Raw genomic sequence first — 57671 nt, 5'->3', positions numbered from 1 at the left:
TTGTCATCCCTGAAGTGGTCGGCGTCAAGTTGACCGGTGCATTGCCGGATGGGGCAACGGCGACTGATATCGCTTTGACAGTGACGAGCCGGCTGCGCAAGCACGGCGTCGTCGGAAAGTTCGTCGAGTTTTTTGGGACGTCTTTACCCCAGCTCCCGGTGGCAGATCGCGCAACGATTGCCAATATGGCTCCTGAATATGGAGCAACGATGGCATTTTTCCCGATGGATGAAGCCGTGATGGATTATTTACAGGCAACCGGACGGGAGCAGCACGTGAATTTGTCAAGAGCATACCATCAAGCGCAAGGCTTGTATCGCTCCGCGGAAATGGCAGAGCCTTCTTTTACTGAGGTGCTGGAAATCGATTTATCCCAAATCGTTCCGACGCTGGCCGGACCGAAAAGGCCCCAAGATCAAGTGCCTGCTTCGGAAATGAAAAGAGAGTTTGAGGATGCGCTGCACCGGCCGGTCGATCAGAATGGCTACGGACTTGCAAAAGAAGAAGCGGAGAAATCGGTTGAGTTGCCGCAGCACGGCACGGAACTGCGGACGGGTGACATAGTGCTGGCCGCCATTACGAGTTGCACGAATACATCCAACCCTTCTGTCATGATTGCTGCGGGGCTGGTGGCAAAAAAAGCGGTGGAGAAAGGGATCGTACCGCCATCCTATGTAAAGAAAACGATAGCGCCGGGCTCACGGGTGGTGACGAACTATTTGGAGTCGGCCGGTCTCCTGGCGTATTTGGAGCAAATCGGATTTTATATCGATGGCTACGGTTGTGCGGTTTGTTGCGGTAACACGGGCGCTTTTGACGAGGAGATCGAGACTGCGATTCAGGAGAATGATTTGCTAGTTGCTTCGGTTTTAAGCGGTAATCGGAATTTTGAAGGTAGAGTACATCCGCTCATTAAAGCCAACTACCTGGCCTCGCCGCCGTTGGTAGTCGCTTATGCCTTGGCCGGCAAGGTTGGGATAGATTTAATGAAAGAGCCGATCGGCAAGGACGCTGAAGGCGGATCCGTATATCTTCAGGATCTATGGCCTTCTACAGAGGAAATCGACAAAGTCATATCCAAATCAGTGACCCGGTCCCTCTTTGCGGAACAATATGAAAATATATATGAAAATCCCCGGTGGAATGAACTTGCCTTTTCAACAGGAAGCCTGTATAAATGGGAGGCCGATTCGACGTATATCCAAAAGGCACCATTTTTCGGATCAGTTAGCCGAAACAGTGCAACTGCGGATTCGATGTACAAGATGAACGCCCTGCTGTATTTGGGAGATTCCATCACAACCGACCATATATCCCCGGTCGGACAGATCGGTGTCACTTCCCCAGCAGGCCGGTATTTGTCAAAACAGGGTGTGTCGCCGGGCCAGTTCAATTCTTATGGATCCCGGAGAGGAAATCACCATGTAATGATCCGCGGTACGTTCTCCAACGTCAGGCTGCGCAATAAGTTGGCGGACGGGAAAGAGGGCGGTTATACAAAGTTCCTGCCGACCGATGAACTGATGACGGTATACGATGCAGCGATGCGTTACGAGAAAATTGGGAAGAATTTGCTGATCATTGCCGGAAAAGAGTATGGAACGGGCAGTTCCCGGGATTGGGCGGCAAAAGGAACGAAGCTGCTCGGCGTCAAAGCAGTCTTGGCAGAGAGCTTTGAAAGAATCCATCGGAGCAACCTTGTTGGGATGGGTGTTCTGCCTCTCCAATTCAAAGAAGGCGAAAGCGCAGAGAAGTGGCAGCTAGATGGGACGGAGGAGTTCACCATAGCCGGCTTGGATCAGAAAGAGCTCGCTCCTTACCAACTTGCGACAGTCATTGTCGAAAGGAAGAACGGCAAGACGGATAGCATCGAAGCGATCTTACGATTAGACAGCGATGTGGAAGTGGAATATTATACAAACGGCGGTATTTTGCAAACTGTCATGCAGCAATTTTTAGAAAAGAACGAAAGGGATTTTTCAGATGAGCAGTTCGTCTCAAGTGAATAGGATGTCAACGAGTGATATCGCATATGAGGAAATCAAAAAGAAAATCATTGAAATGCAGTACGATCCCCAGCAGCATTTGATTGAAGAACAATTATCCGAGGACCTCAGTGTCAGCCGAACCCCTTTGCGGCAAGCGTTATACAGGTTAATCCTGGAAGGGCTTTTAGTGAAACAATCCAATGGAAGAATTCACGTCGCTCCAATCAGTTTGAGTGAGATGGAAGAGATTTACCGGGTGCGAGAAGTGCTAGAGGGTCTGCTGTCCAAAGAGGCTGCCTTGAATATGACAGAGCCGAAGCTGAAAGAACTGGAAGATATAATCGTACTGATGAAATTATCGGCCGAGCAACAGCGCAATGAGCATCTCATCATGTATGGAAGCCAGTTTCACTCGGTCCTCTATTCGCTTAGCACAAACCAGACTGCCAAGCGATTCATGGAACAAATCAATACGCAGGTGGAACGGTATCGTAGAGTCGGCCTGAAGAGTCCTTCTTATTCTTCCGCGGTTTCCATCTTAGAGCATGAAAAGATTATTAAGCTCATCAGGGAAAACAAGCCGGATGAAGTAGAGACGGAAATGCGGCTTCATATTAGTCGCCGTTTTCAAGTGGCAAAGGAAACGGTGGAAATGTACTTGGAACCGTAGCCTGCCAGAAAAAACAATCGTTGAAAAAGGCACCGTGCAAATGAAAAGGTACCTCTTTTCAACGATTTTTTTACGGAATGAAAGGAGATGGTCTGTTTGATCGACTTGCGCAGCGATACGGGTACATTGCCGTCATCAGCAATGAGACAGGCGATGATGAATGCGGAGTTGGGCGATGACGGACGGACAGGAGAAGATGGGAAAGGGGAGGATCCGACGGTTGTCCGTTTGGAAAGAACAGCGGCTACCCTATTGGGAAAGGAAGATGCGCTATTTTGTCCTAGCGGAACGATGGCCAACGTGATAGCAGTCCTATCCTTTACAAAAAGGGGCGATCTGGTTGCACTCGATCGAAAATCGCATCTGATAGTGTCGGAAAAATCCCTCTTTTCCCCGGATCTCTTCGGAAGAACGGCAGTGGCGATAGAGACCAATAAAACAGGGGTGCCCAACTTGGATTTTTTGGAAAGGCTGTTCAAGCAACAAGATGTAAAATTGCTTTGCTTGGAAAACACGAATGGCTATTATGGAGGCAATTGCTTGACTGTTTCCCAAGTAAATGAAATTTGCATGTTGGCCGACCGATTTCAAATCCCTATCCATCTAGACGGTGCAAGAATGTGGAATGCGGCGGTATCCCTTCAATGTGAGGCTTCTGATCTGGCTCGCCCCACGGATACGGTGATGTTCTGCTTATCCAAGGGGTTGGGTGCGCCGGTTGGATCGCTGTTATGTGGCACCAAAGAGCGGATTCGGGAAGCGAGGGTTCTTAGAAAAGCAATCGGCGGCACGATGAGGCAAGCGGGGATCATGGCAGCTGCAGGGTTGGTTGCTTTAGAGAATGTGGACGCCTTGCGGGAGGATCATGAAAAAACGACACGGTTCGTCCAGTTATTGAAGCCCCATCCCCTCTTTTCTGTGCAATCTTATCCACATCCGACAAACATGGTCCATATGCGAATCATGGATACGAAGATGAATTCCGAGGCAGTAGCACATATTTTGAAACAGAAGGGACTCTTGGTAAAAGCGATGTCGTCGGACAGGCTGCGTCTTGTCTTCCATCAGGACATTTCATGGAGGGAAGTGGAACAGGCAGCCGACATTATGAATTCATCTATATTAACAATGAAATAGGAGTGAAAGCGGAGGAGAATAAACTTGCATATTACTTATCTGCTTCTAGCAATCAGTACAGGGTTTTTGATGTCGACAATCGGGGTGCCCGCCGGATGGCTCCTCGGTTCCATCATCACAGGGATTCTTTGGGGAGTGACCAGAGGGACTCTGCAATTCGGGGGATACTCTTTTAAAGTCGCCTTGTCCCTCGTGATCGCCAATATCGGACTGCGTTTGGATTTGAATACAATCTATAATCTACGTTCTTATTTGCTTCCATTTACCTTCACACTTTTATTCACTATTCTCTGTGGATATAGTTTAAGCCTACTACTTCATAAAAAATCCAGCGTCGACGGGTCAACCGCATTTTTTTGTTGTTTACCCGGCGGCGCATCGGAAATTATCGCGATCAGCAAAGAATACGGAGCGGATGATCGGATAGTGGCAGCCTTTCATACTTTACGAATCACCTTCTTTGTGTTGACCGTCCCATATCTCCTCGGTCGATACCATAAATCGGATGTGGTTGAAGCGACTCGACAGGTGACACATCTGGAATTGTCTCATCTACTATTTTTCCCCGTAGTCACTATCTTGACCTTATGGCTTGACCGTAAATTCCGATTTCCTGGAGGGGCACTCCTTTTTGCCATGGCCATCAGCTTTGCGATTTCGACATTCATTACACCGATTCCTACCCCGCCGTCTTATGTAACTGGGATCGGACAAGCTATTATCGGCAGCATGGTCGGAATCAGGTTCGATAAGCAAGTTCTTGTCCGGCTGCTTGGCGTGGGAAAAATTGCATTCAGCCTCATAGGTCTATACTTGGGATTCAGTTTTATAACGGGCTATTTGTTTCACTTGATGACCCAGCTTTCTTTCTCCGTCAGCTTGCTTGGAACCGTGCCGGCAGGAGCAGCTGAAATGTCCGCTACTGCTGTTGCTTTGCAGCTATCCCCTTCGATCGTTGCAAGTTTGCAAATTATGAGGGTTGTTATTTTGTTTTTATTGTTGCCTTGGCTTATTAAACTATTTAAATGGCGATTATCCAAAAAAGAAGAGTCCTTGCAATCGAATGAATAACCAATACGGAGCGCACTATTCGAATTTCGAATAGCGTAGTATGACGAATTGCAATTTTCTATAAGGCTAACTAATTGATAGGATGAATTTGTATAGAAGTAAAGTGATATGCAACAAGGGGAGAGAATCATGGATATTGTAAAACAGTTTCAGGTAATTCCGACAACCTGCATCTCGGATGCATTACATGGGCTTAATAATTTGGATGCGGCCATCAAACCATTAAAGGAGGAGTACCGGGTTGCCGGGCGTGCATTTACTGTGAAAATGCCGATCGGTGATAATCTAGTAGTATTGAGAGCGATACGCGAAGCTCAACCAGGAGATGTCTTGGTGATTGACGCAAAAGGCGATACGTACCGGGCGATTGCAGGAGATTTCATTCTCGGAATGGCGCAGACGCTAGGGATTAAAGGCGTTATTTCGGATGGGGTCATTCGGGACATTGTAGGATCAAAAAAAATGGGTTATCCCATATTTTGTAAAGGGACCACAGTCGCGGCAAGCGGGAAAGCAGGGGAAGGGGAGTGTAATGTCCCCATATCTTGCGGCGGAGTGACCGTCCATCCTGGAGATATTGTAGTAGGGGATGCGGATGGCGTTGTCGTCATTCCCCGTTCAAAGGAAGAAGAGGTGTTGAAAAAGTCGCTGAAGAAAGTGAGACAAGATGAGCAGAGGGCGGAGAAAGTATCAGGCAATCAGGATGAAATTATCGCATACTTGGATAATATGCTGGGATGAGAGAAAGAGGTGTCCCGCAGGATGACAAATGGTCGGCTTGCGGGACACCTTTTTTCTTATGGAGTAGGTAAAGCCGACTCTTTGATATAATCGACAAACGCTTTGACGACATGCAGTTCCTCCGCACTTTTATGATAAATCATCCAGGTTTTCTGTGTCACGGGAAGTCCTTCCTTTGTTTGTAATGGGACTTGATGTACTTGGGGAACATCCTCTAAAAAAAGGGAAGGGAGGATGGCGTACCCGAGACCGCTTAAGACCATCTCTTTACACGTATCGCCCCGATCGACCGTAACTCTCGTAAGGGGCGCTTGTGAATAACGTTCCGCCCACCAGTTATCGGTCAGGTGTTTGTAAAGAGAATCTGTTTGGTAGTCGATCCTTGGCATATTTGGAAGCTCTTCAAGACGAATGGGATGCAGGGAAGCGATACAGAGGGCTTCTTCAAATAACAGCACTTTTTCGCCAGGCCAATTATAATCTCCCCGGATGAACCCGATATGTACGTCCTGGTGATACGCAAGATGGTTGATTTGTTTGCTGTAGCCGGTTTCAATGTGAAAATCGACGTCCGGATAGGTCTCCCCGAAAGCGATAAGCCACTCCGGAAGTTTATATTTACTAATGAAATTCGATACGCCCAAGCGCAAAGTGCCGGCAATATAATGGTTGAAATTATCGATTTCTTCTCGTATTCCTCGAAATGTTTCCAATAGCTCTTCCGCCCGCTTTGCCAAATATTCGCCTTCAGTAGTGAATTGGACTCCCTTAACGCCGCGGTTGACGATCTTGACCCCTAATTCTGTCTCCATTTGCTGTAAGCGCTTCGTTAAAGTTGGCTGGGAAATATACAGCACCTTTCCTGTATTCGTTATGTTCTTCTCTTGAAAAAGTGTATGGATAATAAGCCAGTCCCTTTCATTCATACCAACCCCTCCATTTTTACCAAAGCATAGCATAGAAAAGAATACTCCGTCACTTCTATTCCAAATGATGATCATGCGCAATGAAAGAATGGTATTTTTCCATGACCTAGATTTCCTTTAAGCTGAAGATAGATCATTGGTTAGGAGAGATGTCAAAGTGAGCGTTGATACGAAAAAAATGATTTCGCGATTGGTGGTGAATGAGAAGGAATATAAGTATTATTCCATCCAAGCATTGGAAGGTTACGGATTTACAAAGGTGAGCAGATTGCCGAATTGTATCAAAGTGCTGCTTGAGGCAGCCGTCAGAGGATATGATGGACGCCTAGTCACGGAAGCGCATATAGAAAAACTCTCCAATTGGTCGGTTGAACGGAATCCTCGAGAGGAAGTGCCCTTTAAACCGACTCGTATTTTACTACATGACACAACCGGGCTGCCGGCGTTAGTAGATTTGGCGGCCATGCGGGATGCCCTTCATCTGAAAGGCGGGAATGCCGCAACAGTAAACCCGCTCATCCCCGTGGACCTCGTTGTAGATCATTCGGTTTCGGTTGATTTTTATGGAAGTCCGAAAGCAATGGAGCTGAATGAAACACTAAACATCGAAAGGAACAGGGAGAGGTTCTCTTTTTTGAGATGGGCACAGCAAGCTTTTGAGAACTTGCAGGTCGTCCCGCCGGCTACCGGCATTATGCATCAGATAAATATGGAATATTTAACATCCGTAATCGTCTCCGAAGAAGTGAATGGCGAAACGATATTATATCCGGATTCCCTTGTGGGAACAGACTCGCATACGACAATGATCAATGGTCTTGGTATCGTTGCCTGGGGAGTGGGAGGAATCGAAGCTGAAGCAGCAATGTTGGGTCAGCCCCTCTATTTCGGGGTTCCAGAAGTGGTTGGCGTTAAGTTGACCGGTTCTCTATCGGAAGGGGTGACTGCCACCGACTTGGCACTAACGATTACCCAGATGCTGCGGAAACAGGGGGTAGTCGGAAAGTTTGTAGAGTTTTACGGACCCGGTGTGCGTTCCCTCAGTGTGGCGGATCGGGCGACTGTTGCCAATATGGCTCCTGAATATGGAGCAACGATGGGATTCTTTCCTGTGGATCCTGAAACGATCCGGTATTTGCAATCAATCGGGCGGCGCGAAGAGCAGTTGACCAGGATCGAAGCGTACTACAGAGTGCAAGGAATGTTTATGGACAGCCATAGTGAAGAACCCGAGTTTCCGGAAAGTGTGGAATTAGATCTCACTACGGTTACTTCGTCAATCGCCGGACCGAAACGTCCACAAGACCGGATTGGTTTGAAGAAGATGAAAAGGGCCTTTCACGAAGTTATCCGAAAACCCGTTGCGGATGGGGGCTTTGGGGTCTCTGAAGAACAGTTGAAAAAAGAGGTGGTGATACAACATGAAAATGGAGAGACGTCGCGTATTACGAATGGATCCATTGTCCTGGCAGCAATCACTAGCTGCACCAATACGTCCAACCCCACTGTCTTACTGATGGCTGGATTATTGGCGAAACATGCGGTGGAAAGGGGATTGACAATGCCCGCATTCGTGAAAACTTCCTTGACGCCTGGATCGCAGGTCGTGACAGACTACTTAACGGAGACTGGATTGCTTTCCTATTTGGAACAGCTCGGCTTCTATATTGTCGGATACGGCTGCGCAACATGTATTGGCAACTCAGGTCCGCTTCCAGCCGAAGTGAGTGAGGCAATTACACAGCATGATCTGACCGTAGCATGTGTCCTCTCCGGAAACCGAAATTTCGAAGGCCGAGTCCATCCGGAAGTGAAAGCCAATTATTTAGCCTCTCCGCCGCTGGTCGTCGCCTATGCGCTCGCCGGAACGGTGGATATCGACTTTGCCACTGAGCCGATCGGAATAGACCAAGAACGTCAGCCTGTCTTTTTGCGCGATATTTGGCCGTCAACTGAAGAGGTTCAGCGATTGCTGGCGGATGCTTTGCGGCCCGAAATGTTCCGTGCCCGCTATTTGGATGTGTACAATGCAAATGACCGTTGGAACAAACTGGATACCCCGACAGGTCAGTTGTATGATTGGGATGCTTCTTCGACATATGTTCAGCCGCCGCCATTTTTAGACAGCTTGCCCGATGAAATTCCGGCAATAAAGGAAATTGAAAGAGCAAGGGTATTGGCTTTCCTCGGAGATTCGGTGACGACAGATCACCTCTCTCCATCGGGAATTATACCTGCCAATAGTTTGGCGGGTCAGTACCTGTACGAACAAGGGGTTGAACGGGGGCAATTGAACTCGTATCCGTCAAGGCGTGGCAATCACCATGTCATGGTTCGAGGAGCATTGGCCAATGTTCGGGTACAGAACAAATTGGTTCCCGGTTTGGAAGGTAGCTTCACTAACTATTTGCCTACGGACGAAACAATGTCCATGTACGAAGCTGCCGCAAGATATCGAGAGGTCGGTGCACCCCTTATAATATTGGCCGGTAAGGAGTATGGAACAGGTAGCTCAAGAGATTGGGCTGCTAAAGGGGTGTATCTTCTTGGGGTAAAAGCGATCATCGCAGAGAGTTTTGAGCGAATTCACCGTAGTAATTTGGTGGGGCTGGGTGTCCTCCCGCTTCAATTTGTCCATGGTACAGGTGCGCAATCATTGGGCCTGTCCGGGAGAGAATTATTTTCTACAGTAGGTTTATCTGATCGAATGCGGCCCAATGAGTTGATTAAAATGAAGGCTGAACGAGCAGACGGGACGTCATTTATCTTTAATACTATAGTGCGTCTTGATAATGCAGTCGATATCGAAACTTATCAAAATGGAGGAGTTATGCGGAAAGTCTTGCGGAATTTGCTCAATCAGAATGCGAGACAAAATTGAGTGAAAGCGACTCCGTTTTTCAACAAAAACTTTATGGACAAAAAAAAATAAAAGAACATTAAAGTCATTATTATCAAAATATTGCGCATTGCATTTTTTTTACTATACTTAATTTTGCACCAACCAAAAGTTATAAGGGGGTAAAATTTATGAAGCAGAAAAAGAATTTATTTCTCGTTATCATGCTCTTGACAATCGCAGCAGTCTTGGCAGCGTGTAATAGCAATGACGGAAAAGAAGCTGAGGCTCCTGCCGACACGAGCGGGGGAAGCGATGTCACAGAAACTAGCGGTCCGGCAGAAGAAACAGCTGGCGATTGGAAGCCAACGAAGCCTATCGAGTTCATTGCTCCATCCGGTGCAGGCGGCGGATGGGATACGACGGCTCGTGCTTCTTCCAAGGTATTGGAAGAAGAGAAGATTGTTGAACAGCGCTTTGCGGTAGTCAACAAGCCGGGTGGCGGAGGAGCAATCGGCTGGGCATACATTGATGGTAAAAATACGGATGACCATCTACTGTTCGCAACCTCTCCACCAATTATGTTCGTTCCGTTAAACAATCAATCAGATTTAGGGCATCAAGACTTTACTCCGATTGCAGCGTTGACGGCAGATTATGGTGCATTCCTTGTGAAAGCGGATTCACCGTTTGATACGATGAATGATCTTGTAGAGGCAATGAAGGCCGATCCGACATCCGTTTCAGTCGTCGGTTCTTCTTCACCGGGCAGTATGGACCACATGCAGTTTGTCAAATCGGTCCATGCAGCGGGCGTAGATGCTAAAAGCGTTAAATATGTATCTTCCCAAGATGGAGCGGGCATGACAATGCTTTTGGGTGGCCAGGTCGATGTGTTTTCAACAGATGTTGGAGAGGCAGTGGAGCAATACAGAGCAGGTAATGTGAAGGTGTTGGCTATAACTGCTGAAGAGCGTATGGAGGGTGACGTTGTATCTGAATTCCCGACTTTAATTGAGCAAGGAATTGATGATTCGTTCGTTGTGTGGCGCGGCATCATGGGTCCTAAAAACATGAGTAAAGAAGCAACGGCTTTCTATGAAAACGCCTTCAAAGAAATGAGTGAAACCGAAGCTTGGAAAACCGAACTCGAACGTTATGGTTGGGCTCCTAACTGGATGGGCAGCGAAGAATTCAGCACATTTTTGGATGAGCAATATGAAGCCATCAAATCGTTAATGGAAGAAATGGGACTTAGATAAGGTATGCACGGTTGGATGAAGGATGGTCTTTCACCATCCTTCTTTTTTAAAGTGAAAACCTGATTAACCTTCATAACGGTAGAGTTTGGATATGAAAAGGAGTGTGTCTATGTTACGGTCGATGGATCGAAAAGTCTCCTTGGTAATTATGGCCCTCGCAATTTTTTATCTCACACTGAGTTATCGGCTTCCGAAGTTTGCCTTTACTCAAGTAGATGCGGATGTCTTGCCACTTGGACTAGGATATTTATTGTTAGGGTTGGCGGTTATTCTGTTCATCCAGAATAAGCCGGAAACGGAAGAGCAAAAAGAGAAGCGGACGTTGAAAAAGGAAGATCTAATCCTTTTGCTTGTGACCTTAGGTGCTCTTATCCTATATGTTTTTTGTTTAGAATTTCTAGGTTTCGTCATCAGCACCATCATTTTCTTGTCATTAACGATGAGAATGTACGGGTATATGAACTGGACGCGCAATGTGATCGTTTCTCTCGTTTTTACCCTCTTTCTCTACTTCGCATTTAACTATTTATTAAAAATCTATCTCCCGCAAGGAATTTTGCCATTTTAAAAGGAGAGGAAGTTAGCAGATGAGTACGATAGACAGCATATTATATGGTTTTCAAGTAGCTCTCACTTGGCAAAATATCATGTTTGTCTTTATAGGGGTGCTGGCCGGTACAGTGATCGGCATGTTGCCTGGACTGGGGCCAATCAGTGCAATTGCAGTCATGATTCCATTGAGTTATGGAATGCCGGCTTCTTCAGCGTTGATCTTAATGGCGGGGGTATACTATGGAGCTATATTCGGCGGTTCCACATCATCTGTTTTGCTGAATGCTCCGGGTGTTGCTTCGACGGTTGCCACTTCGTTTGATGGCTATCCGCTCGCCAAACAAGGGAAGGCGGGGAAGGCATTAGCCATTGCCGCCATCGCTTCCTTCGTAGGAGGAACTTTTGCAACGGTCGGACTCATGCTGGTCGCGCCACAATTAGCTAAAGTCGCTCTATCATTCGGCCCAACAGAATATTTTGCCCTAATGCTCTTAGGTTTGACGGCTATTGCGTCATTGTCGGATGGTTCTACCGTGAAAGCTTTCATTTCCGCTACTGTCGGAATCATGGTTGCCACAATTGGAATTGACGGCCAGACCGGGACGCAGCGGTTTACATTCGGTAGTACGAAACTACTGGATGGCATAGACTTTCTGGTCATAGCGCTAGGTCTCTTTGCGCTTGCCGAAGTGACTACACTCATTATTAGCCGCAAAGAAAGCCTGTTCAAGAAAGGCAGCGACATCGGCAGCTTGAAGATTACAAAGGATGAGGTGAAAGAAATGGCGGCGCCGGTTGGACGGCAGTCAATCCTTGGATTCTTCATTGGCGTATTGCCGGGAGCAGGAGCGACGATCGCCTCTTTCCTCGCTTATATTACAGAGAAACGGCTATCGAAGAAGTCGGATACTTTTGGTAAAGGGAATATTGTTGGTGTAGCAGCGCCGGAGTCGGCGAACAATGCCGCGGCGGGCGGATCATTTGTCCCGTTGCTGACATTAGGAATTCCGGGTTCGGGGACGACAGCGATTATGCTGGGCGCATTACTCGTAGTCGGCGTACAGCCAGGGCCTATGCTGCTGACTGATCACCCGGATGTTTTCTGGGGAGTTATAGCAAGTATGTACATCGGGAATATTATGCTCCTTATTTTGAACTTGCCTTTAATTCCATACTTTGCAAGGATCCTTTATATTCCAAAAGGTATGCTTATTTCCTTGATTTTAATTTTCTGTTTCATTGGCGTATACGGTGTTAATTTTAGTCAGTTTGATTTATATGTGCTAATCGTGTTTGGGGTAATCGGCTATTTGATGCGTATTCTATCATTTCCAGCAGCTCCGTTCATTTTGGCCTTCATCCTTGGCGGTATGATGGAGCAGTCCTACCGTCAGGCATTGACGATTTCAAACGGCAGCCTGAGCATTTTTATCGAGCGTCCGGTTTCTTTAGCATTGCTTCTTGTGGCGCTTGCATCGTTGTTCGTACCTCTCATTCTTTCCAAAATTACGAACCGCAATAACGGTGCCAAGGCGGCTTGAACTTATTCCTCAGGGGGGAGACGAGAATGCCGCTTTCCGTTTCAAATAAACTCCGGTTTGGTTTCACAGTTGTCCTGATGCTCCTGATCCTAGTCGGAGCAACTTCCTACTATTCTATTCATGCCATTACTAAAGAGTATCGATCACTATTGGAAGGCAATGCACATAAGGTCAGTCTTACGGACGAGCTGATCAATATTCAGAAAGATAGTTTCATTGCCATCAATGAATATATCATTTATAAAAATCCCCATTTTTTGGGACTGAAAGATGAAGCGATCGAGAAATCCGATGCCGTGTTGGATAGCATGCTCTCTTTGTTCACCAGTGATCAAGCTCTTACGATTTTGAATGAAATCCAAGATACCCGGAATTTGTTCATCAGCCAAATCGAGATGATCGCGAGTCAGATAGCGAGTGGCTCCCAGTTGGATTTTCAAGAGCTTGCGCGGGAAGCATCCAGTCTGAATTCCTGGCTGACGGTCAACGCGGAAGAACTGAAAGACATCCAGCAAGATGAAATGGAAACGGCACAACAAAAAATAGAAGTTCTAAAAGCCCGGACGAATATTATTGTCCTCTCCCTGCTGAGCATAGCGGTCTTGGCAGGCGTTCTTATCGCTACGTATTTGGGACAGAGCATCGGCCGTCCTATTGCCGAAATGACGCAGGCGATGAAACAAATTGCCGCAGGAAACTTGGCGCAACAGGAAGTCGTCATCCGGAATAGGGATGAAATCGGTGAAATGGCTGCGTCCTACAACGAAATGGCGAATAATTTAAGAGGTCTGTTGGCGAAGATTGGTATTTCCTCCGAACACCTTACCGTCCAGGCGGATCAACTGTTGGCCAGTTCAGAAGAGAGTTTGGCTTCCTCGGAAGTTGTTGTGAATGCAGCGGAAAACAATATGCACGGAAGCCGGGACCAAATGGTAATTGTGGAGAATGTCCTGTCCTCCATGCAGCAGCTTCAGCAAGAGATTTTAAAAATCTCTTCCTATAATGAAGCAATGCTGGCTTCCTCCAAGTCGGTAGCTTCATTTGTTCAGCAAGGCACATCCAACATATCGGACGTTGCGCGGGAGATGGAACGGGTTCATCTGTCCATCGATCATTCGGCGTCTACTATCCATGAGATGGCTAACCAGGCGAGTAAGATTCAATCGGTTACAGATCTCATCAAGGAAATATCCGAACAGACCAATTTACTGGCAATCAACGCTGCAATCGAAGCTTCTCGGGCAGGAGAGAGTGGAAAAGGGTTTGCCGTAGTCGCCGAAGAGGTCAGAAGACTTGCCACACAAACTAAAACAGCGGTAAATGAAATTGAAACAATGATGTTAACGGTTCAACGTGAAACGATCAAGGCTGTTCAGTCAATCACCGAGGGCAGTACCATTGTGGAAAATGGGCTACAATTAACTAACCATTCATTGGAAATCTTCGTTTCGATTGAAAGTGCAGTAGAAGATGTAGGAGAAACTATTGAAACCGTTTCTGTTTCCATCGGAGAAATCGATGGGATTACAGGAGATGTCGCCCACGGATTAGATAGAATAAACGAATGGGCAGAAACCTTTCTGCAAGCGACTTCAGAAACGAGTTCGGCGACCGATCAACAGCTTGCGAGTAATCAAGAAGTCGCTGCAAGTTCCAAAGAGCTGACGACAGTGGCAGAAGCACTTCATACCGAAATCATGAAATTCAAAGTTAATGTATAGAAAAAAGACAGGCGACAAAAATATGTCGCCTGTTCCATGTGGATTGCTTTCCTAATAATCCTTACACTCTATATCTTGCGATAGAGCCGTTCCGGTCTACCGACTTGGCCATAAGCCAACTCCGCTGCAATGGTCCCCTGTGACACCATATATTCCAGGTAGCGGCGTGCTGTTGTCCGGCTGAGACCGATTTGCTTTCCGAAGCTTTCGGCGGTAATTCCATCTAGTCTGAATGTAGAAATTTTCTCTTGCACTTTCTGAAGAGTGAGCGGATCGATGCCTTTAGGGATGCTCTGCTCCTGTTCGATGCTCTCTCGTACGCCTTGTAGTAACAGGTCGACGCTCTCTTGAGTGATGGGATCAGTGGAGGTGAGTTGCTGTCGATACTCCGCGTACTTTCGCATTGTAGTCTCAAAACGGTCATATAAGAAGGGCTTGATGATATAATCGATGACTCCTCCTCGGATGGCTTCTTGGACGGTTTCCATCTCCTGCGCAGCCGTAATCAGAATGATATCCACATCGCGGAAATGTTTGCGCAGATGCCAAATGATGTCCAGCCCATTGCCGTCTGGGAAATAGACATCCAGGAGAACGAGATCGGGCCGTAGTTTCGGCAACACTTCCAATGCTTCTTGTACACTGGAAGACACTCCACACACTTCAAAGCCTTCTATTTTCTCCGTATACTTTTTATTTATTTTGGCAACACGATAGTCATCTTCGATAATGAGCACCCGAATGGTTTCCATTTAAACTCCTCCTTTTGGAATGACAACCAGGAAAGCGAGACCCCCCAGTTCACTTTCGGATATTGTAATATAGCCATTCAAGTATTGTACGGCTTGGTCCACCAAGAATAATCCATGCCCCCGGTCCTTCCCATGTTTTGTACTGAATCCTCTAGTGAACAGCAAATCTTGTTCATCCATGGAAAGTCCAGCTCCCGAATCTTCAATTTCAAAAATAAAGTCATTGCCAAGATCGGTCATGAATAGACGGACTTCCCTCCGTGAAGCACCGGAATCGAGAACTGCTTCAAATGCGTTATCCAATAGGTTTCCAAGGATGGTGACCAGCTTTTCCCTCTGGATATGCGAGGGGAGGTCCCGCAAGCTGCTATCCTTGTCGATGACGAAATCGACTTGCAGCTCATGGGACCGGTTATATTTGCCAAGCAAGATGGCGCTAATCAGCTTGTCTGGTACGGAGTCAAGCAGGAACTGGATGAGTTCTTGATAATCATTGGCCTCTTTGTTGATAACGTCCAATGCTTCTTGATAGGATTTTAATTGGATTAAACCTGAAATGGTGTACAGTTTATTCGCGTATTCATGGGTTTGAGAGCGCAGTACCCCGGCGTATTGTTGCACTTGGGACAACTCTCCGGACAATTGCTCGATATCCGTTTTTTTCCGGAAGCTGGCAACGACGCCGGTAATCTTACCCTTCGTCAAAATTGGCACCCGGCTGACGATGATCGGATTATCGTTGATAATGATTTCTTGGTTGTATTGATGTTTGCCATCCCGCAAAACATCCAATAATTTGGTTTCAGGCAATAGCTCGAGAATATGGCTTTGTGGAATATCCTCCCTAGGCTTAATATTCAGTATCTTGTAAGCGGCTTCATTTATAGTTGAAATAAATCCTTTATCATTGATCGCTATAATGCCTTCGTGTACGGACTCCAAAATAGCACTTCTTTCTTGGTAGAGACGGCCAATCTGCTTGGGCTCCAGACCGAAGATCGCCCGTTTCACTTCTTTTGATATTAGATATGCGCCGATAATAGAAATTCCAAGGAACATGAAGATGAGAAGAATGACTTGGTCTTCGTATTGCTGCGCCATCTCATCCACTGCCGTGTCTAAAAAGCCGACGGAGACAATCCCGACAATTTGGCCATCCTCATTGAATATCGGAACTTTTCCTCGAATAGAAGGTCCGAGAGTTCCTTCCGATTTCGATATGTACGACTTCCCTTCATGCAATGCAACGTAATTATCCCCGCCGACCATCGTCTGTCCAATTTTCTCTTCATCCGGATGGGAATAGCGTATGCTGTCTTTGTTTCCAACAACGACAAACTCAGCGCCTGATTTCAACCGGATTTCATGTGCCAATGGCTGGATAATTTCGGATGGATTTTGCGCATCCAACGCCGATCTGATAGCGGGCATAGAAGCGACTGCCTCCGCCACGCTCAATGCTCTTTTTCCGATCTGTTCCTCTACCGACCGGGTCATAATGGAGTTGAATGAAGTGCCTAATACGGTGATTACGATAAGAAAAAGGCCCATAATCAATAAGGCAAGCTTTGTTTGTAAAGACACTGTAGTTATGCGTTTCCATAATTGCATTTTAAACACCTTGATTTCAAACCGACTATAATGGGACAGTCCTGCTTATTTCATTGCTAGAGTAATTCGTCCTATAGCAATACTTTGCCGTTGTCTTCTATTATGTCGCTATATATTCAATTATGCAACACGATTTCCCAAGGGCATCGCCTCGTTCGAAACAGTACCAATTTAAAACAGTATAACAAAAGAACTGAAATAAAGGGGAAGATAAAATCCCAAAAAGTCCTGAAATTTACAAGTTCAATTGTAAATTCAGGACTCACTTCCTGGTTTTTTCAGTAGGTTTTTAGAGAAACTATCAAAAAGTATTGATAGTTGTCCTGTTTGTTGTGTTTCCTTGCATCCTTTCGGAAATTGCTTTCGCAAATTCGGAAGTTGAGGCGCTGCCTTTCAGATCTCTCGTTTTAATACCATCTGCTAGAGAGCGGTAGAGACCTTCTTCAACCATTCTGCCCATTTCTTGAAGTCTAGTATCGCCATGTTTCTCGGCGAGCCATTCCATTAACATGACTGTCGACAGCATCATGCCGATCGGATTGCCAATGTTTAACCCGGCAATATCCGGTGCGGACCCATGAGCGGCCTGCGCCATTGCCAGATTGTCATTGGAATTGATGGAAGGGGCCAACCCCAGACTTCCCACCAGTTCCCCCGAGAGATCGGAAAGGATATCGCCGTACATATTTTCCGTTACAATCACATCGAAGTCCCGCGCGCGGCGCACCAAGTGGGCCGCCATTGCATCAATATGGTAGTCATCGACTGTGACTTCTGGATAATGTTCCGCCACTTCCCGGCAAACATTCAAGAACAATCCAGTACTCAAACGAAGGACATTGGCTTTGTGGACAATTGTCACTTTTTTTCGACGCTGCATCGCCATTTTAAACGCAGCATGGGCGATGCGCTCTGCCGCTTTCCGTGTAAACACGCCTGACGTCACGACGACATCTTCTGTTATCTGCCATTCCCCATGACCGCTGTACATATTGCGGTCCGCATAAAAGCCTTCTGTGTTTTCGCGGAAGATGACGAGATCCGCTTCTCCGACCACGCTTTTAATGCCCGGCATAGTCTTGGCCGGCCGGATATTGGCATACAGATCCAAAGAATGCCGAAGGGCCCCGCTCGGATTCAGTTTCACTTTGTGTTCAGGGGGATAAGCGGCGGAATCATGCGGTCCTAAAATCCATCCATGTGTATCCTTCAAATTTTCTATGGTGATTTCAGGAAGGGGATCGCCATGTTGTTCGATGCTTTCCCACCCCATCGGAAGGTCAATCCATTCTACACCAACGCCGGTTTTCTGGGCGGCCTTCTGAAAAACTTCCACAGTCGCATCGACAATTTCGGGTCCGATCCCATCCCCGCGCAATACCCCTATACGATAATTGCCCAATCTGCATCATCCTTTACATTTGTTGTAGTTTCCTGCATCCCGTTAACTTGGGGCGGTATGGCTATAGTACATAATGTAGTCGTAACACAGGGATAAGTAAAATATTTATTTTAAATAGGTTTTGATTCATTTTTTCTATTTCTATTTTATTAGTCATTTGCCTTGTTCCGTGTCGTAACGGTTTTTGATAAACTCAACGAACTTCTTTACCATGGACAGTTCGAGAAGTTCTTCACGATATAGCAGCCGGGTTTTCCAAATGATCGGTGATCCGCTGCTGTCTGTTAAGATACCTTTTTCTAAATGCTTGTTTTTTTCAAGGGCAATGCTGGGGGCGATGCAATAGCCCAGGCCATTGAGGACCATTCTTTTTGCAATTTCCACATTATCGACGTTCATATTGCTGACTGGAGGCTTTGAGAAATTATCTTTCCACCATTTATCAATGAGCAATTCCAATGCCGGGTCTGTCTGGTAACTGATTCTTCGCATGGAAGGGAGGTATTGAATATCAACGTTATGTACGGAAAGTATTGAAATGGTCTCCTTGGAAATGGTGAACTCCTCATCGGGGGCATGAAGGTCTCCACGCACGATCCCGATATGAGCATCTTGTTTGTAGACAGATTGGACGACATCTGCATTCACGCCTGTGTTTACATGAAAATCAACTTGCGGAAATCTCTCATTGAACTCTTTCAGAATTTGAGGCAATTCATAGAAAGCATAGGTCCTAGAAACGCTTAACCGTAAAGTGCCCCGTACTTCGTTTCCTTTATTCCATAAGACTTCTTTCATGTCACGCTGTTGTTGGAGCATGTCTTTGGCATACTGGACGAGCAATTCACCTTGTTCCGTGAAGTCCACCCCTCTTCTTCCTCTGAAAAATAGTTTGATATTAAATTCCTTTTCTATTTGTTGGAGGCGATAGGTCAAAGTGGGCTGTGAGATGTACAGTCGCTCTGCTGCCTTCGTAATATTTTTCTCCTCATAAACTTTTGTTAATATAGTCCAATCTTTTTGATTCAATCTGATTCCTCCTTAAAGAAATAGAAAATATCTATCGAAAATAATAAAAAATAAATATTTTACTAATTTCTATCACTATAATACATTTAACTTACAGAAGATACCTATCTTCAAAATTATTTTCTTTACGAAGACAGGAGGCGCAGATTTGGCGGCACAACAGTATCAAATCGCACTTATCCACGCAACTATGAACTCGGTCCAACCCATTTTGGAAGCGTTTGGTGAACATGCTCCCGAGATGACTTTAGTGAATTTCATGGATGAGAGTCTGATTTTTGAATTGAATGAAACAAAACGGGTCACTAAAGGTATGATCCGGCGATTGATGAATTTAGCGGAAAAAGCGGCTGCCCATGAAGTCGATGGAATTCTATTAACTTGCTCATCATTCACTCCGGCGGTTGCGGAAATCCGCCACTTGTTCAATGTTCCGATGCTCAGTGCTGATTTAAGTATGCTCGAGAAAGCTGTGGACCTGGGAAGCCGGATTGGCGTCATTGCAACAGTCGAAGCGGCAGGTCCGACGACGACAAGGCTATTGGAAGGAATTGCAGCGGAACGGCAAAAGTCGGTACAGATCGAAACTATAGTCATTCCGGAAGCTTTCCAAGCATTGCAAAATCGAAATCCAGCACAGCATGATGAATTGATTACCCGAAAAGCGGAGGAGTTATCATTGGACTGCGATGTCATTGTTTTCGCACAGTTTTCGATGGCCCGCGCAGTCAAGGGGATCCAAGGCAAAACCAAGCCGATACTGACAAGCCCTGAAACAAGCGTAAAAGCGATTGTCCAGGAAATAACGAAAAAGGAGGCCGCTTTACATGATCTTTACTGATGCCATGCAGGTCGCTTCCCTGATTGAAGGGGAACCGATAAAGAAGGAAAGATGGATTGATGTTGTGAATCCGTTCAACGGCGAAGTTGTCGGGAAAGTAAGTCTTGCCTCTGCAGAAGATGCAGAACAAGCGATTGAGTCGGCGTATCAAGCCTTCCATCGAACGATGAAAACGATGCCAGCTTACAGACGATCGGATATTTTGCGGAAAACGGCGGAATTGCTGGAGGAACGTACAGAGGAGTTTGCTCAAATCCTAGTGTTGGAAGCGGGAAAGCCCATCCGGGACGGAAGGTCGGAAGTGGGAAGGGCTGTGCAAGTCCTGCGTTTCGCCGCAGATGAAGCTAAAAAAATCGGTGGGGAACTTGTTCCGATGGATGCGGCGGTCGGTGGCGAAAATCGGATTGGAATGGTCCGCAGGCGGCCGATTGGGGTCATTTCCGCCATCACTCCATTCAATTTCCCGCTGAATTTAGCGCTGCATAAGATTGCGCCGGCCATTGCGGCAGGAAACACGGTTGTATTGAAACCGGCGGGCAAAACGCCGTTGTCCGCCTACAAACTGGTGAAGCTATTTGAAGAGGCGGGACTGCCGAAAGGGGCCCTAAACTTGATCATCGGCAACGGTTCGGAAGTGGGCGACCTATTAGTGTCTCATCCCCATATTAGCAAAATTACTTTTACGGGAAGTCCGTCGGTCGGGATTGGACTTCGCCAAAAAGCTGGTTTAAAGAGAGTGACGCTGGAATTGGGTTCGAACTCGCCGAACATCCTATTCGACGATGCGGATAGCAAGGCAGCCGCGAAAGGACTCGTGAAAGGGGCCTTTGCTTTCTCGGGACAAGTTTGCATCTCGGCACAGCGGATTTATGTGCAAAAGGGGATTTACCAACAGTTTTTGGATGAATACGTTGCGTTAGTGAACGACCTGGTCATCGGAGACCCAGCGGAAGAATCGACGGATATCGGGCCGATGATCACTGAAGAGGAAGCCGTTCGTGCCCATAGCTGGATACAAGAAGCTGTCAAGGCGGGCGCGAGTGTGGCAACAGGAGGAAAACGGAAAGGCACGATGCTTGAACCGACTATCATGGTGGATGTGACGCAGGATATGAAAATAGTATGCGAGGAGACATTTGCACCGATTGTTTCAGTCATCCCATTTGAAACGGAAGAAGAAGTGATCGCCATGGCAAATGATTCGGTATTCGGGCTGCAGGCCGGCGTTTTCACGAATGATATCAATCGTGCCATGCGATTGGCGGATGCCCTTGAAACAGGGGGCGTCTGGATTAACGAAACATCCACCTATCGCCAGGATAATTACCCGTACGGGGGGATCAAAAACAGCGGAGTCGGCAGAGAAGGCGTCAAATATGCCATGGAGGACATGACGGAAATCAAATTCGTCGGCATAAAATTAGGTTGAGGAGGAACAGGGAATGGGTATTGCATATTTTCGCACGGCAGGGACGCTCCTGACAGGAACAGGGTCGGTGACAGCAATCGGTGAACAAGCAGTATTATTAAAAGCGAGCAAAGTGGCCCTCATCACAGACAAGATCATCCGGGAGACAGGTTTGCTGTCCAAGGTGATGACCCCGCTTGCCGCTGTCGGTCTTCAAGCGGATATCATCGATGACGTAGTACCTGAACCACCTTTTGAAAATCTTGAAATGCTTGCCGCTAAACTGACAGGTAAAGGTTACGACCTTCTCATAGGGGTAGGGGGCGGAAGTGCGCTCGACGTTACGAAAGTGCTGGCGGTCATGTTGACGAATGACGAAGACGTTAGAGAGTTCATTGGAATTGAAAAAGTGAAAAAACCGGGAATTCCTACCATCTTAGTGCCGACCACTGCAGGAACCGGATCGGAAGTGACGTATAATGCCATTTTCACCGATACACGGGATAGTGTGAAAAAGGGGATTGTCAGTCCATACTTGCTTCCGACGGTGGCCATCGTGGATGCTGAACTAACCCTTACCGTTCCGCCGACCGTTACAGCAGCTACAGGTATGGACGCACTGGTCCATGCCGTGGAATCCTACACCGCCATCCGTGCGGGGGAGTTGACGGATGGCATTGCCCTGCAAGCGATAAAGTTAATTTCCCGTTCGCTACGGAGAGCTGTATATAACGGAAATGATTTGAAAGCCCGTGAAGATATGTCGATGGGCAGCCTGCTCGCAGGAATTTCCCTTGGGAATGCGGGAGTTGGTGCAGTCCATGCGCTAGCCTATCCTCTCGGCGGGAAATTCAACGTTCCGCATGGGGTAGCCAACTCCCTATTACTTCCGTTTGTCATGAAGTATAACGTGGTGGCAGACTTGGAGAAATTTGCTGAAGTGGCGAAAGCGATGGGGGAAAACGTGTCTGGCCTGTCACTGCGGGAAGCGGCCGAACGTGCAGTGACGGCATTGGCCCAGTTGTCCCAAGATGTCGGAATTCCTTCCAACCTGAAAGAAGTAGGGGTGCAAGCTACGGATCTGCCAGCGTTGGCAGAAGAGGCAAGCAAAGTGGACCGGCTTCTCCAAAATAATCCACGCTGGCTCACAGCGAATGAGATTTTGAAAATTTATGACGAGGCATATGGAGAAGAGGGGGAATCAGTAAACTCCCCAATGTCCGAGGAGGTCCATGCATGAGTTATTTTTCCGAGATGAAGTCAAAAAAGGTGATGGTTGTCGGAGGAAGCAAAGGGATCGGAAAAAATATTGCTCTTGCTTTTGCCAAATTGGGATCGGATGTCATCATTACAGGCAGAAATGAACGCGATCTGCAAGAAGCGACAGAGGGACTAAGGCAATTTAACCCACGGTGCACGTATGCATCCGCTGATATACAGGATGTCCAACAAATTTATAAAATGATCGACTTTGCATACGAGCAGTTCGGTTATTTGGACGTATTGGTCAATAATGCAGGGATCAATATTGCCAAGCCCTCGTTGGAAGTGACAGAGGATGATTGGGATCGGGTGCTCGACACCAATTTGAAAGGGACGTTCTTCAGCGCGCAGCGGGTCGGAAAATATATGATCGAGCAAGGACGGCCGGGGAGAATCATTAATATCGTCTCCCAGATGGCATTTGTCGGCTATATCAAACGTGCGGCATACTGCTCTAGCAAAGGCGGGGCTGTGCAGCTGACCAAAGCACTGGCTGTTGAATGGGCGAGCCATAATATAAAAGTTAATGCGGTGGCGCCTACCTTCATTGAAACAGACTTTACAAAAACGATGTTTGAAGACGAGGATTTTTATCAAGACGTCTTACGCCGCATTCCACTCGGTTCGTTGGCGAAACCGGATGATGTCACCGGAGCTGTTTTATTCCTAGCCTCTGATTTGGCGAATTTTATTACAGGTGAAACGATCCGCGTGGATGGAGGATGGACTGCGATATAAGGGAGAGATGCCGTAGGGAAGAAGGCACTCCCATCATATAAAAAGGCGGCGATTTAAATGAAGGCAATTATTGTGCCTCAATTCGGCGGTCCGGAGGCATTAATCTATACGGAAATGGATCAGCCGCAGGCAGGGCCGGGTCAGGTGCTTATCAAGGTGAAGGCCTGTAGTTTGAATTTCAGTGACGTAAAGATTAGGAAGGGATCAAAAGAGACTGGAAAAATCCCCTATGTGCCGGGAATTGACGCTGCCGGCATCGTGGCAGGATGGGGAGAAGGGGTCACCGATTTTTTTATAGGGCAAAGGGTGCTCGCTTTCCCGGTAGGTGGGTCTTATGCGGAATATGCCGTCGCCCCTGCCAATCTGACATTCCCCATTCCCTACGCTGTTGACTTTTTGACTGCGGCTGCAGCGCCTATCGTTTCATTTACGGCATATAAGCTTCTTTCAGATGTCGCATCTATCCAACCCGGGGAAACTGTCCTAGTCCATGCGGCGGGCGGGGGAATCGGGACGACCGCCATTCAGTTAGCAAAGATGATGGGGGCTGGAAAGGTGATTGGCACAATAAGCCAGGAAGAAAAAAGAGAGGTAGTACGGCAAGCAGGAGCAGATGACGTCATCAACCGGGAAGCAGAGAATTTCGCGGAAAAAACGCTCGTTAGCACAGACGGAAGAGGGGTGGATATTATCTTGGATTCCATGGCCGGTGACGTGACGGAAAAAAGTTTGGATTGCCTTGCAAAGTTCGGTCGGCTGGTCCAGTTCGGCAATGCAGGCGGGAGAGCGGGCATGATTCGTTCATCGGCCCTGCATGCAAGTTGCCGGTCGGTGCGTGGTTTTAGTTTCAGCACCCTAAGGAAGTATAGGCCGCATGCGGTAAAGCCGATTGCGGAGAAGGTCATTCCCCTGTTGGAGAAGAAGCGGTTGCAAATGATCGTCGGCCATATGTTTGCGTTGGCTGATGCTGCCAAAGGGCATGTTTTAATGGAGAGCAGAAAGAGTACAGGGAAGATTATATTGATACCACCCGGTTCGGAGTTGGAGAAACTGTTGCAAGCGTGAAACAATCACTTGTAAATGAAATGGAGGGAATTGAATGGCGGACACACTAATAATGAAAGTGGATCCTGGCACTTTGACAAGCATCGCTGCCCGGCTTTTCGAAGCGGGAGGTTTGAGAAAGGATGATGCTTCTGTAGTAGCTCACGATTTAGTGGCAGCCAATTTACGGGGGCTGGATTCCCATGGGATCTCCCGCATACCGATGTATTTGGAGAGAATTGAGCACGGGGTAGTGAATCCGAAACCGGATATTACAGTGCAAAACGTATTTCCGGCAGTTTCGCTTGTCGATGGCGACGACGGGATGGGATTTCTAGCAGGCCACCGGGCTATAGAGGAAGCCGTTGCACTGGCGGAGAAAAATGGTATCGGCCTCGTAGGCGTGAGACGCAGCACCCATTATGGCATGGCGGCTCTTTATGTGAAGGATGCCATCAAAAAAGGGTATCTATCTCTTGCATATACAAACTCCTCACCGGCGCTGCCAGTATGGGGCTCACGTACCGCATTCCTCGGTGCCAGCCCTTTTGCAGCCGGCGTACCGGGAGGGAAGGAAGAGGTACCCTATGTATTGGATATGGCCATGACCGTAATTGCACGCGGGAAAATCCGCTTAGCCGCGACACATGGCGAATCCATTGCATCCGGTTTGGCGTTGGACAAGGAGGGGGCCCCGACCACGGATGCGGCAAAAGCCTTTGAAGGCGTCTGCCTGCCGTTCGGCGGAGCAAAAGGATCGGCTTTGGCGATGCTCATGGATCTTCTTGCCGGCGTTTTGACCGGAGCGAACTACGGAGGTGATGTGAAAAGCCTGTATTTCGATCATTCAGAGCCGCAAAACGTGGGCCATCTGTTTATTGCCATCCGTCCGGACTTGTTTGTATCGAAAGATGAATTTGAACATCGAATGGACACATTCGTCAAACGAGCCAAAGCATTGCCAAAAGCACAAGGGTTTGAAGAGATTTTAATTCCAGGGGAGCCGGAGGAGAACACGGCAGTCGAGCGCCTGGAAACAGGCATCCCATTAACGGAGGAAGTTATTCAGACGCTTCAGGAGACGGGCACGAAATATGGGGTGGATATAGCGGGCATCCTGCGGGAAGGCGCCTTGCATTCTTAAATTCTTGTCAGATTAGGTTGGAAAGGAAGAGAGAGATGAAGTTGGCATACCCCGTTTTAACAGAAGAAACAGTAAAGCCGCTGCTGGGGTTCAAAGGAGACACGAAGCAAATCTTAGCCCAGTTGGCGGAGATCGGCTATTCCGGAGTTGAACTGCTCGTTCGAAATCCAGAAGAAATCGATATCGTAGGCATTTCCAGGCTACTTCAGCAATTGAATCTTCAAGTGGCGGCAGTCGGAACCGGGCCGGTTGTCAGCGATGATCAAATGACATTTACGGATGGAAACGCGGAAACAAGAGCAATGGCTGTGAAGCGGGCGAAAAAAATAGTGGAATTCACTGCGCAATTTGATTCCATAGTCAGCATTGGAAAGTTAAGGGGAGAGATTGACGACAAGCATTCAGAACAATCCTGGCTGTGGATGCGGGAAGGGCTGGAGCAAGTGTGTGAAGTCGCGGAGAAGCTCGGGGTCAAAGTGGCTTTGGAACCTCAAAGCCATCTTGCGATGAATAATCTGAACACAACCTCATCCGCCCTATTGTTCGCGGAATCTTTGCAGTTGCCCAACCTCAACCTCATGCTGGATACGTATCATATGGAAGTGGAAGGTGAGTTCGACAAGGCGAGCTTTGAACAGGCCCGTGAGTGGATGATCTATCTTCACGTAGCGGACAGTGACCGTCTGGCGCCGGGAAAAGGGAGATTTCACTTCGAGGAACTAATTCAAACCTTGCAATCAATTTCGTACAAAGGGTTCATTACTCCAGAAATTGATCAGAAACACGATAGTTATTATACAGCGAAAGAGGCTTTTGAGTTTTTAAGGGAAAAGATAGAGCTTGCCAGAACCCCTGCCGAAAATATATGAAAACCCCGAAAGCCGCCGCTTCCGGGGTCCAATCCAGGATTAGGATCCCACATAATCCCCGCCATCGACATGAATCGTTTGCCCGGTCATGTAGCTGGAGTCATTGGAGGCTAAAAACACATAGGCCGGTGCATTTTCCGCCGGCTGGCCACGCCGTTTGACCGGTGTATCCCCGCCGTGCTGCTCGACCTTCTTGGCATCGAAAGTGGCCGGGATGAGCGGTGTCCAAATCGGGCCGGGTGCAACTGCGTTGACCCGGATTTTCTTCTCGGCCAAGTTCAAGGCAAGGGAGCGAGTGAAAGAGGTGATCGCTCCCTTTGTCGCGGAATAATCGATCAATCCTGGCGAGCCGTTATACGCCGTGATGGATGATGTGTTGACGATCGTATCACCTTCTGTCATCTGCGCCACTGCCGCTTTCGTCATATAAAACAGTCCGAAAAAGTTTGTCTCGAATGTCTCCCGCATTTGATCGGCCGATATGTCCGCAATGTCCTTCTGCGGAAACTGCTTGCCCGCGTTGTTGACGAGTATGTGGAGATGTCCCCACTCATCGATGACCTTCTGGACCAACTCCTCGCAATTTTCCTCTTCGCTAATATCCGTTTGAATCTTCATCGCTTTTCCGCCGTGCTTTTGAATCAATTCCACCGTTTTATCAGCATCGACTTCTTCGGCTTCATCCAAATAGGCGATGGCGACATTGGCGCCTTCCTTCGCATATGCAACCGCGACGGCACGTCCGATTCCACTATCCCCGCCAGTAATCAACGCATTTTTCCCTTTTAATTTATTCGACCCTTTGTAATTTTCATCTTCATAAATCGGCTCGGGCGTCATCTCTGCTTCCACACCGGGCTGCTGCTCCTGCGTTTGCGGCGTCACTGCTTTGTCGATTTTTTCGTATTTGTTTTCAGACAATGTAAGTTCCTCCTTCGTAGCTGTCACTAGTAAAAATGTTCCCCAACTGACGGGGAATAAACGGATTTACAACAGTCCGATCCATTTCCAATACGTGGCGCTGAATAAAAGGATGAGCAAATACCCAATCACGGTCAGAGGTATCCCTGACTTCAGGAAATCCTTGACGGTAAAGGCGCCGGTCCCGTATGCGAGCATATTTTGCGGTGCACTCACCGGTAGCAAGAAACCAAAACTGATGACAAATTGTTGAATCAGGACAAACCCGATCTCATTGGCATCGATCGCCAGAGTTGATGTCAAGGCGATGAAAATTGGAATGAGCGCCGACGACAGGCTCGTCGCACTGGCAAATCCCAAGTGGATCAAAATGTTGAACAGGGACAGCAAGGCAATTGTCGCGATCAGCGGCATATGGTCAAGTCCCATCGCGCCGAACACTTTATCCGACAACCATTGGGCGCCATTTGTGTCCAATAGGATGGTCCCAAGCGCAATCCCGACGGCGAAGACGATAATTGTCCCCCAAGGGATCAGCTTCTCCACTGTCTTCCAGTCAAAGACGCCAATCTTTGGCGACAACAGAATTGCCAACGCTACAAGCGTCACAGTTGTCGTGTCGAAAGGGTGGAGCTTCTCTTCGGTGGACCAGAAGAAAAGGAGGGCGATGGAAATGACAATGAGGCGAATTTCCGCCGCCGTAATCGGACCCATTTCTTTCAATTGATTTTGAATCAATTCCTTCCCGCCCTCGACCACTTTCGTTTCCGGTTTAATGATCCGCAACATGACAAAGTAGAGGACGACGGACATGATGATGGACCAAGGAGCGGCGTAGAGGAACCAAGAGCTCCAGGCGACCGAGACGCCGAATTCCTTTTCGATAAACCCAAGAGCGACCATATTTTGGGCCGCTCCCGTCTTGATACCGATATTCCAAATGGAGACAGCCTGTACTGCCGTAATGACGAGCAGGGCGCCAAGCCGGCTATTATGAGGCAAGCCGAATGCGGCGACCATTCCAAGCAAAATAGGAACGACCGCACCGGCCCGTGCCGTAGCGCTTGGCACGAAAAACGCAAGTATGATCGATACAAGGATTGCTCCGAAAACAATGGCGCCTGTCCGGACGCCGACTTTCGAAAGGATATACAAAGCAAGCCGTTTATGGAGATTCGTTGCCTGCATGGCGGCGGCTAAGAACAAGGCGGCAGCTACAAGGGCGACGGCTGAATTGGAAAATCCGCCAAGTGCCATCTTGAGCGCATTTTTCGTTCCAAGCATGACGTCCGGATTGGCCATATCCGGGGCAAGTCCGAGCAAGAGTGCGACCAGGGCGATGATCATAGCGGCGCTCACTGGATACGTGACCGCTTCCGTCATCCATAAGATGACCGCAAATGCCAAGATGGCGAGGGCCCGTTGACCGGCTATCGGAAGTTCGTGGTGGTTAGGCAGCAACACGATGACAATCAAGGCTGCAAAAGCGAGTGCAATCCAAAGAGGCTTGAGGTTTCGTTTCGATTTGATGGTCGTTTCAGTAGATTTCAAACGGATTCATCCTTTCCGATGAACATGTATGTATAGTTCCAGTACCCAAAACGAAGTAGCTATAAAACGCTCTATTCAGCTTTCCCGGAATTGAATAAATTATGAACGCACTCGTTCCAAGTATATTCTGAAATTAATTGAAACGAAATTACCTGTCAGGAGTCTAATGGAATAACAAAGAAAATGGAAAGGGTTGGTCCACTTGAGAAAACCAGTAATTTGGATTGCTTCCGGGGTAGCCATCGCCTTCTTGGCATTGGCATTTGCTTTATCTATTCAAAGAGTGACAGTAACGGCTTCAGGAATCGCACTGACCGAGAAAGGCTGGCAGGCAGGTTTCTCGGCTCCGCTAAATCAGAAAGCCGAGCGATCCGGTGATCTTTATATTACCGATCAGGAGGGCAATCGGGTGGAGGCGGACATCCGTCTTGAAAATGAAGGGCATACCGTTCATGTCAACGGACTGAAACCGGGCGCGTATACGTTGCATATTAAGAAAGAGGCCGTGAAAGGGAAACGGTTCAAATCTCTGCGGTCGGATAAAATCGATTTCACGGTCCATGAAACGATCACTTCTGTTTCATCAGAAAAAGAACTGAAAGCGTATTTTGATCGGGCGAAAAGCATGATGGAAAGCGAGAGGAAAGCGCTGCGTCAGGAATCGGCAACTATGGAAAGTGCAAATGACAAAGCAGAAGCGCAGTCCGGCAGTGCGGATCATTCGACCACGAATAACCAAGTCGCCGGAGTTGATGAGGCAGATACCGTGAAGACGGATGGGGAATACATTTACTCTATCATGGGAAATACGGGTGTGACGATTTCGGATATTCGGAATCCGAAAGAACTCCTGAAAGTCCTTGAGTTGAAAGAGGATGAAAGTTTCTATCCGGGTAGCTTGTTCTTGCATAAAGATCTGCTCATTGTTCTTGGCTCGAAAATGTCACCTGACCAAGGAGTGTCTAATAGGCAGGCGGCGGACATGATCATGCCGGCGAATGAAATGACAGTTGTCCGGATTTATGACGTAGCCAAACCGGAACAGCCGAAGCTGATCCGGGAAATCGGGGCGGAAGGTTATTTGAACGGTGCCCGGAAAACGGGGGATATGCTCTATTTCGTCACGAATATTCAACCGTTCTATTGGATCATGGAAAAGTGGCAAGAGGAGGATCTTCGCCCGGCCGTATTGGATTCGATGGAAGACGATACCCCGAAATTATTGGAGTATCAGGACATTTCCATCTTGCCAGGAGCTGTTGAGCCAAAGTACTCCGTTATCACGGCTGTCGATCTTTCATCGCCTGCAAAAAGTGAACTTGTGACGAAAGGGTATCTCGGCAGCAGTGAACAACTGTATATGTCCAAAGAAAATCTGTATTTGACTGCCACCATCTATGAGGCGAGTTCGTCGGCTGGCGGGCAGGCGCGGTCGATGATATGGAACCCTAGCAGTGCCAACAGTGAGGTGTTCAAGTTTGCGCTGGACGGAATAAATGTCGCATTCCAAAGCTCCGCTACGTTGAAAGGGACACTGCTGAACCAGTTCTCGATGGATGAACATAACGGCCATTTCCGGGCCGTCACGACGGAGGGGAATCAATGGGATGAAAAGAACCCTTCCAAAAATCATCTATTCATCTTAGATGAAAACATGAAGCAGGTCGGGTCGGTCGAAGGGCTAGCAAAAGGGGAGCGCATTTATTCCGCCCGTTTCATGGGGGAGAAGGCGTATATGGTGACTTTCCGGGAAACGGACCCGCTCTTTGTTATCGATGTCGCCGATCCGGCTGCACCGAAAGTGCTCGGCGAGCTGAAGATTCCGGGATTCAGCAATTATTTGCATCCGCTGGACGAAAACCATCTCATCGGGTTCGGCTATGAAACGACGGCAAAGAAAAATCCGCAAGGCGGCGAACCGATTATTCTAACGGAAGGGATGAAGATTTCCCTATTCGATGTATCGGACTTCGCCAATCCGAAAGAGAAGGATACCGAAATTATCGGGGGACGGGGAAGTTACTCCCCGATCCAGCATGACCATAAATCATTATTCCAGCACACGCAACGGAATTTGTACGGGTTCCCGGCCGTCCTCTACGAGGAACGCGAGCGAAACAAGGAATTCTGGGATGTGGACTTCCTCGGGGCAGGTGCGCTCATTTATGAAATCACACCGGAAAAAGGGATTGTGTTAAAAGGCGATTTATTGGAAGGGAAACAACCGGGAGAGCAATACGTCGATTGGGAAAAAGAAATCCAGCGCATATTGTATAGCGGTGATAAACTGTACACCATTTCCATGAAGGAAATTACTCAATACGGCTTGGATTCAATGAAAAAGGAAAATACGTTGCAATTGCAATGAAGAGGGGGCCGTCCGGCAAATCGGACGGCTTTTTCATATGAGGAGAAACTGCCATACCCCGGTAAAAGTCGCAGCGTCGAGCGGGAAATAAAAACAGTCTCAGACCTTTTTTTTCATCTGTTTCAATCGATTATAGGCCTCCATCGTATCTGCGTCTGCAAACAGCAGCGGGTCGGGGGCGGGCAAATGCAGCCCGTGTAAGGAACCATCCCGTAAAATGTCCCTTGCCCCTTTATCTCCCGTCAGATCCAACAGACTTGAAAACAGTCTGTCAGAGAATAGAATAGGCGGTTTTGGTATTCCTTCCCCCGTTGCCGCTACGTAACATAGGTTCGGATTCCGTTCGTACTGTGAACAGAGTTCGTCGATAAAATCAGATTTCACGAATGGCTGATCCGCTAACAGGATGATAAGTGCGGAAGCTTGATGTCTGATGGCATAGGAGACCCCGATGCGCAACGTCGCCGATTGACCTTCTGCGGTAAGTGGTACCGGAACATGGACGCACTTGTTGTCGGCAATCAATTCCTCTGGAACCCAAGCCAAGGAGTCATTTTCCTTCGTCAGCAAGAAAACTTTTTTCACACGAGATTGAAGGGCTGCCGATAAAGCTTGGCTGCCAAAGGATTGTCCATGAAATGGCAGCGCCAATTTATCCGTCCCCATTCGTCTGCTTTGCCCAGCGGCTAGATAGAGGCAAGCGATGGACATGCAGCTACCCCGTTTCGCACGGCTATCACTTCCGCTAAAATGCTGACTGCAATTTCTTCGGGTCCCTCCGCCCCGATCGACAGGCCGATAGGGGATTGGAGATGGGTCAGGCTTATCCCTTTCGTCAAACGGGAGGTCCGTTGTTTTGATCCCAAAAGGCCGAGGTAGAGCAATTCTTGCTTTGCGAAGAATTGCAAGAGTGCCTGGTCCAATGTAAAGTGATGGGTCATTATGACGACTGAATCATAGGGGGTGAAGCGGGTGTCTTTGACCATCTGCTCTACATTGCCGATCTGGATGGACGCAGCGTTCGGGAAAAAACCTTCATGACAAAGGGCCTCCCGCCAATCTAATAAATGGACCGCATACCCCACTGTTTGCGCCATGGATGCCAACGGGCGCGCATCTGAACCTCCTCCGATCAAATAGAGATTCGGACGTGGCCATAGCCATTGCTCATATCTTCTCCCTTTCTCGTCACTCATGCTGCCTGCCGCGCATACGAACGGACGAAGCGGCATTTTGCCAATCGTCTTTGTCGTCTCGAAGACGAACGGGTACCCTTCCTTTAATTCTTGTATGTAATGAACAGGCCGGCCTTGTTGAAATTCCTCATGCACATTTAGTAAAGCCTCTCGAAATCCTTTGTCCACATCCCGGATTAGCACGGTAATGACACCGTTGCAACCGATGCCCCGCCCCCAGCCGAGATCGTCTTCGGCCCGTAAATCATAAATGACTTCCATTGCCGTTCCTGTGCCGAACAGCTCCTGCGCCCGGATCCGGAGATCGTTCTCTAAACAGCCGCCGCCTATCATGCCGAGTTGTGTTCCATCCTCCAGCAGGAACATCCAGGCGCCTTCTTTCCGATATGCCGATCCGTCGACATGGACGATGGTGCATGCAATCGCCCCTTGCCCTGTGGACAATACCTTTTGAAGCATCTCTTCCATTTGATTCATAGGATCACCTCCGTTATCAGTTGTATCCAATCGGCCGGCCTTTATTCCCTCTCTTATAAAATGACCGGCGTTTGGCTATCCTGTTTCCAGAAAGAAGAAAAGGAGAGAGCCGGGTGAACGGTTATAACAAAGTCGTCGGAACAGGAGCACAACGGATCGATGCTGCTGAAAAATCGACAGGAACTTTAAAATACCTTAGCGATTCCGAAATTCCAGGCATGCTGCATGCCTATGTAGCTACAAGTACCGAAGCACATGCTTCGATCATTTCAATAGAAGTTGCAGAGGCATGGAAAGTGCCTGGCGTCCAAGCGATTGTGACGGGAGATATGTTCCCGTTCCCGATCGGGCCTATTTTAGCGGATCGGCCTCCGATTGCACACCAAAAGGTCCGTTATTATGGCGAACCGATAGCCATTATCATCGCCGACGAGGAATACCAAGCGAAAGCGGCAGCGGAGAAAATCGAAGTGGAGTATGAAACATTGCCTGTCGTTAATTCGGTCCAACAGGCTTTCGAGAAAGATGCCCCTCTGCTCCATGAACAATTGGGAGACTACCAAAAAATCATTGATAATGTCTATCCGGTTCCAGGGACGAACATTGCCAGTCATATCAAAATCCGAAAAGGAAATTTCGGTGCTGCCTGGGCGACTTGCAAGGAGACAATCACGGCAAACTACCGATTCAACCTTTCCGATCATTTGGCAATGGAAACGCGTGCGGCTACGGTGGAAATCAATCCGGACGGCAGGGTCATCGTTCATTCGACAAGCCAATCGCCGTACACCATCAAAAAGGTGTTTAATCAATTTTTCAATCTTCCAGTCGGTAAAGTCATCGTACATATCCCGTTGCTGGGCGGGGCATTTGGAGGAAAAGGGACCGTTCAGTTGGAGCCGTTGGCGTATCTGGCTTCGCGTGCGGTCGGAGGCAAATTGGTCCGTCTCCGTTTTACGCGTGAACAGGACATGATAACGGCACCCACCCATATCGGATTTGATGCAACGGTAAAGCTAGGTGTGGATGCGGAAGGGAAGCTGATCGCTGGACAGTATACCTTCCTCGTCGAGGCGGGCGCCTATTCCGACCAGGCGGCAGGGATCACCCGTGCGGCGGCTCTTGATTGTACCGGTCCTTATCATATTCCGAATGTCTGGTGCGATTCCTATTGCATGTACACGAATCACACGTTTGCCACGTCTTTTCGAGGATATGGCCATCCCGAACTCACTTTTGCCATTGAACGGACGATGGACCGGTTTGCCAAACAGCTATCCATCGATCCCGTCGAATTTCGTCTGATGAACGCCATCCGTCCGGGACACTCCACACCGACCCAATCCGTGCTCAATGAAAACAAGGTCGGCGATACGGTGAAATGCCTGACAAGAGCAAAAGAGTTGATCGGATATTCAGGCCCTGAACCAGTGACTGTGTCGGAGACGGTGAAACGTTCCAAAGGTGTGGCTCTGTTTTGGAAGACGTCCACAACGTCAACGAATGCACAGGCTGGAGCCATTCTAACATTCGAACCGGATGGCACCGTCAACCTAAGCTGTGCGGCCGTTGAATTGGGACAAGGGACGAAAACCATTTTGGCGCAAATCGCTGCGGAGCGGTTGCAGATGAATCTGGCGGACATTCACGTCACGATGGATGTGAACACCCAGCACAACCCCCATCAATGGCGGACTGTTGCGAGCAGTACGACTTATTTGGCCGGGAGGGCAGTGCTGGCCGCTGCTGACGATGCGATCCGCCAATTGAAAAAGAATGCAGCCATCGCGCTTCAATGTGCAGCAGATGAGCTGTCCGTTGGCGGTAACCGTGTCTTCGTTACCGCCGTTCCAGAAATCGGAATTGAGATAAAAACCATTGCATTAGGATACAAATATCCAAATGGTCATACAGTCGGCGGACAGATCGTCGGTGTCGGCAATCATGTGCAGCGGCATTTGACTCCAATGGATAAGGAAACTGGCTTTGGGGATCCCGGCCCTTGGTGGTCTGTCGGCGCGCAGGCGGTGGAAGTGGAATTTGATGAAATGACAAACGATTACCGCATCCTGAAAGCCGTCACTGTGATGGACGGCGGGACGATCATCAACCCGATGACCGCACAGCAGCAAATGCGGGGCGGCATTTTCTTGGGACTGAGCATCGCAAAAGGAGAGGCATTCCTATATAATGATGCCGGCATTCCGCAAAACCCCGATATGCGGACGTATCAGATGACGCGATTCGGGGAGCAACCGGAAGAATATATAGTGGAATTTGTAGAAACGCCATCCGCTGAAGGTCCATATGGAGCACGGGGAATCGGTGAGTATGGGGTCATCGGGGCGGCGGGCGCCTTATCGAACAGTCTGTCGTTTGCCATCGGTATAGAAGTGGATGAATTGCCGCTTACTCCGGAAACGCTTTGGCGGTTAAGGAAGGGGGCTGGGCAATGATCCCTTTCAATTTCGAATATTTTAGACCGGAAACGATTGAAGAGGCGCTTGACTTGTATGAAGCGGAATGGAAATTGGGGAAGAAAGTGATCTTTTATTCGGGAGGCACGGAAGTGATCACATTCGCGCGTGGCGGCAAACTGACAATGGATGTCGTCATCGATCTAAAAGGCATCCCTGAATGCAACACTCTCGCCGTTGAGGAGGATCAATTGGTGATCGGATCCGCCGTGACGTTGAACGACTTGGCGGATTCCGACCTATTTCCGTTAGCGGGGGAGACGGTGAAGAAAATTGCGGACCATACGTCCAATAATAAAATTACGGTCGGAGGAAACTTGTTGAGTCGTCTCCCTTATCGGGAAGCCATGCTGCCGTTACTCGTCACGGATGCGTTGGCTGTCACGGCTGGTCCGAAAGAGAAGGATATCCTGCCGGTCGAGTCACTTGTGAAAACAGACCTCCCTGCAGGAGGGTTCCTGACACAAATTAAAGTGCCCTTGGCATATATCCAAGAGCCTTATCTCAGCTTGAAACGGACACGGACGTCCGTTATCGGATATCCGATTGTCAGCTTGGCGGCACTTGTCGCTACGGGAAGGATCCGGATTGCCTTCAGCGGCGTCAGTAATCTTCCGTTCCGCTCCTCTGTTATTGAAGGCATTCTGAATGAATCTTCTCTTTCCGTCAGTGAAAGGGTTCAAAAAGCGATAGCAAAACTGCCGGTGCAGGTGATGGATGATTTTCTTGCATCGGAAGAATACCGGGAGTATACGCTATCCACTTTATTGACAGAAACAATCCAACGTCTGGAGGCCAGCTTATGAAACTTTCCAATCGGGACCTTTTCACGGTCATCCCTTTACTGGTCAACGGAAGGACCCAACATGTCAAAGTCCGTTCGGCGGACACCTTGCTGCATGTCCTGCGATCTGAACTTGGTTTGACAGGGACGAAAATGGCCTGTGAAAACGGGGACTGCGGCGCCTGTGATGTATTGGTGAACGGAAAGCCGATGCACTCCTGCCTGCTATTGGCTGTAGAAGCAAGGCAGATGAATATAACGACAGTCGAGGGGCTGAAGGATTCCCCCATGGTCCAGGCGTTTGTCGAACACTTTGCCATTCAATGCGGCTATTGTACCCCGGGATTTGTCGTCAGCAGCCATGCCTTGGTCACTACACATCCGGAGGCAGACGATGAATTGATCAAAGAGTGGCTGCGACCGAATCTTTGTAGATGCACGGGATATCAAGAGATTTATGACGCGGTCCGCTCGGTTTTACGAACAAATCAGCTGGAGAAAACAGATGAAAACCCGGGATAACATCTCCCGGGTTTTCATTTTTTGAAGCTTTGGTTCCCTGTGTTCAAGGTTTCGATCAATTGCAACGTCTGCGCAGCCGAATCGACTTGCTTCCGGACCTGTTCTAGTTGATGTTGCGTCGTGGTAGGGGCGGCGCTTACCACAACCCCTTGCAGTTGGTTGATCAGTTGCGAAGCCATTTGCAACTGTTGTTGCGCCTGTTTGACCGCAAACGCATCAAAGAGGGTATCCATCTGCTGAATCGTGTCGGAGGCAGACTGTAATTTTGTCAAAATCATTTTCTTGTCCGCCTGAAACTGCTGCTCAAGCTGTTCGCTATGTTGTTGTACGATACGCCATCACCTTTTTTCCTATTTCTCGACAGTATGTGTATCAGGAGAGGCCTTTTATTCTCCCATACATTGTATTTTCCTTTGGCCTTCGCTAAGATAAATTTAAAAGGAGGCGGACGGGGTGGGGGACAAGGAAATGGCGATCGATTGTTGCCTGCTGGCCGGCCGGCTCATGATGGAGGCGGGGGCGGAAACGTATCGGGTGGAGGATACGATGGCGCGGATGGCACAAACGCAGTTACTATCTGCCACGCATAGTTTTGTGACGCCGACGGGGATCATTTTTTCCCCGGGCAGCCCACATCATACGAAATTGATACGGATTGAGCATCGATCGACCGATTTGGAGAAGATTGCACTTGTCAATGACGTGTCCCGCAAGCTGGCCGCTGGGGAATATAATCTGGAAGAGGCGTATGCCCGCCTGAAACAAATCGAACGGGAGAATGTCATGTTCCCAATCTGGCTCCAAATCGTTGCGGCCGCTGTAGCAAGCGGCTGTTTCCTCCTTATGTTCGGCGGGCGGTGGACTGATCTTCCGACTGCCATTTTCGCAGGGGGCTTCGGATTTCTTGTCGTGACATTCATCCAGGAATGGACACGGGTGAAGTTCTTCGCCGAATTTGTGGCCGCTCTGTTTGTCGGGTTGATCAGTTATGTGGCTGTCACGGGAGGCATTGGAACGGAATTGGATACGATCATCATCGGGTCTGTCATGCCTCTCGTTCCCGGTCTTTTGATCACAAATGCGGTGCGCGATTTGATGGCCGGCCATTTCGTGTCAGGTTTGTCGAAAGGGGCCGAGGCCTTTCTCACTTCCTTTGCCATCGGGGCCGGAGTGGCTCTTGTGTTAGCCTTTTAACTGAATTGTTCAGATAGTAACGGAAAGGGGCGGGTTGAGATGACTTCATATCTTCTACAGGGCACCCTTAGTTTTTTAGCGACGATGGGGTTCGGCATTTTATTCAACGCGCCGCGTCGGATGCTTTTATACTGCGGATTGGCGGGGATGACGGGTTGGCTTGTCTATCAATTGTTCAATGAACTGCTCGAGGATCCGGTCCGTTCTTCGTTTTTCGGGGCGTTCACGGTCGCCGTCGTCGCCAATCTATTCGCGAAGCGCTTCCGGATGCCGATGATCATTTTCAGTGTGGCCGGCATCATTCCGCTCGTGCCGGGCGGGACAGCGTATAATGCGATGCGGCATGTCGTGGAAAATGATTATCTAGCTGCTCTGTCCTACGCTTCGGTCGCTTTCATGGTGTCGGGAGCGATTGCAATGGGCTTGGTGTTCGCAGAAGTGATCATCCAGCTCATCTTCCGGGCCCTCCGTGGAAGGGAACAGAAATCGGCAACATAAAAACGGAGTGGCCTTTCATCCGAAAGCACTCCGTTTTTTGTCTATCATAAGACGGCAATTTTCTCGAGGGTGACAGGCACACCGATATGATAGCCTTGGATGGCATCGATGCCCATCGAGATGAGCAGATCCATCTGTTCTTCCGTTTCCACACCCTCCGCGACGACATAGAGGCCGAGAGATTTTCCAAGGCGAATCATCCCTTCCACCAGCTGTTGCGTCTTATTGTGGGTCAATAAAGAACCGATAAACTCTTTATCTATTTTAATTTTAGAAATCGGCAAGTTTTGTAGAAAACGGAACGAACCGTATCCGGTCCCGAAATCATCGAGAGCGAAGTCAATCCCTTTTTCTTTCAGGTCATTCATTTGGCCGACGAGGGACTGCTCTTCTTCGGCTTGGAAGGCGAACCGTTCTGTAATCTCAAGTTGGATCCGGTTGGACGGGCAACCGGTCGCTTCCAAAATTGAATGGACTTTTTCAGGCATCCGGGCATTGCTGAATTCCCGGACGGACGAGTTCACCGAAATTTTGATATCTTGCTTACTTTTTGCCCATTCCGCTGCAAGTTGGGCGGCATTCCGCAACACAAATGCGCCGATTTCGTGGATCAGCCCGTTTTCCTCTGCAACGGAGATCAATTCTTCCGGCATCACAATCCCTAGTTCATCGTCCTCCCAACGGACAAGGGCTTCATACATATTGATTTGTCCGCTTGCCACGTCCCATTGCGGTTGGTAGACGACCTGGAGGCTCTGTTCGTTCAAGGCGGTTAGCATTTTCCGGTCGATCGTGGCGCGTCGATTGAGCCCGCGATGCGATTCGGAGGTCAATGAAACGATTTTTCCGCCGCCGTGTTCGATGACATCCTTGGTAGCGGTCAGAGCTGCCTGGATGAGATGGTTATACGTCTGTTGGTCTTCAGGGAACCGGACGATCCCTCCGCTGACGGAAATCGGCAAGGCATTATTGTCGATGTAAATCGGGTTTTGCTCCAAAAATCCAAGGAATCCTTGGATATACCAATCGCCGAACGGTGTCAAGACGGCGAATTCACTGATGCCGATCCGGGCAATCGGATTGTCTTGGAAAAACCGCTTTAACCGATTGCTGAATGATTTAATCAATACTCTTTCAGAATCATGAGAATGCAGGTCTTTCAAAGTGTAATAATGGTCGATCGTAATATGGACAAACGAAAAATGCTTGTCTTCCTGGATCATCTCATTTACAGTGGCTTCAAGCTTATGTCGGCTCATCAGCCCTGTCTCAAAGTCGATAAAGGCGATCTGTTGAAGCTGATTGCGTATATTCACGTCTTGCGTGATATCCAGTTCCAAGAACGTGACGGAATTCAATTCCCCTTCATCGTTCATAAACGGGATAGCGATCAGGTTGACATGATACGATTCACCGGTCCGCCCCATTTTTTCGGTTGCGCCGGACCACGTTTTCCCTTTATTCACGGTGTCCCAAATAAGATGGGCTTGTTCGACCCCTTCGTCCGTTTCGGGGAACATTTGCCAAATCGTCTTTCCGAGGATCCGTTTCGGCGTCCATTTGCTGATGTCCAGGAATTTTTTGTTTGTGTAGAATATGACACCCTCTGCGTCGGTACGTATCACCATGTAGAACTGCTCAAGATTATGCAGAAGGTCCGGGAGTTCCGGCATAAATTGCCCGCTTTCGGATTTCATATCACTGTCCCCTTTTGGATGTTTTATACTACTATTATAATAAAACATTTTTTGCTTTTCAGCATGATTATGACAAATCTCCAACTTTTGTTTATTTTTAGGAGTTTTTCAATCGAATCATTAGGTGAATGGGCATGGTAAGGTCGGACTGGAGAGGAGAGTTTCGATGGAACGGTTCAAAGGAATCGCGATGATCATCATAGGTGCAGTGTTATGGGGAGCGACAGGGCCTATGATGGAATGGCTTCTTACAGAGAGTGCGATGACACGTTCTTTTTTAATCATTGTGAGAATGATAGTGGCCGGGATTCTGCTTCTTTCCATTCTGAAAGGGAGAGGAGTGCGAATTTTAGCTCCCTTGCAGCAAAAAGTATGGTCCCGGCAACTTATTTTGTTTGGCATATTCGGGATGCTCGGGGTTCAATATACTTTTCTCGGATCCATCGAATCTAGCAATGCCATTATCGCGACATTATTTCAATTTTTGGCGCCTATCTTTATTATCATTTTCATCTCATGGCGGCAGTGGACATTGCCACCTCGCGCGCAAGTGATCGGAATTGCTGTCACCATCGTCGGGCTGTTCCTGCTAATGACGAATGGATCGTTTGCTGCATTTGCACTGAGCAAGGCAGCGGTGGCGTGGGGAGTGGCGGTCGGGTTCACCTTCGCTTTCTACACCTTGTATCCCGTCCGCTTGATGAGCGAATGGGGAGTGCTGCTCGCTGTAGGGTGGGGGATGCTGATTGGAGGAGCGGCTTTATTCATCGTGAATCCAATGGCCGTCATCTCGGGGTACGAACCACTGCTTGACTGGCGGATCGCCGGCATGCTCGCCTTGGTCGTCGTCGTCGGGACGGTCGCCTTCTCTCTGTTTTTGGGAAGCATGAAATACATCACCCCGGTCGAGACGAGTATCTTATCCAGCTTCGAACCGCTGACTGCGATGGTAATCTCGGTCCTCTGGCTCGGGCAAGTGCTGGGCATCTGGCAACTCTTGGGGGCACTCGTCATGCTCGTCGGTGTGACCGGCCTGTCGATTGCGGGAAGCAAGGCACGGGAAGAATGAAGAACGGGGAGATCCTGGAAATGGATCACCCCGTTTTTTCACATGGATTCCTCTTCATCGAGCCATGCGGCATACAACCCGTCATCAATATCGACCATCAACCCTTTTGGAACGCGAAGATAGATGAGTTGGCCCCGTGATGTAGATGAACCAAGTTCCATTCCACCACGACGCGACTTCCCTGTGAATTGCTGTAGCAGTTCGGCGTCTTCATAGGAGTTCAGCTCCATTCGGGCCTTTGGCTGTGGATAAATGATCATTTGGCCGTCCTCCCAGCGGGGAAGGAAGTGCTCGACCCGGTCAGAAAGATCATAAGGACCAACGATAAGGAAAGCCCTGATGATTTTTTCCTCAATCACCCCATCGTCTGTATCTTTTCGCTCCAATATAATTTGGGGGGATTCTTCGAACTCCTCCGTCACTTGATTGACAATCCGAAACCTATCCTGGACGGGGTAGGTCTGATCCCTGATGATTCGGTCAGCAGGGAGGTCATCGACATCACCCGACCAAACCATTTCATCGAGCTCGTATTCCGCATTTTCGTTTGCCAGCGGAAGTTCTAGCGGTTCCCGGTTGTCAAGGAATCCGACAGTGACTGTAGCGATGAGCAAAATCACCAAATAGGCAGCAAAGAACACGTAGGTCCATTTGTGGTTCATTTGCACTCTGTTGGAAAGTTTCCTTCCCTTCGGCAGAAAAAAGTATAGGAGCAATAGGACGAGAAGAAGCGGGAGGAATGCAGCTACCATCATTTCCTCACCTCCAATTGATCCGTCAAGAAAGCAGCCATCCCAAACAGTCCGGCCACTGTGACAACCACCTTCAAGAGAAAGACAGGAAGAGAGGTTTCCATTCCATAGAACTCTGCCGCTTTCGCGATGATTTCAAATGTAAGAAAACCTGTAAAGAATGGTAAGACGAACAAGACAAGGATGAGCAGCGGAATGACAAGCTTACTCCGCTGAACTAGTGCCCCGATACCATAGCCAATGCTGGCAATCAAAATGACATACAAAATGGCAGTCGCCATTTGTGTAAAGAATTCCATCGGTGCCGTGAAAATGTCCCAAGAACTGATCAGGAAAGGCTCCGACCGGAACAGGGAGATGAATTTGACGATCGAGCCGGCAAGCATTGCCGTTGCACCGCCTATTGCAGAGGCTGCCAATAGGAAGAGGAAGCCTGACATGTGATGGCTCATCCGGTTCGACACATAAGCGAAGGCGTCATTGCGATATGCGGTTGTCGTCATTACAATGCCTGTTGTAAATGCCCAAATGAGCGTCATGACAAAAGGCAAGTCGCCAGAAGCCGTCGTCACGGAAATTTCCATCGATGAACCGCCATAGAAACTGCTCCTCGAGTTGAATCCCAACAGCATGCCGATGATCTGCATGACCATCAGGGAGGTGAATACACCTGTATATGCGTTGAACTTATAGCGCACTTGCTTCCGTACAATCTCAGTCAGCCGCGGTTCTGTCAAATACATCATCGATCCCTCCATTCAACCCGGCCGTCAAGATGACATAGGCCTCATTCGCCGAAACCGGCAGTACCTTAAGACCGTCTTCTGCCAGTTTTAACTTATCATCATCAGACAGGCTGTTTTCCAATATGAGTTCACTCCAAGCGCCATTTTGAAGCCGGCCGTAGCTTGTTTTATTTGTTGCGAAATAGGCCAACTTCTCTTCTTTGCCGACCAGCTTGATGAATTTTTCTTGCAGCTCGGTGATCGGCCCGTGGAATCGAACGCCGCCATCATGGATCAGCAAAATATCTTCCAGCAAATCCTCGATCTCCTCCAGATGGTGGCTGGACAATAAAATCGTCCGCGGATGGGCGAGATAATCTTTCAGTAATGCCCGGTAGAAATCTTGGCGAACCGCCGTATCCATGCCGGTCGTCGGCTCATCCAAAATCGTCAATGGACAGTGGGCCGCAAGTCCGAAAATGGCGTTGAACGTGCTTTTTTTCCCTTTTGATAACGCGGCATGCCGGGAAGCGGGGTGGAATTGGAAATACTCAAAAAGCCTTTGAGCAAGGCCGGCGTCCCAATTCGGGTAAAACCGGGCCGCCTCATGCAGGATCTCCTGTAATGACAACTTGTCGGAGAAGCTGAGCGTATCATCAACCATTATGAGATTGGCCGAAACTTTTAAGCTGTTAAAAGGATTTTCCGAAAAGACCTGGACATCCCCGGAAGACGCGTGGATATGCCCCGCCGCAATCTTCATCAAAGTTGACTTGCCGACTCCGTTCCGGCCGATTACACCGGTGAGGATCCCTTCTTCAATGGTGAAGTTCAATCGGTTCAATACAGTATGCGTTCTAAAAGCCTTCGTGACATCGTTAAATTCAATAACATTCATGATTCCCCCTCCTTCGTCTGTGCACGCTCCGCTTCGATCATGGACAACAGATGCTCATCGTCGACGCCGAGCAACCGCGCCTCCGTCAACAATTGGCGGATCAGTCCCTGAAGTGTCTCTTCTTTCCGTTTGACAATCAAAGCGTCACGGGCATCGGGCGAAACGAATGTCCCGAGCCCCCGCCTTTTATATACGATCCCTGCATCTAACAATAAGGTTAGCCCCTTTCCCGCCGTCGCCGGATTAATATTGAAAATCTCGGCCAGTTGGTATTGTGAATGAACTTTCTCATCCGCCTGCAGCGTCCCATCGATGATTTCACTTTCAATCCATTCCGCAATTTGAACATAAATCGGTTTCGAACTATCCAAATCGAGCATCACGTCACCTCCTGTTAACCAGTGCATTACTGTTGTAATGTACTATATGCTATTTGGGAATGAAATACAAGGGCGAACTGGGAAATTAACGTAAAAATTTAGGGTGTTGGGGGAGAAACATGGGATTGCAATTAGAGCTAGCGCAAGCCACCTGACTCGGAGAGAAAAAAGTGGGGGGCAACGAACTGGGTGTTGGGTGCAAGCAATGATCGCTGTGCAATAAATTCGTCATTGAACGCAAGAAACCCGGTGCGGAGTGCAAGGAAAGATCATGTGAGTGCAATGAACCGGGTGCCGGGTGCAAGCAACGATCGCTGTGCAATGAATCTGCTGTTGAACACAAGCAACCCAATCCCGAGTGCAAGGAAAGAACGTGTGAGTGCAACAAACCAAGCATCAAGTGCTAGCAACAAAAACCCAAGCACAATCAACCCCCGGCCAGGACAAAAGAAAATCGTACTCTCTGCCTAGCGTGCTATAATGGGAGCTACGAATAAATGGATTCGAGAAACGAAAGGGTTTGGGGGTGGCTTGGACATGAGGACAGTATTTTCATATGCCAAACCATATAAATGGCCGATTGTCATTGCGCTGGCATTGACGTTGGTGGAGCTTGGGGTGGAACTGGTCCAGCCCTTGCTCATCGCAAAAATCATTGACGAAGGGATTATCGCGGGGGACGCCGCGGTTGTGTGGACGTGGGGGAGCGTCATGATGGCGTTGGCGTTAACGGCCTTCCTCACGGGAGCCGTCAATTCCTTCTTCGCAGCCCATGCGGCACAAAGTTTTGCATTCGACCTTCGGCAAGCGCTGTTCGGCAAGGTGCAGGCGTTCACGATGGCCACCTTTTTACGGTTTCCAGCGTCGGGCCTTATCACCCGGTTGACGAGTGATGTGACGATGGTGCAGAACGTGTTGTTCATGGGGTTGCGCATCATGCTGCGCGCGCCGCTCATGGTCATCGGCAGCTTGATCATGGCCTTTATCGTCAACATGAAGCTTGCCTTATTCTTACTGGCAGGGGCGCCATTCCTTGCCATCTTTTTATATGTCATGACGAAAAAGGGTGTCGTGCTCTTTGCACGCGTCCAGAAACGGTTGGACCGGGTGAACCGGGTCATCCAGGAGAACCTACAAGCGGTCCGGCTCATCAAGGCGTATTTGCGGGGGACCTACGAAGCGGGACGGTTTGACAAGGTCGCGGATTCCTTGCGGGGTGACACGGTCCGGGCGATGCGCATGATGGAATTGATCCTGCCAGTGCTGCTCTTCATCATGAATGTCAGCTTGATGGCGGTTCTCTGGTTCGGGGCTAGTGAAATCCGGGAAGGGGGCGCGCAAGTCGGGGAGCTTGTGGCGATTGTCAACTACGCGATGCGGATTACCGGTGCGTTTTCGATGTTTTCATTCCTCATCATCTTGTTTTCCCGTGCGAAAGCCTCGTCAGAGCGGATGACGGAAGTGCTATTGGCCGATGAAGCCTTGGAAGACCAGCAGGCGGAGAGTTCCAGCTTGACCGTTTCGGCCGGTGATCTGCGGTTTCAGAATGTCTCTTTCCATTATCCGGGTAGGGCGGAAGCCGTGCTGAAAGATGTCACATTCCATGTGTCAGCCGGGGAAAAGCTTGCCATCATGGGAGCGACAGGTTCTGGGAAATCAACCCTGCTCAATCTGATCCCCCGTTTTTTCGAAGTGACGGATGGGGCGATCTATGTCGGGGGAGTGGATATCCGGGAGTGGCCATTAAATGAGTTGCGGGAAACAATCGGGCTCGTGCCGCAGCAATCTGTACTATTCACCGGTTCCATCATGGAGAACCTGGCATGGGGTGACAATGAAGCGGAGTCCGATGAATTGGTGGAAGCCGCGAAAAAAGCGCAGATTCACGAGTCCATCGACCATTTTCCGCAGAAGTACGAAACTCGGGTTGGGCAAAAAGGGGTTAATTTATCCGGCGGGCAAAAACAGAGGCTGTCGATTGCTCGGGCTCTTGTGCGGAAACCGACCATCCTCATTTTGGATGACAGCACGAGTGCATTGGATGTGAAGACGGAAGCTGCATTATGGGAAGCGTTGCAAGATGAGGAAGCGACGATGCTCGTTGTCACGCAAAAAATCCGGACAGCGCAGGGGGCGGATCGCATCCTCCTATTGGACGAAGGCCGGGTCGTCGGCTACGGTACCCATGAGGAGCTGTTGGGCCGATCGGGGCTCTACCAGGCAATTGCGCAGTCCCAAGCGGAAGGGGAGGTGATCGATGATGTCGAACATCCGTAAACCGTTTGGATATGAACCGATCCTTACGAAAGAAGCGATCCAAGAGGTGAAAAAGAAGAAGAAGGAGCGGGCGGGCGATTGGAAGTCAGTCCTGATCCGGACCTGGAAGATGGTCGATGAGCAGCGCGGTCTATTACTTCTTGTGCTCGGCCTGGTTTTTGTAAGTTCGGTCCTCACTTTGCTTGGGCCGTTGATGGTCGGAAAGATTCTCGATCACCATATCATCCCGATGGACTTCGATGGTTTGGCTGATAAGCTCGGTTGGCTGATTGCCATTTACCTTGTTCTGTCGCTATCGCTTTATTTCCAGAACTTTTGGATGGTCGGTATTGCCCAACGGACAGTCTTGCGGTTAAGGTCGGGGTTGTTCGCACATCTGCAAAAACTGCCAGTCAGTTTTTTCGATAAACGGCAGCATGGCGAGTTGATGAGTCGGGTGACGAACGACATTGAAAGCGTCAGCCAAACGTTGAACTCCTCTTTCATCCAAGTGTTTTCGAGTATCCTGACATTGACGGGAACACTTGCGGTCATGCTGTACCTCAGTCCGTTGCTGACTGTTCTGACGATGATCATCATCCCGGTCATGTTCATCGCAGTCCGCTGGATTACACGTCGGACTGGGCTTCTCTTCAAGGAACAGCAACGGGCGCTCGGGGAGTTGAACGGTATGATTGAGGAGACGATTTCCGGTCAGCGGATCGTCAAGGCGTTCTCCCAGGAATCCCGGGTGATGGAAGAGTTTGCGATGAGAAGCGAGCACCTGCGCCGGGCCGGTTTTTGGGCATCGACGTACTCGGGGTTCATTCCAAAAGTGATGAATATGCTGAACAATGCCGCATTCGCGATTGTGGCAGGTGTCGGTGGGCTATTGGCGTTAAAAGGAGATGGCATCGTGACGATCGGAACCATCGTCATCTTCTCGGAGTTGGCCCGTCAATTCACACGTCCTTTAAATGATCTGGCCAATCAATTCAATACGGTGTTGTCCGCCATTGCAGGTGCGGAGCGGGTCTTCGCCATCATGGATGAGCCGATGGAGCAAGACAGTGCAACGGATTATGCGGATCAAACGCTCAAGGGAGACGTGGAATTCCAAGATGTGTCATTCGGATATGCGGTGGAGACGGATGGCTATACGGTCGATGGGATTTCATTCCGCGTCAAGCCGGGTGAAACGGCGGCATTGGTAGGTGCGACAGGGGCGGGGAAAACGACGATCATGCAATTGTTGGCCCGTTTTTACGAAGCAAATGAAGGGCAGATCCTGATCGACGGGATTCCGATCTCCGAATTGCCGAGGCGAACGCTCCGCAGCCAGATAGCGTTTGTCCTCCAAGATCCGTTTCTCTTCGAAGCGACCGTCCGGGAAAATATCCGGTATGGCAAATTGGATGCGACGGACGAGGAAGTGATGGAAGCTGCGAAACGAGCCAATGCCCATTCATTCATCATGAAATTGGAACAGGGCTATGATACGATTTTGTCCGCGGATGGTGGAGAGATTTCGCAAGGGCAGAAGCAATTGCTCTCCATTGCCCGGGCACTCGTCGCTGATCCTGTCATCCTGCTATTGGATGAAGCGACGAGCAGCATTGACACGGTGACGGAATTGGCAATCCAGGAAGCGCTCGAACGGTTGATGGAAGGCAGGACGAGCTTCGTCATCGCCCATCGATTGAACACGGTGCGGAAAGCGGATAAGGTGTTCGTCATGGATCAAGGTCGATTGATCGAATCCGGCACGCAGGAAGAATTGATGGAACGCAAAGGTGCTTACTATCAGTTGGTGAAAGGTTCGGAAGTCTGAAGGCAGAACAAAAGCACAGGGCGCTTGCTCAGAGGCGACAGGCATAAGACGAAGATGCGGAATGGCGTTTTTTGCCACAGAGCGGCTTTGGCTTATGACCCCGAGCCAATCGAACAGCGAAGGGTTCGATTTGCTGTATTTCTGCGTACTTTGCAGAAATTAAGGCATCCTCCCTCTAGCGCCCGAAGCTGGACGTGAATAAGCTCAGTTTTGAAGGTTATCCACATGCCAAGACTTTATAATTTCTTGACGATGAAAATAGGCTATGGGGAGAGGATCCTCATAGCCTTTTTGTTATTTCACGTCTTCGATATTCAAGTTGGTCCCATCATCGAAATTGATTTCCAAGTCGAACTTGGAATAGGTGTCTAATTCGTAATAAGTCAAAATGCGTTCCTTGAATTCTTCTTCTGTCATATTGTTGCGGAGAAGAAGGGCGGTGAAAAGCTTATCGAGTTCATCCATCGCTTCCTTGCCTTTTACGTTCACACCAGTCAATGCGTTTTTGTATTCGACATCAAGCTCTTTATCGACTTCGTAATCCGCTTCAATGGCATCTTTCCCCTCGACCTCGATATCCAGATCAAAATGGGTGAAACCGTAGCCATCCCCGGTTTCCATCGTGCCTCCTTCTTTTTCATGCTCATAAATGATATCCGCGTCTTCCCGTTGATCCTTATCCGCATTTTTCCCGAAGTTTCCGCATCCGGCCATGACGAAGATAGCTGCCATCAAAAGCAAACTTGCTATCGTGAATTTACGCACACTTACACGACCTTTCCAATTATCATCTATACATAACTTTACCTCCCAACAGGAAAATTAAACAGAAACCGGATAAATGAAAACACCAGCTTTGAGGGCTGGTGTTGAAGAAAATGATATCGATAAGGACAGTCTCACCATTTGGCGATATGCTCTTCTGTACAACCGAGCATTTGCCGGATCGGCAGGATGGAGTCGTCGTATAGTTTAACGCGTCCGTTGAAATATCCGACCAACTGATGCACCTCGGTCCGAACGACGCGGACATTCGTCAGGGCGACGCGTTCGAAAAAAGGAGTGAAAGTCAGTTGCACGCGATCCGTAAACTTGGTATGAATTTTCCAAGGTAGCATGAAATTTTCGGAATCATAGGTGAAAATGACGTCTTCATGGATTTTCGTCATGACACCATCGACGAACACCGCATTTTCCGTCAAGCCGGTGCCGTCCGTCCATTTCCCACCAAAATTCAACCCGATCCGGCGTCCCCCAGACCGTTGGGAGGCCATCGCCCAATTCCACTCGGCCTCCCGGGGCCAAACGCCGCGTCCGTAATCGAGGACGGCGAAGCTGTAATCCGGATTGAAATCATACCGTCTTTCGCCAATTTTGACGAAACCGCCCGTCGGCAACGTATGATGTTTGGCGGTGAATTGAAAGAGGTCCCGACTTTTCGGAATGACGACGTTCAGCGAATCATCCCCTTCCGGATGGGTAATATGAAGATCGGCGTGAAGCACTTCATTATCAAAATCAGGAATGGTGACGGAAAGATGGGTCTCCCCTTGGATGTGGACAAGCTGAATCGACAGGCTGTCCGTCGAAACTTTTATGCTGTCGAGCACGCCCTCTGGCATTTTCACCTTCCGCCCGACGGGAATGGTGACCATCTTCTCGTAAAACCGCTGCGTCTCATAATCCAGTATATAAACAAAACAGGCAGCCGCATAATCGAGGTGGCTGATCGTCGCGGAAAATAAAAGATCCTCCCCGTACACACACCAGTAATTCCACTTCTTTTTCCGCATGAAATGGCCTTTTAGATTACTCTGGATGAATGGACGCCGGGCATACCCAATCGATTCGGGATTCAATCGCCCCTTGCCGTCACAAAGCGGAACGGGCGCAATGATTTCCCTTTCAGCATGCTGCATCTAGCCAACCCCCTACCTATTGTCTTTTTGAAATCTTATGCTATAATTGCATTATACCAAATGTACGGGGCATTAGCTCAGCTGGGAGAGTGTCACGCTGGCAGTGTGAAGGTCACCGGTTCGAACCCGGTATGCTCCATCGAATAAAACATTGATATGACGGCGTTTCCCGAAGGTTCTTACTGAATCTGAAAGGGGAGCGCCGTTTTTCATGCCGACATTTTGCCGACCAAATCGAAAAACATAGTAATTCTTAATGATATTTAACGTTTTATTTTTCATCATCTTGCCGTTTTGCAAAAATAGTATCAAATTTATCGGTTGCAGCTTTATCAGCTTTTCGCAGTGCGTGTCCATACGTATTCATTGTGATTTTTATATCGGAATGGCCGAGTCGTTCAGATATGGTTTTAGGATGAACGCCTCGATTGATTAGAATGGTAGCGGAGGTATGGCGTAAAGCGTGGGGCTTTATATATCGCAGCTCATGCCTCTCCAAAAAACGTATCCACCAAGTCCGGACAGAGGAGGGGCTGTACGGCTCTCCGTTTGGGTGGGAGAGAATCAAAATATGTTTGCCGTCCTCCCAGAGCGATTCACATGCAGCACGTTCTCTCATTTTCTGTTCTCGCAAGGACTTCAGATCGTCTATAACGATGTTCGATAGGTAAATATCGCGCTTCCCTTCACTTTCACTCCCGTTACCTTTCCGGATATCGTGAATTTGATATCCTTCTTCTTTGGTATATGTCAAAGCTTGTTCGACATGCACAATTCCTTCTTCATAATCAATATGCCTATCCAAATCAAGGCCCATTAATTCCGACCGGCGCATTCCGGTTGTAATTAGCAACTTAATAGCGACTTGCCAATGCAACAATTCCGATTCCAGCGCTCCTACAACAGCGGCAGCCTCATCATCGTCATATACGTCAACCTTGGATTTACGCACTCTAGGTCGGTCGATTCCATCCATGGGTGACGTCTCGATTACTCGAACACTGACAGCATAATTAAATATCCCTTTTAATATACGATAATGATAAAAGATGGTCGTGTCAGCCAGTTTTCCTTTTTTACCATCCAAGCGCATGCCGTCTTCACCTAGGTTGTGCAAGAAATCAATGATGTGTTGCGGCTGGACTTGGTCAACTCGCAGATACTGAAAGGCAGGAAGGATGCGATTCTCTAAGTAATTAATATATTTCGAGATAGTCGTATGAGATAGGTTCCGCATCACGTATTTCGGAACCCATTCTTTTTGTACAAATTCCACGAAGTTTATCTTTCTACCTTCGAAGTGGCCGTCGCCGGTTAATTCGGTTACAAACTGAGCAAGCAGCGTATCGGCCTCCCGCTGTCCCTTCGCGCTAACCGTTCTGTATTTTTTATTCCTTTTCTTTTTTCCGGTTTTCGGGTCAATGTAGTGACCTAAGTCGACTTCTAATTGCCATTTCCCTTTACCGCGCGGGCGGGCATGTCCTTTCGCCATGAAACGATACTCCTTTCATTACTTTCTGCATTCTCATATCCATCTATAGAAAACTCCTGAATAAACTTTGTTTTCATACATTTTTAGTCGCAATTCTGCAAATTCATTAGTCACGTTAAATGTCTGCTGGATCTTCCATACAGCTTTTTGACGATCCTGCGGTAGTTCTAACCTTCGCAACATGAAAGTGGGTATGCAAAAATGAGATGCGAAACTATCAGCTTGCCATTCTTGATATTCCAAGAAGAGGCGAGCCATCTTTTTTTGATTTCCAGAATGCCTTAATATGTGGCATAACTCGTGTGCGAACTCCTGCCACTGTTCCTGAGGTGTTAGATTGCGATTCAGAAAGATGTATTGTCGCCCATTTGAATAAATAGCTTCGCTAGGTCCGTTGAAAGGATATAACCAAATGTTCAATCTTCTGGCAATGGTGTGTTGATTTAATTTACCGGGATTCTTTATGCCGATATTTAAATAAAGATCCTTAATGTAATCCTCTAAATGGCTGTTAATGTACATAACATAACCACCCTTCAAACGTATGTTCTTTAAAAGTTTGAAAGAAAAGCCCTGAAACGGGCTATATAATATCTAATTCATATAAAAATTAAAACGGCTGTATGTCATATCGATTATGTGACTTATTTATTTCTGTCCCTACGGATAATCTCCCACATTTCCCGAAGCTTCCTCACATCTTCTTCGTCTGATCCTGGCAATTCTCTATACCAGCGTTCAAGCTCCGGATCGTTTGCGAATGCTTCAAATTCTTCATCTTCGGTCATGCGAGGATTGTCTGACCTGCCTAGAAGATAATCAGTTGTTACTTCAAGAACATCTGCAATGTTATTGATAGTGTCTAAAGGCGGTTGTTTGGTCCCGTTTTCGTATGCGGTATAGGTTGACCGTGCAACACCAATTTTTTTAGCGACATACTCTTGAGTCCATAGCGAGTTTACATCCTTTTTCTTTTCCCGACATTCTTTTAACCGAATATGAAACCTCTCCATACGAACCACCATTCTATATTGCATATTGTTATTCATAATTTTACATGTTTCTAACAGTAACTTCTATCAATGTTCCTAAAGGTGTAATTTATTTTATGTAAAACAGTTGACATGTTACCTAAGGGAACATATACTAAGAATAGATTAAAAGTTCCTAAAAGGAACATTGGAGGTGCGACATGAGAAAATGGCTTAAGAAGTACCGAGATGAAAGGAAGTTAACTCAAGATGAGACTGCGAAACTCTCTGGAATATCTCGGACTTACTATACGCACATTGAAAACGGAACAAAGACACCTTCCGTTGAAGTGGCGAAGAGTATCGCGAAAACCCTTCAATTCGATTGGGTGAATTTTTTTAAAGAAGGATGTTCCTTTAAGGAACAAAAAGAAGTCGGATAGGAGGCGAGAGGGATGACTGAAGAAAAATTCATGGTGGACTTTGGTGCGGTGAAACTTAGCAGTTTGGTCCTCACAAATGATAAAGAGCATTACGAAAGGATGAAGACTCGAAAGGATATTGGCGTATTGTTCGAGCCTTCATTACTCAAATCAGAAGCCATGCAGCCTATTTACTTGATTGGGATTCTGGAGGATAGAGCGGATCCGATTCCTTCTCCCAAACCAGATTGACAAAGTAGACTTCACTTCCTAAAGCAAAGCGGGAAACAGGTCTCCAACCCAGATCAATGTGCTTTTGAACATAGGCGAGTCCTCTATCCTCGTTTTGACGAATCACTTGGATTTTAAGGCTTTTCAAAATGTCACCTCCCATCTACCAAGAGTTTACCAGATTGGGAGAGTGAGAAAGAAGTGGGGGTAGAAAGTTTAATCGCAACTATTCGCTCCCGCGGAACGAATATTAGGTTGTAAGACGAACAAAACGAAAAGGGAGGAAGGAAGATGAATCAACTCACAAAGATATTCGAAGGGCAAGAATTACGAATTGTCGGTGACGAATCGAATCCAATGTTTTTGTTAAGGGATGTCTGTTCTATCTTGGGTCTCGAGCAGGTGGCAGGAGTTAAAAGGCGGTTGGAGGATGACGTGATTTCAAATCACCCCATCGAAGATTCGCTCGGGCGAACGCAACAAGCAACGTTCGTTAATGAGGATGGGCTGTACGACGTTATTCTCGAAAGCCGAAAGCCCGAAGCAAAGAAATTCCGCAAGTGGATTACCAGTGAAGTGATTCCTTCTATAAGAAAGACTGGCTCTTATCAAGTGGAACAGCCGAGCAATACAAAACTTTTATTGCAAACCGCATTGCAACATGAAGAACGAATCGAAACGGTTGAGTCCGACGTGAAGTACCTGAAAGACCATATGCGGATCAACGGGGCGCAGGAGCAGCGAATCAACATGAATGCCCGTGGAAAAATCATGGAATGTCTCGGCGGCAAAGATGCAAAAGCCTATAAGGAAATTGGGAAGAAGGCGTTCTCGCAATTCTGGAGACAATTCAAAGCCTACTTTGAAATTCCTCGGTATGGCGAATTGCCAAAAGTGAAATTCGAGGAGGCTTTGCAATTCATCCAAGAATGGACGCCAGATACCGCATTGAGATTGGAAATCAAGCAACTGAACAATCAGCAACATTTACGTTTAGCTAAGTGAATAAGGGTGCCGGGCCGCAATCCCGGTAGAAAGGAGAAAGGGTAATGCGAACGATGACTTCGAAAGAGGCTGCCGATCACATCGGTGTATCACTTAACACGTTGAGGAAGTACGTGCACGAGGAGGGTCTGCCGGTTCTTCGTTTCCCGGGTCGTCGCAAATGGACGTTTCGTGAAGATTTGGTTGATGAGTGGGTTTTGGAAAGATCACAGCCAGAGGTGGTCGTGATGACAAAACCCGAAGATGAAAAACCGAAAGAATACGGGAAGTTGAGAGTTCTGGTTCCTTGATACAGAGCAGTGTAAGAGGGCCGGGGCAGTCCCCGGCACGGTGAAAGGTTTTTGTCAGAGGTTGTTGTTGCGCAGAATTTGGAGGCTACATCTATAGAGTACAACACCCTAAACAGATAGAGTATTCCAATTTGGAATAAGGGGGTGAGGAAATGAGATACGGTGCAATTTTAAGGGCTTGTCGTGAGAGAGCCGGATGGAACCAAGAGGAAATGGCGTTTCAGTTAAACGTCAATCAATCTGATGTATCAAAGTATGAGAACGATCGAAAGGAACCTCTGATATCGGTGTTCCACAAATGGGCTACTGTGACCAATTCACAAGATGTTTTGGTAGCTTACATGGCCGGAGTGGAAGGGGTGACGATCCTTGCAAATATCTTGGCAACGATGGGTACGGGCATCATCGGATTTATCAAACTAGGAGGATTTCTATGAAACTGGAAAACTACAAACGGACAGATATTGAGGATGTCCTGGACATGAAACGCATGTCGCTGCATCAAATTGAACAAATCGAGAAGTGCCTTTGGTTGGACGAGATTGATCAAGGGATGGTGCGGGCCTACAACCTCTTCCAAACCCTTTCAAGGATCCGTGATCTAAAGGTATCGAAGAAAAAGGGAAGTGGCATGACCCTATTAATCAACAAATTGAACGAAGACGGCGTGGCTTGCTGTTCGATCAAATTTGAACACAAAAAAACCGACTGATGTTTCCGGCATCAATCGGCATACAGAATTCAGGTGTAACGCAATTATATCACAAGTCGGGAGCTTTGGCTCCTGTCAAGAAGTCCAGGTGGTTGGTTAGCCATTGAATAATTTCCGCGAGCTGGTTACTCGTCGGTGCGCCTGGGCTTCTTGATGGGATTCACGTCCATCAGAAAGGGTGACAAAATGCGAAAACTGAATATGTATTTTTTCGGGGAGGAAGAGATCTCGCGCCATGACGCCGGTTGGTTTTATGGCATGATATCCGGCTCGGCCATCCTCACGGCGATTGTATGGGTGGTGACAGTCATTGGGTGAATATGCTGATTTGATCTTGGCTGGCGTTTATTGCGAAAGTTGCGGGTGCTATACAGGCGTTGAGCCGGGCTATCCGGTGCGGTGCGACGGATGTACCCAAGAATTACATGAGATTGATATCGAAAACGCTGTAGAAAGAGGTGAAGAAATATGATGGATCCGGCGATTGAAAGGACAATGTTGACAGGTTATCCGTACCCGGAACCGGTCGTCTACGACCGTTGCACACGATGCAGGGAGGAAATTCATTACAAGGAAGAGTTCGTTGAAGCAGCTGGATATGCGTACTGCTGTAAGGAATGTTTGGTGGACCAAATGTTAGAAGAAGGTAATGCCAATCTGGTAATTGCGGAATAAAAAAGACCACTCGGCAAAGTGGTCCCACTGAAAAATATCTTTGAATCGATTCTATCACAAATATGGGAGGAAATAAACATGTCTGAACTATCCATGCAATATCAGCAGAACCAACCGGGGAACGTCCTTGGACAAGCTACAGCTTCACGTGAAATGGAGGAAGTGAAGGGACAAATTTTCATGGCTCGTCAGTTTCCCAGAAACGTTTTCCAGTCAGAAAAAAGAATTTTGGATGCGTGCAAGCGTCCGGCGTTAGCGCAGACAGCAGTCTATTCTTATCCAAGAGGAAATCAACGAGTGGAAGGGCCGTCAATTCGTTTAGCAGAAGTGTTAGCCCAAAACTGGGGGAACCTTGCTTTCGGTGTTAAAGAGCTTGAACAACGACCTGGGGAATCAGTTGCGATGGCTTACGCATGGGATTTGGAAACAAATGTCCGGCAAGAGAAAGTGTTCACTGTGCCTCACACTCGTAAAGCAGGCGGGCAAATCAAGAAGCTTGATGATCCTCGAGATATCTATGAACTTGTTGCGAACAACGGAGCTCGTCGTTTGAGGGCTTGCATACTCGGAATCATACCTGGCGACATTGTGGAATTGGCTCTAAACGAATGCAACAAGACCCTTACTGGAAATAACGAAAAGCCTTTAAAGGAGCGAATTGCGAATGCCTTGGCTGCCTTTAAGAATCAATATCGTGTGACGCAGGAAATGATTGAACAAAGATTTGGATACAACGCTGAATCATTTACGGAGTATGACTATCTGGAACTCATCAAGATATTTAACTCATTGAGAGACGGTATGTCAAAAGTGGATGACTGGTTCGATAAAGATGCCAAGAAAAAACAATCAAGCGGTCTGGCTGAATCCTTCAATAATGACAGTCAAAAAGAAACAAAGGATGCTGCGAAAGAGAATGATCCTGAAAAGGTTGCAGAAGGGGTGAAGGAAGATGACGCTGACGAAGCCTCTGCAACTAACGCAGACGAACTACCACTCTAATGAGGCGAACAGAGAGTACTTCTCGGTCTCTCAATTCAAAGACTTCATGGAGTGCCAGGCGAAGGCCTTAGCAAAGATTAACGGCGAATATGAGGAATCATACGGAAACGCCTTGCTCGTTGGTACTTATACGCATGCGGCGTTTGAGAGCGCGGAAGCTTTCCGACAAGTTTTCGAAGAAAACTCGGATGCCATCTTTATGAAACGCGGAAACGGAAAATATAAGGATTTCGAAGTAGCTGACGCGATGATCGAAACAATCAAAAATGACAAATTCGCCATGTTTGCCATGGAAGGCGAGAAGGAAATCATTCTCACGGCCGACCTGTTCGGCGTCTCATGGAAAGCGAAAATCGATTCAATCAATCATCAACGAAACACATTCACAGATTTAAAGACTACCAGGAGCCTTTCACAGCGTTTCTGGTCGGACAAGTACCAGAAGTATGTTTCGTTCGTTGAAGCGTGGGATTACGTGCTCCAGATGGCGGTGTATCGGGAAATCATCCATCAAAACATGGGATTCTACTACTCTCCATATATTGTCGCAGTCACGAAAGAGGATCCACCGGACAAAGCGGTGCTGCACTTTGATGATAGCCGGTTCCAGTTTGAGTTAGATTTCGTGGAGCACATGATGGAACAGTTTGTTGTACTCAAAGCCGGGGAGACGGCCCCCTCCCGATGCGAGAGGTGCCCTTACTGCCGGGGAACGAAGCAACTGAAAGACACGATGGAAATTGGCGAATTACTAGCTTAGAAAGGGGTAATCGGGGTGGAAAGTTCAATTCAGACATCGGGGTTCGT

The 57671-nt window shown here is 48.2% G+C and carries 58 protein-coding genes and 1 tRNA gene (2 of these 59 only partly in view); 38 read left to right on the top strand and 21 right to left on the bottom strand.

What is annotated here, in order from left to right:
- The 5 genes from acnA (MKY41_RS11920) to MKY41_RS11900 form a co-directional block, all read left to right on the top strand.
- Nucleotides 1-2009, top strand: the 3' portion of a protein-coding gene (gene acnA, locus MKY41_RS11920; protein WP_340745224.1) for an aconitate hydratase AcnA. Its footprint begins 739 nt before the window's first position; the window shows 2009 of its 2748 coding nt (coding positions 740-2748); its start codon lies beyond the left edge, outside the window; its stop codon occupies nucleotides 2007-2009.
- On the top strand, nucleotides 1984-2658 hold the full coding sequence (locus MKY41_RS11915; protein WP_340745223.1) for a GntR family transcriptional regulator: 675 nt from the start codon (nucleotides 1984-1986) through the stop codon (nucleotides 2656-2658). Before acnA (MKY41_RS11920) ends, MKY41_RS11915 begins: the two co-directional genes overlap by 26 nt.
- Nucleotides 2659-2754: 96 nt before the next feature.
- Nucleotides 2755-3795: a threonine aldolase family protein gene (locus MKY41_RS11910; RefSeq protein ID WP_340745222.1), complete on the top strand. Its 1041-nt coding sequence runs from the start codon at nucleotides 2755-2757 to the stop codon at nucleotides 3793-3795.
- 24 nt (nucleotides 3796-3819) lie between these two features.
- Nucleotides 3820-4866, top strand: a complete 1047-nt coding sequence (locus MKY41_RS11905) for an AbrB family transcriptional regulator (protein WP_340745221.1) — start codon at nucleotides 3820-3822, stop codon at nucleotides 4864-4866.
- A gap of 129 nt (nucleotides 4867-4995) precedes the next feature.
- Nucleotides 4996-5607 (top strand): RraA family protein, encoded by a 612-nt coding sequence (locus MKY41_RS11900; RefSeq protein WP_340745220.1) that lies wholly within the window; start codon nucleotides 4996-4998, stop codon nucleotides 5605-5607.
- A 56-nt stretch (nucleotides 5608-5663) separates the two neighbouring features.
- Here MKY41_RS11900 and MKY41_RS11895 read toward each other — a convergent pair whose 3' ends face one another.
- The gene (locus tag MKY41_RS11895; protein ID WP_340745219.1) at nucleotides 5664-6533 is read right to left on the bottom strand and encodes a LysR family transcriptional regulator; all 870 of its coding nucleotides are present in this window, start codon (nucleotides 6531-6533) and stop codon (nucleotides 5664-5666) included.
- Between the two features lie 157 nt (nucleotides 6534-6690).
- On the opposite strand from MKY41_RS11895, the gene acnA (MKY41_RS11890) reads away from it, so the two are divergent.
- From acnA (MKY41_RS11890) to MKY41_RS11870, 5 genes are all read left to right on the top strand, one after another.
- Nucleotides 6691-9414 carry an aconitate hydratase AcnA gene (acnA, locus tag MKY41_RS11890; RefSeq protein ID WP_340745218.1) on the top strand — a complete coding sequence of 908 codons (2724 nt, stop codon included), beginning with the start codon at nucleotides 6691-6693 and terminating at the stop codon, nucleotides 9412-9414.
- A 149-nt stretch (nucleotides 9415-9563) separates the two neighbouring features.
- Nucleotides 9564-10634 carry a tripartite tricarboxylate transporter substrate binding protein gene (locus MKY41_RS11885; protein WP_340745217.1) on the top strand — a complete coding sequence of 357 codons (1071 nt, stop codon included), beginning with the start codon at nucleotides 9564-9566 and terminating at the stop codon, nucleotides 10632-10634.
- A 109-nt stretch (nucleotides 10635-10743) separates the two neighbouring features.
- Complete coding sequence (locus tag MKY41_RS11880; protein ID WP_340745216.1) at nucleotides 10744-11202, top strand: tripartite tricarboxylate transporter TctB family protein; 459 nt, start codon at nucleotides 10744-10746, stop codon at nucleotides 11200-11202.
- A gap of 19 nt (nucleotides 11203-11221) precedes the next feature.
- Nucleotides 11222-12727: a tripartite tricarboxylate transporter permease gene (locus MKY41_RS11875; protein WP_340745215.1), complete on the top strand. Its 1506-nt coding sequence runs from the start codon at nucleotides 11222-11224 to the stop codon at nucleotides 12725-12727.
- A 26-nt stretch (nucleotides 12728-12753) separates the two neighbouring features.
- Nucleotides 12754-14448 carry a methyl-accepting chemotaxis protein gene (locus MKY41_RS11870; protein WP_340745214.1) on the top strand — a complete coding sequence of 565 codons (1695 nt, stop codon included), beginning with the start codon at nucleotides 12754-12756 and terminating at the stop codon, nucleotides 14446-14448.
- A gap of 68 nt (nucleotides 14449-14516) precedes the next feature.
- On the opposite strand, the gene MKY41_RS11865 is transcribed toward MKY41_RS11870, so the two are convergent.
- The 4 genes from MKY41_RS11865 to MKY41_RS11850 form a co-directional block, all read right to left on the bottom strand.
- Nucleotides 14517-15200, bottom strand: a complete 684-nt coding sequence (locus MKY41_RS11865; protein WP_340745213.1) for a response regulator — start codon at nucleotides 15198-15200, stop codon at nucleotides 14517-14519.
- Complete coding sequence (locus MKY41_RS11860) at nucleotides 15201-16811, bottom strand: sensor histidine kinase (protein ID WP_340745212.1); 1611 nt, start codon at nucleotides 16809-16811, stop codon at nucleotides 15201-15203.
- A gap of 301 nt (nucleotides 16812-17112) precedes the next feature.
- Nucleotides 17113-18213, bottom strand: coding sequence for an isocitrate/isopropylmalate dehydrogenase family protein (locus MKY41_RS11855; protein WP_340745211.1), 1101 nt, complete (start codon nucleotides 18211-18213; stop codon nucleotides 17113-17115).
- A gap of 153 nt (nucleotides 18214-18366) precedes the next feature.
- A complete protein-coding gene (locus MKY41_RS11850; protein ID WP_340745210.1) occupies nucleotides 18367-19242 on the bottom strand; it encodes a LysR family transcriptional regulator in 876 nt (291 codons plus the stop codon).
- 148 nt (nucleotides 19243-19390) lie between these two features.
- Between MKY41_RS11850 and MKY41_RS11845 the strand changes: the two genes are divergently transcribed.
- From MKY41_RS11845 to MKY41_RS11815, 7 genes are read left to right on the top strand one after another with little or no spacing between them, the layout of a single operon-like run.
- Nucleotides 19391-20083 carry an aspartate/glutamate racemase family protein gene (locus tag MKY41_RS11845; RefSeq protein ID WP_340745209.1) on the top strand — a complete coding sequence of 231 codons (693 nt, stop codon included), beginning with the start codon at nucleotides 19391-19393 and terminating at the stop codon, nucleotides 20081-20083.
- On the top strand, nucleotides 20070-21512 hold the full coding sequence (locus MKY41_RS11840; protein WP_340745208.1) for an aldehyde dehydrogenase family protein: 1443 nt from the start codon (nucleotides 20070-20072) through the stop codon (nucleotides 21510-21512). Before MKY41_RS11845 ends, MKY41_RS11840 begins: the two co-directional genes overlap by 14 nt.
- 13 nt (nucleotides 21513-21525) lie before the next feature.
- The gene (locus tag MKY41_RS11835; RefSeq protein ID WP_340745207.1) at nucleotides 21526-22731 is read left to right on the top strand and encodes an iron-containing alcohol dehydrogenase; all 1206 of its coding nucleotides are present in this window, start codon (nucleotides 21526-21528) and stop codon (nucleotides 22729-22731) included.
- Nucleotides 22728-23492, top strand: a complete 765-nt coding sequence (locus MKY41_RS11830) for an SDR family NAD(P)-dependent oxidoreductase (RefSeq protein WP_340745206.1) — start codon at nucleotides 22728-22730, stop codon at nucleotides 23490-23492. The genes MKY41_RS11835 and MKY41_RS11830 overlap by 4 nt, the downstream gene beginning before the upstream one ends.
- A gap of 57 nt (nucleotides 23493-23549) precedes the next feature.
- Nucleotides 23550-24557, top strand: coding sequence for a quinone oxidoreductase family protein (locus MKY41_RS11825; RefSeq protein WP_340745205.1), 1008 nt, complete (start codon nucleotides 23550-23552; stop codon nucleotides 24555-24557).
- Nucleotides 24558-24591: 34 nt separating this feature from the next.
- Nucleotides 24592-25680, top strand: coding sequence for an Ldh family oxidoreductase (locus tag MKY41_RS11820; RefSeq protein WP_340745204.1), 1089 nt, complete (start codon nucleotides 24592-24594; stop codon nucleotides 25678-25680).
- A gap of 35 nt (nucleotides 25681-25715) precedes the next feature.
- On the top strand, nucleotides 25716-26549 hold the full coding sequence (locus MKY41_RS11815; RefSeq protein WP_340745203.1) for a sugar phosphate isomerase/epimerase family protein: 834 nt from the start codon (nucleotides 25716-25718) through the stop codon (nucleotides 26547-26549).
- A 39-nt stretch (nucleotides 26550-26588) separates the two neighbouring features.
- Here the strand turns inward: MKY41_RS11815 and MKY41_RS11810 are convergent, their stop codons facing one another.
- A complete protein-coding gene (locus MKY41_RS11810) occupies nucleotides 26589-27470 on the bottom strand; it encodes an SDR family oxidoreductase (protein WP_340745202.1) in 882 nt (293 codons plus the stop codon).
- A gap of 66 nt (nucleotides 27471-27536) precedes the next feature.
- Nucleotides 27537-29021: a DASS family sodium-coupled anion symporter gene (locus tag MKY41_RS11805; protein ID WP_340745201.1), complete on the bottom strand. Its 1485-nt coding sequence runs from the start codon at nucleotides 29019-29021 to the stop codon at nucleotides 27537-27539.
- 202 nt (nucleotides 29022-29223) lie between these two features.
- Here MKY41_RS11805 and MKY41_RS11800 point away from each other — a divergent pair, with 202 nt between their 5' ends.
- Nucleotides 29224-31389 (top strand): beta-propeller domain-containing protein, encoded by a 2166-nt coding sequence (locus MKY41_RS11800; RefSeq protein ID WP_340745200.1) that lies wholly within the window; start codon nucleotides 29224-29226, stop codon nucleotides 31387-31389.
- 99 nt (nucleotides 31390-31488) lie between these two features.
- Here MKY41_RS11800 and MKY41_RS11795 read toward each other — a convergent pair whose 3' ends face one another.
- On the bottom strand, nucleotides 31489-32100 hold the full coding sequence (locus tag MKY41_RS11795; protein WP_340745199.1) for a nucleotidyltransferase family protein: 612 nt from the start codon (nucleotides 32098-32100) through the stop codon (nucleotides 31489-31491).
- Nucleotides 32076-33062: an XdhC family protein gene (locus MKY41_RS11790; RefSeq protein ID WP_340745198.1), complete on the bottom strand. Its 987-nt coding sequence runs from the start codon at nucleotides 33060-33062 to the stop codon at nucleotides 32076-32078. The genes MKY41_RS11795 and MKY41_RS11790 overlap by 25 nt, the downstream gene beginning before the upstream one ends.
- Nucleotides 33063-33175: 113 nt before the next feature.
- Here MKY41_RS11790 and MKY41_RS11785 point away from each other — a divergent pair, with 113 nt between their 5' ends.
- From MKY41_RS11785 to MKY41_RS11775, 3 genes are read left to right on the top strand one after another with little or no spacing between them, the layout of a single operon-like run.
- Nucleotides 33176-35518, top strand: a complete 2343-nt coding sequence (locus MKY41_RS11785) for a xanthine dehydrogenase family protein molybdopterin-binding subunit (RefSeq protein WP_340745197.1) — start codon at nucleotides 33176-33178, stop codon at nucleotides 35516-35518.
- The gene (locus tag MKY41_RS11780) at nucleotides 35515-36345 is read left to right on the top strand and encodes an FAD binding domain-containing protein (RefSeq protein WP_340745196.1); all 831 of its coding nucleotides are present in this window, start codon (nucleotides 35515-35517) and stop codon (nucleotides 36343-36345) included. The genes MKY41_RS11785 and MKY41_RS11780 overlap by 4 nt, the downstream gene beginning before the upstream one ends.
- Nucleotides 36342-36845 (top strand): (2Fe-2S)-binding protein, encoded by a 504-nt coding sequence (locus MKY41_RS11775; protein ID WP_340745195.1) that lies wholly within the window; start codon nucleotides 36342-36344, stop codon nucleotides 36843-36845. The genes MKY41_RS11780 and MKY41_RS11775 overlap by 4 nt, the downstream gene beginning before the upstream one ends.
- 14 nt (nucleotides 36846-36859) lie before the next feature.
- Here MKY41_RS11775 and MKY41_RS11770 read toward each other — a convergent pair whose 3' ends face one another.
- Entirely contained in the window at nucleotides 36860-37123 is a 264-nt protein-coding gene (locus MKY41_RS11770; protein WP_340745194.1) for a hypothetical protein, read from the bottom strand.
- Between the two features lie 190 nt (nucleotides 37124-37313).
- On the opposite strand from MKY41_RS11770, the gene MKY41_RS11765 reads away from it, so the two are divergent.
- The gene (locus tag MKY41_RS11765) at nucleotides 37314-38039 is read left to right on the top strand and encodes a threonine/serine exporter family protein (protein WP_340745693.1); all 726 of its coding nucleotides are present in this window, start codon (nucleotides 37314-37316) and stop codon (nucleotides 38037-38039) included.
- Between the two features lie 39 nt (nucleotides 38040-38078).
- Entirely contained in the window at nucleotides 38079-38537 is a 459-nt protein-coding gene (locus MKY41_RS11760) for a threonine/serine exporter family protein (RefSeq protein ID WP_340745193.1), read from the top strand.
- 44 nt (nucleotides 38538-38581) lie between these two features.
- On the opposite strand, the gene MKY41_RS11755 is transcribed toward MKY41_RS11760, so the two are convergent.
- Nucleotides 38582-40234, bottom strand: a complete 1653-nt coding sequence (locus MKY41_RS11755) for a sensor domain-containing protein (protein ID WP_340745192.1) — start codon at nucleotides 40232-40234, stop codon at nucleotides 38582-38584.
- Nucleotides 40235-40400: 166 nt separating this feature from the next.
- On the opposite strand from MKY41_RS11755, the gene MKY41_RS11750 reads away from it, so the two are divergent.
- Entirely contained in the window at nucleotides 40401-41303 is a 903-nt protein-coding gene (locus tag MKY41_RS11750; RefSeq protein WP_340745191.1) for an EamA family transporter, read from the top strand.
- Between the two features lie 38 nt (nucleotides 41304-41341).
- On the opposite strand, the gene MKY41_RS11745 is transcribed toward MKY41_RS11750, so the two are convergent.
- From MKY41_RS11745 to MKY41_RS11725, 5 genes are all read right to left on the bottom strand, one after another.
- Entirely contained in the window at nucleotides 41342-42058 is a 717-nt protein-coding gene (locus MKY41_RS11745; RefSeq protein ID WP_340745190.1) for a hypothetical protein, read from the bottom strand.
- Complete coding sequence (locus tag MKY41_RS11740; RefSeq protein ID WP_340745189.1) at nucleotides 42055-42798, bottom strand: hypothetical protein; 744 nt, start codon at nucleotides 42796-42798, stop codon at nucleotides 42055-42057. Before MKY41_RS11740 ends, MKY41_RS11745 begins: the two co-directional genes overlap by 4 nt.
- Nucleotides 42770-43678, bottom strand: a complete 909-nt coding sequence (locus MKY41_RS11735; RefSeq protein ID WP_340745188.1) for an ABC transporter ATP-binding protein — start codon at nucleotides 43676-43678, stop codon at nucleotides 42770-42772. Before MKY41_RS11735 ends, MKY41_RS11740 begins: the two co-directional genes overlap by 29 nt.
- Nucleotides 43675-44058 carry a GntR family transcriptional regulator gene (locus MKY41_RS11730; RefSeq protein ID WP_340745187.1) on the bottom strand — a complete coding sequence of 128 codons (384 nt, stop codon included), beginning with the start codon at nucleotides 44056-44058 and terminating at the stop codon, nucleotides 43675-43677. Before MKY41_RS11730 ends, MKY41_RS11735 begins: the two co-directional genes overlap by 4 nt.
- Before the next feature lie 269 nt (nucleotides 44059-44327).
- Nucleotides 44328-44483: a hypothetical protein gene (locus MKY41_RS11725; RefSeq protein ID WP_340745186.1), complete on the bottom strand. Its 156-nt coding sequence runs from the start codon at nucleotides 44481-44483 to the stop codon at nucleotides 44328-44330.
- 112 nt (nucleotides 44484-44595) lie between these two features.
- Here MKY41_RS11725 and MKY41_RS11720 point away from each other — a divergent pair, with 112 nt between their 5' ends.
- Nucleotides 44596-46335, top strand: coding sequence for an ABC transporter ATP-binding protein (locus MKY41_RS11720; protein WP_340745185.1), 1740 nt, complete (start codon nucleotides 44596-44598; stop codon nucleotides 46333-46335).
- Nucleotides 46319-48145, top strand: a complete 1827-nt coding sequence (locus MKY41_RS11715; RefSeq protein WP_340745692.1) for an ABC transporter ATP-binding protein — start codon at nucleotides 46319-46321, stop codon at nucleotides 48143-48145. Before MKY41_RS11720 ends, MKY41_RS11715 begins: the two co-directional genes overlap by 17 nt.
- Before the next feature lie 294 nt (nucleotides 48146-48439).
- Here the strand turns inward: MKY41_RS11715 and MKY41_RS11710 are convergent, their stop codons facing one another.
- Nucleotides 48440-48910 (bottom strand): YusW family protein, encoded by a 471-nt coding sequence (locus MKY41_RS11710; RefSeq protein ID WP_340745184.1) that lies wholly within the window; start codon nucleotides 48908-48910, stop codon nucleotides 48440-48442.
- Between the two features lie 134 nt (nucleotides 48911-49044).
- Nucleotides 49045-50064: a DUF2804 domain-containing protein gene (locus MKY41_RS11705; protein ID WP_340745183.1), complete on the bottom strand. Its 1020-nt coding sequence runs from the start codon at nucleotides 50062-50064 to the stop codon at nucleotides 49045-49047.
- A gap of 66 nt (nucleotides 50065-50130) precedes the next feature.
- On the opposite strand from MKY41_RS11705, the gene MKY41_RS11700 reads away from it, so the two are divergent.
- Nucleotides 50131-50203 (top strand) — tRNA-Ala (locus MKY41_RS11700).
- Nucleotides 50204-50335: 132 nt separating this feature from the next.
- On the opposite strand, the gene MKY41_RS11695 is transcribed toward MKY41_RS11700, so the two are convergent.
- The 3 genes from MKY41_RS11695 to MKY41_RS11685 form a co-directional block, all read right to left on the bottom strand.
- Nucleotides 50336-51556, bottom strand: a complete 1221-nt coding sequence (locus MKY41_RS11695) for a tyrosine-type recombinase/integrase (RefSeq protein ID WP_340745182.1) — start codon at nucleotides 51554-51556, stop codon at nucleotides 50336-50338.
- A gap of 33 nt (nucleotides 51557-51589) precedes the next feature.
- The gene (locus tag MKY41_RS11690) at nucleotides 51590-52078 is read right to left on the bottom strand and encodes an ImmA/IrrE family metallo-endopeptidase (protein WP_340745181.1); all 489 of its coding nucleotides are present in this window, start codon (nucleotides 52076-52078) and stop codon (nucleotides 51590-51592) included.
- Between the two features lie 122 nt (nucleotides 52079-52200).
- The gene (locus MKY41_RS11685) at nucleotides 52201-52569 is read right to left on the bottom strand and encodes a helix-turn-helix domain-containing protein (protein WP_340745180.1); all 369 of its coding nucleotides are present in this window, start codon (nucleotides 52567-52569) and stop codon (nucleotides 52201-52203) included.
- 179 nt (nucleotides 52570-52748) lie between these two features.
- Between MKY41_RS11685 and MKY41_RS11680 the strand changes: the two genes are divergently transcribed.
- The 11 genes from MKY41_RS11680 to MKY41_RS11630 form a co-directional block, all read left to right on the top strand.
- Nucleotides 52749-52970: a helix-turn-helix transcriptional regulator gene (locus MKY41_RS11680; protein WP_340745179.1), complete on the top strand. Its 222-nt coding sequence runs from the start codon at nucleotides 52749-52751 to the stop codon at nucleotides 52968-52970.
- Between the two features lie 12 nt (nucleotides 52971-52982).
- On the top strand, nucleotides 52983-53201 hold the full coding sequence (locus tag MKY41_RS11675) for a hypothetical protein (RefSeq protein WP_340745178.1): 219 nt from the start codon (nucleotides 52983-52985) through the stop codon (nucleotides 53199-53201).
- 270 nt (nucleotides 53202-53471) lie between these two features.
- Complete coding sequence (locus tag MKY41_RS11670; RefSeq protein ID WP_340745177.1) at nucleotides 53472-54185, top strand: ORF6C domain-containing protein; 714 nt, start codon at nucleotides 53472-53474, stop codon at nucleotides 54183-54185.
- A gap of 44 nt (nucleotides 54186-54229) precedes the next feature.
- On the top strand, nucleotides 54230-54475 hold the full coding sequence (locus MKY41_RS11665; RefSeq protein WP_340745176.1) for a helix-turn-helix domain-containing protein: 246 nt from the start codon (nucleotides 54230-54232) through the stop codon (nucleotides 54473-54475).
- 152 nt (nucleotides 54476-54627) lie between these two features.
- Nucleotides 54628-54912, top strand: coding sequence for a helix-turn-helix domain-containing protein (locus tag MKY41_RS11660; protein ID WP_340745175.1), 285 nt, complete (start codon nucleotides 54628-54630; stop codon nucleotides 54910-54912).
- Nucleotides 54909-55187, top strand: a complete 279-nt coding sequence (locus MKY41_RS11655) for a hypothetical protein (RefSeq protein WP_340745174.1) — start codon at nucleotides 54909-54911, stop codon at nucleotides 55185-55187. Before MKY41_RS11660 ends, MKY41_RS11655 begins: the two co-directional genes overlap by 4 nt.
- Nucleotides 55188-55373: 186 nt before the next feature.
- On the top strand, nucleotides 55374-55505 hold the full coding sequence (locus MKY41_RS11650) for a hypothetical protein (RefSeq protein ID WP_340745173.1): 132 nt from the start codon (nucleotides 55374-55376) through the stop codon (nucleotides 55503-55505).
- A gap of 150 nt (nucleotides 55506-55655) precedes the next feature.
- Nucleotides 55656-55862: a hypothetical protein gene (locus tag MKY41_RS11645; RefSeq protein WP_340745172.1), complete on the top strand. Its 207-nt coding sequence runs from the start codon at nucleotides 55656-55658 to the stop codon at nucleotides 55860-55862.
- A 78-nt stretch (nucleotides 55863-55940) separates the two neighbouring features.
- Entirely contained in the window at nucleotides 55941-56864 is a 924-nt protein-coding gene (locus tag MKY41_RS11640; protein ID WP_340745171.1) for a hypothetical protein, read from the top strand.
- A complete protein-coding gene (locus tag MKY41_RS11635) occupies nucleotides 56815-57624 on the top strand; it encodes a PD-(D/E)XK nuclease-like domain-containing protein (protein ID WP_340745170.1) in 810 nt (269 codons plus the stop codon). The genes MKY41_RS11640 and MKY41_RS11635 overlap by 50 nt, the downstream gene beginning before the upstream one ends.
- A gap of 15 nt (nucleotides 57625-57639) precedes the next feature.
- Nucleotides 57640-57671 carry the start of a hypothetical protein gene (locus MKY41_RS11630; RefSeq protein ID WP_340745169.1) on the top strand. The gene runs 1030 nt beyond the window's last position, so only the first 32 of its 1062 coding nucleotides appear in the window; it begins with the start codon at nucleotides 57640-57642; its stop codon lies beyond the right edge, outside the window.

Origin of the sequence: Sporosarcina sp. FSL W7-1349 (assembly GCF_038003045.1) — a bacterium.
Lineage (GTDB): Bacteria > Bacillota > Bacilli > Bacillales_A > Planococcaceae > Sporosarcina.
This window is presented reverse-complemented; position numbering and strand designations above follow the sequence as displayed.

Bases quoted from the DNA above. Each gene is read 5' to 3' on its own strand.
- MKY41_RS11915 (WP_340745223.1), top strand. From the start codon at position 1,984: ATGAGCAGTTCGTCTCAAGTGAATAGGATGTCAACGAGTGATATCGCA.
- MKY41_RS11900 (WP_340745220.1), top strand. From the start codon at position 4,996: ATGGATATTGTAAAACAGTTTCAGGTAATTCCGACAACCTGCATCTCG.
- MKY41_RS11895 (WP_340745219.1), bottom strand. From the start codon at position 6,533: ATGAATGAAAGGGACTGGCTTATTATCCATACACTTTTTCAAGAGAAG.
- MKY41_RS11885 (WP_340745217.1), top strand. From the start codon at position 9,564: ATGAAGCAGAAAAAGAATTTATTTCTCGTTATCATGCTCTTGACAATC.
- MKY41_RS11880 (WP_340745216.1), top strand. From the start codon at position 10,744: ATGTTACGGTCGATGGATCGAAAAGTCTCCTTGGTAATTATGGCCCTC.
- MKY41_RS11875 (WP_340745215.1), top strand. From the start codon at position 11,222: ATGAGTACGATAGACAGCATATTATATGGTTTTCAAGTAGCTCTCACT.
- MKY41_RS11870 (WP_340745214.1), top strand. From the start codon at position 12,754: ATGCCGCTTTCCGTTTCAAATAAACTCCGGTTTGGTTTCACAGTTGTC.
- MKY41_RS11865 (WP_340745213.1), bottom strand. From the start codon at position 15,200: ATGGAAACCATTCGGGTGCTCATTATCGAAGATGACTATCGTGTTGCC.
- MKY41_RS11860 (WP_340745212.1), bottom strand. From the start codon at position 16,811: ATGCAATTATGGAAACGCATAACTACAGTGTCTTTACAAACAAAGCTT.
- MKY41_RS11840 (WP_340745208.1), top strand. From the start codon at position 20,070: ATGATCTTTACTGATGCCATGCAGGTCGCTTCCCTGATTGAAGGGGAA.
- MKY41_RS11835 (WP_340745207.1), top strand. From the start codon at position 21,526: ATGGGTATTGCATATTTTCGCACGGCAGGGACGCTCCTGACAGGAACA.
- MKY41_RS11830 (WP_340745206.1), top strand. From the start codon at position 22,728: ATGAGTTATTTTTCCGAGATGAAGTCAAAAAAGGTGATGGTTGTCGGA.
- MKY41_RS11825 (WP_340745205.1), top strand. From the start codon at position 23,550: ATGAAGGCAATTATTGTGCCTCAATTCGGCGGTCCGGAGGCATTAATC.
- MKY41_RS11820 (WP_340745204.1), top strand. From the start codon at position 24,592: ATGGCGGACACACTAATAATGAAAGTGGATCCTGGCACTTTGACAAGC.
- MKY41_RS11815 (WP_340745203.1), top strand. From the start codon at position 25,716: ATGAAGTTGGCATACCCCGTTTTAACAGAAGAAACAGTAAAGCCGCTG.
- MKY41_RS11795 (WP_340745199.1), bottom strand. From the start codon at position 32,100: ATGTCCATCGCTTGCCTCTATCTAGCCGCTGGGCAAAGCAGACGAATG.
- MKY41_RS11790 (WP_340745198.1), bottom strand. From the start codon at position 33,062: ATGAATCAAATGGAAGAGATGCTTCAAAAGGTATTGTCCACAGGGCAA.
- MKY41_RS11780 (WP_340745196.1), top strand. From the start codon at position 35,515: ATGATCCCTTTCAATTTCGAATATTTTAGACCGGAAACGATTGAAGAG.
- MKY41_RS11775 (WP_340745195.1), top strand. From the start codon at position 36,342: ATGAAACTTTCCAATCGGGACCTTTTCACGGTCATCCCTTTACTGGTC.
- MKY41_RS11770 (WP_340745194.1), bottom strand. From the start codon at position 37,123: ATGATTTTGACAAAATTACAGTCTGCCTCCGACACGATTCAGCAGATG.
- MKY41_RS11765 (WP_340745693.1), top strand. From the start codon at position 37,314: ATGGCGATCGATTGTTGCCTGCTGGCCGGCCGGCTCATGATGGAGGCG.
- MKY41_RS11760 (WP_340745193.1), top strand. From the start codon at position 38,079: ATGACTTCATATCTTCTACAGGGCACCCTTAGTTTTTTAGCGACGATG.
- MKY41_RS11755 (WP_340745192.1), bottom strand. From the start codon at position 40,234: ATGAAATCCGAAAGCGGGCAATTTATGCCGGAACTCCCGGACCTTCTG.
- MKY41_RS11750 (WP_340745191.1), top strand. From the start codon at position 40,401: ATGGAACGGTTCAAAGGAATCGCGATGATCATCATAGGTGCAGTGTTA.
- MKY41_RS11745 (WP_340745190.1), bottom strand. From the start codon at position 42,058: ATGATGGTAGCTGCATTCCTCCCGCTTCTTCTCGTCCTATTGCTCCTA.
- MKY41_RS11740 (WP_340745189.1), bottom strand. From the start codon at position 42,798: ATGTATTTGACAGAACCGCGGCTGACTGAGATTGTACGGAAGCAAGTG.
- MKY41_RS11735 (WP_340745188.1), bottom strand. From the start codon at position 43,678: ATGAATGTTATTGAATTTAACGATGTCACGAAGGCTTTTAGAACGCAT.
- MKY41_RS11730 (WP_340745187.1), bottom strand. From the start codon at position 44,058: ATGCTCGATTTGGATAGTTCGAAACCGATTTATGTTCAAATTGCGGAA.
- MKY41_RS11720 (WP_340745185.1), top strand. From the start codon at position 44,596: ATGAGGACAGTATTTTCATATGCCAAACCATATAAATGGCCGATTGTC.
- MKY41_RS11715 (WP_340745692.1), top strand. From the start codon at position 46,319: ATGTCGAACATCCGTAAACCGTTTGGATATGAACCGATCCTTACGAAA.
- MKY41_RS11705 (WP_340745183.1), bottom strand. From the start codon at position 50,064: ATGCAGCATGCTGAAAGGGAAATCATTGCGCCCGTTCCGCTTTGTGAC.
- MKY41_RS11695 (WP_340745182.1), bottom strand. From the start codon at position 51,556: ATGGCGAAAGGACATGCCCGCCCGCGCGGTAAAGGGAAATGGCAATTA.
- MKY41_RS11690 (WP_340745181.1), bottom strand. From the start codon at position 52,078: ATGTACATTAACAGCCATTTAGAGGATTACATTAAGGATCTTTATTTA.
- MKY41_RS11685 (WP_340745180.1), bottom strand. From the start codon at position 52,569: ATGGAGAGGTTTCATATTCGGTTAAAAGAATGTCGGGAAAAGAAAAAG.
- MKY41_RS11680 (WP_340745179.1), top strand. From the start codon at position 52,749: ATGAGAAAATGGCTTAAGAAGTACCGAGATGAAAGGAAGTTAACTCAA.
- MKY41_RS11675 (WP_340745178.1), top strand. From the start codon at position 52,983: ATGACTGAAGAAAAATTCATGGTGGACTTTGGTGCGGTGAAACTTAGC.
- MKY41_RS11670 (WP_340745177.1), top strand. From the start codon at position 53,472: ATGAATCAACTCACAAAGATATTCGAAGGGCAAGAATTACGAATTGTC.
- MKY41_RS11665 (WP_340745176.1), top strand. From the start codon at position 54,230: ATGCGAACGATGACTTCGAAAGAGGCTGCCGATCACATCGGTGTATCA.
- MKY41_RS11660 (WP_340745175.1), top strand. From the start codon at position 54,628: ATGAGATACGGTGCAATTTTAAGGGCTTGTCGTGAGAGAGCCGGATGG.
- MKY41_RS11655 (WP_340745174.1), top strand. From the start codon at position 54,909: ATGAAACTGGAAAACTACAAACGGACAGATATTGAGGATGTCCTGGAC.
- MKY41_RS11650 (WP_340745173.1), top strand. From the start codon at position 55,374: ATGCGAAAACTGAATATGTATTTTTTCGGGGAGGAAGAGATCTCGCGC.
- MKY41_RS11645 (WP_340745172.1), top strand. From the start codon at position 55,656: ATGATGGATCCGGCGATTGAAAGGACAATGTTGACAGGTTATCCGTAC.
- MKY41_RS11640 (WP_340745171.1), top strand. From the start codon at position 55,941: ATGTCTGAACTATCCATGCAATATCAGCAGAACCAACCGGGGAACGTC.
- MKY41_RS11635 (WP_340745170.1), top strand. From the start codon at position 56,815: ATGACGCTGACGAAGCCTCTGCAACTAACGCAGACGAACTACCACTCT.